This window comes from Floridaenema fluviatile BLCC-F154 (genome assembly GCF_041929135.1).
GTDB lineage: Bacteria > Cyanobacteriota > Cyanobacteriia > Cyanobacteriales > Aerosakkonemataceae > Floridanema > Floridanema fluviatile.
The window spans coordinates 1-42743 of the sequence record NZ_JBHFNS010000033.1 but is presented as its reverse complement, the minus strand read 5'-3'; the positions used below and the strand labels follow the sequence as shown (position 1 = coordinate 42743).

Annotated in this window: 33 protein-coding genes and 2 pseudogenes; 17 read left to right on the top strand and 18 right to left on the bottom strand. The window is 40.5% G+C overall.

Going from position 1 to position 42743, the window contains the following annotated elements:
• Both ACE1B6_RS07620 and ACE1B6_RS07615 read right to left on the bottom strand, forming a co-directional pair.
• Positions 1-1233, bottom strand: a 1233-nt coding sequence (locus ACE1B6_RS07620) for a calcium-binding protein (RefSeq protein WP_459562984.1), incomplete at its 3' end; no start/stop codon positions are given.
• 761 nt (positions 1234-1994) lie between these two features.
• The gene (locus tag ACE1B6_RS07615; RefSeq protein WP_413256651.1) at positions 1995-2303 is read right to left on the bottom strand and encodes a TIGR03792 family protein; all 309 of its coding nucleotides are present in this window, start codon (positions 2301-2303) and stop codon (positions 1995-1997) included.
• Positions 2304-2482: 179 nt separating this feature from the next.
• Between ACE1B6_RS07615 and ACE1B6_RS07610 the strand changes: the two genes are divergently transcribed.
• Together ACE1B6_RS07610 and ACE1B6_RS07605 are read left to right on the top strand one after the other, a co-directional pair.
• Positions 2483-2809 (top strand): phasin family protein, encoded by a 327-nt coding sequence (locus tag ACE1B6_RS07610; protein ID WP_413256654.1) that lies wholly within the window; start codon positions 2483-2485, stop codon positions 2807-2809.
• A gap of 52 nt (positions 2810-2861) precedes the next feature.
• The gene (locus ACE1B6_RS07605) at positions 2862-3407 is read left to right on the top strand and encodes an FKBP-type peptidyl-prolyl cis-trans isomerase (protein ID WP_413256650.1); all 546 of its coding nucleotides are present in this window, start codon (positions 2862-2864) and stop codon (positions 3405-3407) included.
• Positions 3408-3645: 238 nt separating this feature from the next.
• Here the strand turns inward: ACE1B6_RS07605 and dnaB are convergent, their stop codons facing one another.
• The 3 genes from dnaB to gloB all read right to left on the bottom strand — a co-directional run bounded on the left by dnaB (position 3646) and on the right by gloB (position 6509).
• Positions 3646-4995: a replicative DNA helicase gene (dnaB, locus tag ACE1B6_RS07600; protein ID WP_413256649.1), complete on the bottom strand. Its 1350-nt coding sequence runs from the start codon at positions 4993-4995 to the stop codon at positions 3646-3648.
• 93 nt (positions 4996-5088) lie between these two features.
• Positions 5089-5553: a 50S ribosomal protein L9 gene (gene rplI, locus ACE1B6_RS07595; RefSeq protein ID WP_413256648.1), complete on the bottom strand. Its 465-nt coding sequence runs from the start codon at positions 5551-5553 to the stop codon at positions 5089-5091.
• Between the two features lie 182 nt (positions 5554-5735).
• Positions 5736-6509: a hydroxyacylglutathione hydrolase gene (gene gloB, locus ACE1B6_RS07590; RefSeq protein ID WP_413256647.1), complete on the bottom strand. Its 774-nt coding sequence runs from the start codon at positions 6507-6509 to the stop codon at positions 5736-5738.
• A 174-nt stretch (positions 6510-6683) separates the two neighbouring features.
• Here gloB and ACE1B6_RS07585 point away from each other — a divergent pair, with 174 nt between their 5' ends.
• From ACE1B6_RS07585 to ACE1B6_RS07560, 6 genes are all read left to right on the top strand, one after another.
• Positions 6684-6890, top strand: coding sequence for a hypothetical protein (locus ACE1B6_RS07585; protein ID WP_413256646.1), 207 nt, complete (start codon positions 6684-6686; stop codon positions 6888-6890).
• A gap of 15 nt (positions 6891-6905) precedes the next feature.
• On the top strand, positions 6906-7913 hold the full coding sequence (galE, locus tag ACE1B6_RS07580; RefSeq protein WP_413256645.1) for a UDP-glucose 4-epimerase GalE: 1008 nt from the start codon (positions 6906-6908) through the stop codon (positions 7911-7913).
• Positions 7914-8028: 115 nt separating this feature from the next.
• On the top strand, positions 8029-9057 hold the full coding sequence (locus ACE1B6_RS07575; protein ID WP_413256644.1) for a glycosyltransferase family 2 protein: 1029 nt from the start codon (positions 8029-8031) through the stop codon (positions 9055-9057).
• 116 nt (positions 9058-9173) lie between these two features.
• Positions 9174-10328, top strand: coding sequence for a glycosyltransferase family 4 protein (locus ACE1B6_RS07570; RefSeq protein ID WP_413256643.1), 1155 nt, complete (start codon positions 9174-9176; stop codon positions 10326-10328).
• Between the two features lie 98 nt (positions 10329-10426).
• Positions 10427-12439, top strand: coding sequence for an ATP-binding cassette domain-containing protein (locus ACE1B6_RS07565; protein WP_413256642.1), 2013 nt, complete (start codon positions 10427-10429; stop codon positions 12437-12439).
• Positions 12440-12501: 62 nt separating this feature from the next.
• Positions 12502-13470 carry a glycosyltransferase family 10 domain-containing protein gene (locus ACE1B6_RS07560; protein ID WP_413256641.1) on the top strand — a complete coding sequence of 323 codons (969 nt, stop codon included), beginning with the start codon at positions 12502-12504 and terminating at the stop codon, positions 13468-13470.
• A gap of 101 nt (positions 13471-13571) precedes the next feature.
• Here the strand turns inward: ACE1B6_RS07560 and ACE1B6_RS07555 are convergent, their stop codons facing one another.
• Together ACE1B6_RS07555 and ACE1B6_RS07550 are read right to left on the bottom strand one after the other, a co-directional pair.
• Positions 13572-14534 (bottom strand): hypothetical protein, encoded by a 963-nt coding sequence (locus ACE1B6_RS07555; RefSeq protein ID WP_413256640.1) that lies wholly within the window; start codon positions 14532-14534, stop codon positions 13572-13574.
• A 4-nt stretch (positions 14535-14538) separates the two neighbouring features.
• Positions 14539-16122 (bottom strand): MBOAT family O-acyltransferase, encoded by a 1584-nt coding sequence (locus ACE1B6_RS07550; protein WP_413256639.1) that lies wholly within the window; start codon positions 16120-16122, stop codon positions 14539-14541.
• Between the two features lie 425 nt (positions 16123-16547).
• On the opposite strand from ACE1B6_RS07550, the gene ACE1B6_RS07545 reads away from it, so the two are divergent.
• Entirely contained in the window at positions 16548-17465 is a 918-nt protein-coding gene (locus ACE1B6_RS07545; RefSeq protein WP_413256638.1) for an Npun_R2821/Npun_R2822 family protein, read from the top strand.
• 70 nt (positions 17466-17535) lie between these two features.
• Here ACE1B6_RS07545 and ACE1B6_RS07540 read toward each other — a convergent pair whose 3' ends face one another.
• The 3 genes from ACE1B6_RS07540 to ACE1B6_RS07530 form a co-directional block, all read right to left on the bottom strand.
• Positions 17536-17862, bottom strand: coding sequence for a hypothetical protein (locus tag ACE1B6_RS07540; protein ID WP_459562985.1), 327 nt, complete (start codon positions 17860-17862; stop codon positions 17536-17538).
• A 104-nt stretch (positions 17863-17966) separates the two neighbouring features.
• Positions 17967-19712, bottom strand: a complete 1746-nt coding sequence (locus ACE1B6_RS07535; RefSeq protein WP_413256636.1) for an ABC1 kinase family protein — start codon at positions 19710-19712, stop codon at positions 17967-17969.
• Between the two features lie 350 nt (positions 19713-20062).
• The gene (locus tag ACE1B6_RS07530) at positions 20063-21193 is read right to left on the bottom strand and encodes an N-acetylmuramoyl-L-alanine amidase-like domain-containing protein (RefSeq protein ID WP_413256635.1); all 1131 of its coding nucleotides are present in this window, start codon (positions 21191-21193) and stop codon (positions 20063-20065) included.
• A 536-nt stretch (positions 21194-21729) separates the two neighbouring features.
• On the opposite strand from ACE1B6_RS07530, the gene ACE1B6_RS07525 reads away from it, so the two are divergent.
• The 4 genes and pseudogenes from ACE1B6_RS07525 to ACE1B6_RS07510 all read left to right on the top strand — a co-directional run.
• Complete coding sequence (locus tag ACE1B6_RS07525) at positions 21730-22332, top strand: hypothetical protein (RefSeq protein WP_413256634.1); 603 nt, start codon at positions 21730-21732, stop codon at positions 22330-22332.
• 47 nt (positions 22333-22379) lie between these two features.
• Positions 22380-24152 carry an ABC transporter ATP-binding protein gene (locus ACE1B6_RS07520; protein WP_413256633.1) on the top strand — a complete coding sequence of 591 codons (1773 nt, stop codon included), beginning with the start codon at positions 22380-22382 and terminating at the stop codon, positions 24150-24152.
• Positions 24153-24164: 12 nt separating this feature from the next.
• Positions 24165-24947 carry an energy-coupling factor transporter transmembrane component T family protein gene (locus ACE1B6_RS07515; protein WP_413256632.1) on the top strand — a complete coding sequence of 261 codons (783 nt, stop codon included), beginning with the start codon at positions 24165-24167 and terminating at the stop codon, positions 24945-24947.
• Between the two features lie 48 nt (positions 24948-24995).
• Positions 24996-25289, top strand: a pseudogene (locus ACE1B6_RS07510) (sodium:calcium antiporter); the annotation flags it as partial.
• 98 nt (positions 25290-25387) lie between these two features.
• On the opposite strand, the gene ACE1B6_RS07505 reads toward ACE1B6_RS07510, so the two are convergent.
• Positions 25388-27994, bottom strand: a complete 2607-nt coding sequence (locus ACE1B6_RS07505) for a M1 family aminopeptidase (protein ID WP_413256631.1) — start codon at positions 27992-27994, stop codon at positions 25388-25390.
• A 188-nt stretch (positions 27995-28182) separates the two neighbouring features.
• Here ACE1B6_RS07505 and ACE1B6_RS07500 point away from each other — a divergent pair, with 188 nt between their 5' ends.
• The 4 genes from ACE1B6_RS07500 (at position 28183) to ACE1B6_RS07485 (ending at position 34292) form a co-directional block, all read left to right on the top strand.
• Positions 28183-28650, top strand: a complete 468-nt coding sequence (locus ACE1B6_RS07500) for a hypothetical protein (RefSeq protein WP_413256630.1) — start codon at positions 28183-28185, stop codon at positions 28648-28650.
• Between the two features lie 210 nt (positions 28651-28860).
• A complete protein-coding gene (locus ACE1B6_RS07495; protein ID WP_413256629.1) occupies positions 28861-30600 on the top strand; it encodes a DUF3352 domain-containing protein in 1740 nt (579 codons plus the stop codon).
• A 195-nt stretch (positions 30601-30795) separates the two neighbouring features.
• A complete protein-coding gene (locus tag ACE1B6_RS07490; RefSeq protein ID WP_413256652.1) occupies positions 30796-31719 on the top strand; it encodes a class I SAM-dependent methyltransferase in 924 nt (307 codons plus the stop codon).
• A 467-nt stretch (positions 31720-32186) separates the two neighbouring features.
• Positions 32187-34292, top strand: coding sequence for an alkaline phosphatase PhoX (locus tag ACE1B6_RS07485; protein ID WP_413256628.1), 2106 nt, complete (start codon positions 32187-32189; stop codon positions 34290-34292).
• Between the two features lie 94 nt (positions 34293-34386).
• On the opposite strand, the gene ACE1B6_RS07480 is transcribed toward ACE1B6_RS07485, so the two are convergent.
• From ACE1B6_RS07480 to ACE1B6_RS07450, 7 genes and pseudogenes are all read right to left on the bottom strand, one after another.
• Positions 34387-35259, bottom strand: coding sequence for a 6-carboxytetrahydropterin synthase (locus ACE1B6_RS07480; RefSeq protein WP_413256627.1), 873 nt, complete (start codon positions 35257-35259; stop codon positions 34387-34389).
• A gap of 152 nt (positions 35260-35411) precedes the next feature.
• Positions 35412-36677: an RNA-guided endonuclease InsQ/TnpB family protein gene (locus tag ACE1B6_RS07475; protein WP_413256626.1), complete on the bottom strand. Its 1266-nt coding sequence runs from the start codon at positions 36675-36677 to the stop codon at positions 35412-35414.
• Between the two features lie 203 nt (positions 36678-36880).
• The gene (locus tag ACE1B6_RS07470; protein ID WP_413256625.1) at positions 36881-37579 is read right to left on the bottom strand and encodes a J domain-containing protein; all 699 of its coding nucleotides are present in this window, start codon (positions 37577-37579) and stop codon (positions 36881-36883) included.
• Between the two features lie 177 nt (positions 37580-37756).
• Positions 37757-38722, bottom strand: coding sequence for a cysteine synthase A (cysK, locus tag ACE1B6_RS07465; RefSeq protein ID WP_413256624.1), 966 nt, complete (start codon positions 38720-38722; stop codon positions 37757-37759).
• Between the two features lie 124 nt (positions 38723-38846).
• Positions 38847-39287, bottom strand: coding sequence for an RrF2 family transcriptional regulator (locus ACE1B6_RS07460; RefSeq protein WP_413256623.1), 441 nt, complete (start codon positions 39285-39287; stop codon positions 38847-38849).
• A gap of 290 nt (positions 39288-39577) precedes the next feature.
• The gene (locus ACE1B6_RS07455) at positions 39578-41587 is read right to left on the bottom strand and encodes an iron uptake porin (protein ID WP_413256622.1); all 2010 of its coding nucleotides are present in this window, start codon (positions 41585-41587) and stop codon (positions 39578-39580) included.
• 990 nt (positions 41588-42577) lie between these two features.
• Positions 42578-42743 (bottom strand): annotated as a pseudogene (locus ACE1B6_RS07450) (photosystem II D2 protein (photosystem q(a) protein)); the annotation flags it as partial.

Sequence of the window (42743 nt, the reverse complement as noted above, 5' to 3'; positions counted from 1 at the left end):
ATCACCTAAACCACCAATCAAGGTATCGTTAGCCGTACCACCACTAATAGTGTCGTTACCATCGCCACCATCTACCGTATCAAAGCCATCGCCACCATCCAAGGAATCATTACCTTCGTTTCCTTGAATCCAGTCTTCATTGGCAGCACCAAAAATCACATCATCATCTTCACCGCCACTGATAGTGTCGCTACCATCACTACCATCGATGAAATCAGCACCTCTTTCTCCAGAAATCAGGTCTTCGTTAGTACCACCGTCAATAAAGTCATCGCCTGAACCGCCAAATACTGTATCGTTAGCAGTGCCAGCACTGATACTGTCATTGCCTGCGTCACCTTCAAGGAAGTCAAAACCATCACCACCTATTAAAGTGTCATTTCCTGAACCGCCGCTTAAAGTATCTTCGTTGCCTCCACCATCTATGAAGTCGCTGCCTTTATTACCAACCAAGGAGTCATTACCTGAACCACCCAGCAAGGTATCTCTACCACCCAAGGTATCTGTCGCTGAATCACCTTCTATGACATCATCGCCATTCTCACCAAATATCGAGTCGTCGCCTGCTTCCCCGTAAATGGTATCGTTTTCACCGCCGCCATTAATGATGTCGTTATCAGTGCCACCAAATAATAAGTCATTGGATGCACCACCAAACAAGGTGTCATTACCTGCATCACCGCTTAAGGTGTCATTATCAGAGTTGCCATCAAGATAGTCGTTATCTTCTCCACCGGATAAGTTATCTGCACCTAATTCACCATATAAACTATCGTCTCCAGCGTCGCCTTTCATTAGGTCAGTACCTTCACGACCATACATCAGGTCGTTACCAGCATCACCTTCTAAAATATCGTTGTCAGTACCACCATCAAGTGTGTCGTCATCTTCACCACCAAGTAGGGTGTCATTACCTAATTCACCGATAACTAAGTCGTTGCCACTACCTCCATCTAGCAAGTCATTACCTGTAAGACCATTAAGGATGTCGTTGCCACTACCTCCATTGAGGGTGTCATCTCCAGCTAGTCCATTAATATTATCGTTGCCTCCGCCACCGTCAAGTGAGTCGGGGCTATCTGTTCCAACTATGATGTCATCTGTACTAGGTTCTCCTACGTCGTCAATTACACCGTCCTCAACTGTACCGTCGTCAACTACCTGGTCAACAGGTTGTACTGGTTCGTTTACAGGAGTTTCTACGTCAGAGATAACGTTTAATTTTAAATCCATAGTTGTGCCTTCCTTTGGTAGATGTCAATTTGGCTAAATGCTGCGTTAACAAGCGCATCTAACAAAACAGTTATCGACAGTAATTTCGCGACTGTTTTGTGTGAATTGCCCTGGAAAAAATCAGGTATTAAGTTTCAGAAATACCTAGTCTTTGAGTCTTGTTGCTTCAGTTTTGGTATAGGTAAGTTTGCGTAACTGCTCTCTTGTTTTTGAGTAGTTTTACCCTGTTAAAAATGATTGCTCAATAAAGTTACTGGATTTTACGTAGTAACAGGGAAAATCGACTTATGAGAAACTTAAGCGACGCTCATAGTTTAGTCGGTGTTATTACTGATTCTCAATACTTTTTCACAAAGAAAGAGTAAAGTTAATGTAAAATTTCTATAAAGTATTTAAGAAAATACAACTTTTTTCTTAAGTTTTTAACCGCCAAAACTTTGACAAATAAGACTTTGGCGGTGTTTATCTCTCTTTTAAAATTTCAGGGTAAATAAATACGTGAATATTCGGCATAGATTCTTCAATTACGAAGATCTAACAAAGTAAAGAACTGGTGATAATACTGAAAAAGGGCATTTTTTTTCATAAAGAGTTGATGAATTTTCTGTGAAATTTATATGAATACTATTTGGGTAATTAATAAATTTAATTCCTTTTTTATAGTAATTTATTTTCTTTAGTTGAATTACTTAAGTGAATTTGCGTAGAAAGTTGCGATCGCACTCTGTTAACTTAGTAGCGATCGCATTAGTAGGTAAATTTTACAAGTGAGGAAACTTGCGAACTTGGTACTCTTGGGACTCTAACATTTGATAAGAGTTGCCCATTGCTTCGGCAAAGCGTTGTTCTGTCTCATCCAGTAACTTTTGGGAAACAGACTTCCACTGTTCGTGACTTGCCCAGTGAATCACAAAAATCACTTCTGCGGGAGAATCAGGATTAATCCAAACTTCCTTGGCTAAAAAACCTGGACTTTGAGCTAGCACTGGAGTCCAGATTTCCATATCCTTTTGAATAAATTCCTCTCTGCGCTCTAAATCTACTTGAAACTTGAGCCACTCAATTACCATTGGGGATACCTCGCTAAAAACTGACTAATGGCTGATTTTTCAGGTCGATCGAAAATCGAAAATCTCAAATCTAAAATCGAATGACAGAATGGTATTGTGTGCGGGAATGCACAAATTCCAGCATAGCGACATGGGCGATATGTCAGTTGCCCTTTTTCAGCAAAGAAGTGGGAAACAGTATGGATAGTAATAATTGGCTGAAGCAGCTATTGATGATTGGCGTAGGTACAACATCTTTAATGGCAGAGAAAATTCGGGAAGTCAGCGATCAGTGGGTCAAGGAAGGTAAAATTAATCCTGACCAAGCGAAGGCGTTTGTTGATGATTTGATGAATCAGTTGAAGTCAGATCAAGGTAACAATTTTGAGGCGCAGATGCAGCGCCAGATGCGAAATATGATGCAGGACTTGGGTGTGGCGCGTCAGTCGGAAGTGGATGAGTTGCGCGGAAGGATTGACCGTTTGGAACGTCAGGTGCGCGACCTAGAAAATAAGCTGTGGCGCTAAGAAAACTGATAGGATTTGATCGCAGCTGCAAAGATCTCAGGGAGGAAGAATTTTGAAAGCGATTCTGATCAGTATTGCAGTGATGCTGGTCTGTGGGTTAATTGTTTTGGTAGCTCAACTTAGCAGCCCCCAAAAACCAGCTTTAGCTGATGAACTGACTGGGCCTCAACAGCAGGTGGCTAGTTCAGCACCCCAAGGTACTTTATTTGCGAGTAATACTATGTCTAATCCATCAAGCGCGGATTCTGATAAAGAAGTCGTGACAACGCCTTCGGGTCTAAAATATGTCGATTTAGAAGCGGGAACTGGCACTACTCCGAAAGCTGGTCAGACAGTGGTGGTACATTATACTGGCACTTTGGAGAATGGCAAGAAGTTTGATAGTTCGCGCGATCGCAATCAGCCATTTTCCTTTCAATTAGGTGCAGGACAAGTAATCAAAGGCTGGGATGAAGGTCTGAGTACTATGAGAGTTGGCGGTAGTCGTCGATTAATCATTCCCCCAGAATTAGGTTACGGTGCTCGTGGCGCTGGTGGAGTTATTCCTCCTAACGCTACTCTGGTTTTTGATGTAGAACTGTTGAAAATCGGCAGTTAAAAAGGCAGGGGGCAGAGGGGCAGGGGGGCAGAGGGGCAGGGGGGCAGAGGGGCAGGGGGGCAGGGGGGCAGAGGGGCAGGGGGGCAGAGGGGCAGAGGGGCAGAGGAGAAAAAATTTCCAACTTAAAACTTTCTTCCTAACTCGAAACTCAAAAGTTTCCCAATCCCCAATCCCCAATCCCCAATCCCCAATCCCCAATCGCCAATCCCCAGTCCCCAGTCCCCAGTCCCCAGTCCCTTTAACGATGAGGTGAGGCCATATTTCGGAAACGGGTAAATTGAGGGTCGAAGAGTAATTTTACTGTTCCTGTTGGGCCGTTGCGGTGTTTGGTAATAATGATTTCTGCTACGCCTCTGTCAGGAGAGTCTGGGTTATAGTATTCATCACGATAAAGCATAACTACTAAATCTGCGTCTTGTTCAATAGATCCACTTTCTCTCAAATCTGCCATCATTGGGCGTTTATTTGTTCTGGCTTCTACTCCACGACTTAGCTGAGATAGGGCGATTACTGGTACATTTAATTCACGGGCTAAACCTTTTAAACTTCTAGTAATCTTCGATAATTCTTGGACGCGATTATCGCCTCCGCCTTCCATTAATTGCAAGTAATCTATTAAGACTAATCCTAGTTCTCCGCCTACTTCTGCTTGCAAGCGTCGGGCTTGACTTTTCATTTCGGTGACGGTGATATTTGCTGAATCGTCAATGTAAATTGGGAGTTCGGTTAATACTCCTAAAGCCCGACTTAAAGAGTCCCATTCGTTTTGGCTAATTCTGCCCGATCGCAAACGGTTACTTTCAATTTCTGATTCGCAAGATAACATTCTTTGTACCAATTGTTCTTTGGACATTTCTAAGCTAAAAATAGCAATTGGCAATCGATGTTTTCCGGCGATATTTTGGGCAACGCTGATTGCGAAAGAAGTTTTTCCCATTGACGGTCTGCCAGCTACAATAATTAAATCCGAACGCTGAAAACCGCCTGTCATAGTATCTAAATCATAAAAATCGCAAGTTAAACCAGGTGAAGTTAACTCTTGATTGCGGATTTCTAATTCTTGAAATGTATGAATTAAAGTTTCAGAAATTGATACTAAACCTTGTTGGGGTCGTTCTTGGGTAATGCCAAAAACTTTTTCTTCGGCTTCATCAAGAATAATGGGTAATTCTTTAACAGTATTGTAACCTAATTGAGTGATTTCATGTCCGACATGAATCAATTTGCGGCGAATATATTTGTCTACTATTAGTTTGGCATATTGGTCGATGTTGATGGCGCTGACGGTGCGATCGACCAATTGCACCAACTTACTTTGACCACCAATTTTATCTAATAATTTCTGATCGGCAAGCCAAGCCATTACTGTTAATAAATCAGTTGGCTTACCTTGACTATGTAAAATTGAGGTGGCACGATAAATAATTTTATGAACTTCTAAAGAAAAAGATTCAGGAGTTAATAAATCGGCGACGCGGTTAATAGCTTCGGGGTCAATTAAAATACCTCCCAAAATCGATTCTTCAGCTTCGATATTTTGTGGAGGTAAGCGATCGCCAACACTGGAAAAATTAACAGAGTCAACCATAATAAATATTGGCTAATTATATAGTCAGCCATTAGCCATTGAGCAAAAGAATAGACAAATGACAATGACTAACGACCAACGACCAATCCTAAATTAGCTTGCAGTTGCTGCAACGATAATCTCTACTTGGGCAGTTACTTCTGGGTGTAACTTAACATCTGCTTTGTAAGTACCCGTTTTGCGAATTTCGGGTAAAGTAATACCGCGACGATCGACTTCATGACCAGTAACTTGCTGAATTACTTCTGCCACTTCCTGATTAGTCACAGTACCAAAGATAGCATCTCCTTCTCCGACCTGCTTGGACAGGGTAAAATTACCGACTTTTTCGATCGCAGTTTTCATGCCAAGTGCTTGTTCCTTGAGTTCCGCAAGGCGTTGACGTTCTTGTTCTCTGCGTCTTTCTACTTGTTTGAGAATACCGGGAGTAACGTGAGTGCCGAATTGCTTGGGAATGAGATAATTACGGGCATAGCCAGGGGCTACATCCACAACGTCGCCAGATTTGCCCAGCTTGTTGACATCTTGTAATAAAACTAATTGAACTCGTTTGCTCATGAGCGTTCCTGTAGAGCCTGGGTAAAATATATCCGAACGTACCATTTTAGCGAAATTTGGAGATCGATCGCAATTTCTGATAATCTTCCCACTTCGCTAAATCTGACTAAAATCCGGCTAACAACCGAAACTGAAAGCGGGTTACGGCAAATCTTGATTTCCTGTTCCTGTTATCTCCCTAATCAAAACCGATCCTTCATTCCTCGCAATCTGGCAAAGGTTTGAATTGAGTCTTGACTCTTAACTGCTGATTGTAAAAGAGGATCGTCCCAACGTAAAAAAGGATTAGTTTGCTTTTCTGTTCCTAACATTGATGGTACAGTGGGCTGATGGCGATCGCGTGCCATTTTCACCCGATCGAATCTGGCTTTTAAATCCGAATTTGTCCCATCTACAGTTAAAGCAAATTGCAGATTTTTCAAAGTATATTCATGAGCACACCAAACTCTAGTATTATCCGGTAAATTCCGCAATTTCCCCAAAGAATCTACCATTTGCGTTGGCGTACCTTCAAATAGTCTGCCACAACCCCCAGCAAACAAAGTATCGCCGCAAAACAACTCCCCTGTTTCATCCGCAGTAGTAGGCGGAAAATAGTAAGCAATATGGGCGCGAGTATGTCCGGGAACAAAAAATACTTCAGCTACTCTATCAGCAAAAGTAACCTGAGAACCTTCAGTTAAAAATACCTCTTGTCCGGGAATTCTCCCTCGATCTTCTGCACCTCCATAAACACAAAGCTGGGGAAAACGCGCCATTAACTGTTGATTACCCCCTACATGATCGTGATGATGGTGAGTATTAAAAATCGCCACTAACTCAGCGTTCAGCATTTGTAGTACTCGCAACACCGGAGCAGCTTCAGCTGGATCGACTACAGCAGCGATATTCTGTTTTCGATCGTGCAACAGAAAGATGTAATTGTCCGAAAGTGCAGAGATTTGGTGTACCTGCATACAAAGATACCTCAACAGTAAGTTTGATTTTGATTAAGAATAAATGTAACTAATTTGCCCCAGTCAGAAAAAACAGTATGATTGCTTTAGTGCTGAAACATCTGCAAATATTTAGTTAGCCTTAGTGGTAGTTTAGTACCAAGATATGGGCAAACTATAGAGGAGGTCAGCTAGATGAGAGGTAACTTTCAGGGCAAATCTACAGTTAACGTCAAGCAAATTATCGATCAAATCCTGATTTCCGGGCAAGTTAGTCGAGAAGAGTATATGCAGCTTACCTCGGCTATACTTTCAGACAAACAAATTACAGAGGAAGATCGCCGCCAAATTAATCACATCTTTGATTATTTACAGGCAAGTCGTCTGAAATTAATAGATTAGTTGAATTCTGGAAAAATGTCACAAACCAAACCTATTATTTTAGTTACAGGTGGTGCCGGATATATCGGTTCCCATGCCGTCCAAGCACTACAAAAATCAGATTATGATGTGGTGATTTTGGATAATTTAGTTTATGGACATCGAGATATTATTGAGAATGTTTTAAAGGTAGAGTTAGTTGTTGGTGATACTGGCGATCGCACTTTACTCGATCGCCTATTCTCAAGCCGGAATATCGCCGCAGTTATGCACTTTGCTGCTTATGCTTATGTTGGTGAATCTGTCACCGATCCGGCTAAATATTATCGCAATAATGTATTAGGAACTCTCACACTTTTAGAAGCAATGGTAGCCGCAAACGTGAAGAAATTTGTGTTTTCTTCTACTTGCGCTACTTACGGTATTCCCAAAACAATTCCCATTCCCGAAAATCACCCCCAAGATCCGATCAATCCTTACGGTGCAACTAAGTTAATGGTAGAACGGATTTTAGCTGATTTTGATGTGGCTTATAACTTGAAATCCGTCTCCTTTCGCTATTTTAATGCTGCTGGTGCCGATCCAAGTGGTTTGTTAGGCGAAGATCACAATCCCGAAACTCACTTGTTACCTTTAGTGTTAATGACTGCATTAGGAAAGCGAGAATCAGTGTCAATTTTTGGTACAGATTATCCCACTTCTGACGGTACTTGTATCAGAGATTATATCCACGTTTGCGACTTAGCAGATGCTCATGTTTTAGGTTTAGAATATCTGTTAAAAGGTGGAGAATCTAACATATTTAATTTAGGAAATGGTAGCGGATTTTCGGTGAAAGAAGCGATCGATGCAGCCAGAGAAATTACTGGGAAAGAGATTAAAGCGATCGAGTGCGATCGCCGTCCCGGAGATCCACCAATGTTAGTCGGAAGCAGCGAAAAAGCCCGGAAAATATTAGGTTGGCAACCGCAATATGCCGACATCAAAGACATCTTAACCCACGCCTGGAACTGGCATCAAAAACGTCACGGAGGTTCAAACTAGGAAACCTAAACTCAATCCAGATCTATCAAAGTAACAATTAGGAGAATGAGATTATGCTTCATTCTCCTTGGTCACAAACCTGAGTTTTAGTAATAGCCAAAGGAACAATATAAAAATGTCTCCCTACGTATCAATTATTGTTAATTGCTTTAATCAAGGTCACTATCTAGAACGTTCAGTAAAAAGCGTTTTAGAACAAACATTCACCGACATCGAGTGTATTATTATAGATGATGGATCTACTGATAATACTCGTGAAGTATCTGAACATTTAATGAGTTTAGATTCACGAGTCAAGTATTTTTATAAACAAAATGGAGGACTTCCATCGGCGCGAAATTTTGGCGTACAGAAAGCAGAAGGAGAATGGATTCAATGCTTAGATGCCGATGATTGGATTCATCCAGAAAAAACAGCATTTCAGTTGAAATATATAACTGGAAACGAGATAGAAAACATAGTTTTTTACTGTGATTATGAAAGAGTATTTATAGACAAAGATGAAAATATTATTGAGCGCCAAGAAAATATTATAGGGCAGTTAAATAGTCAGGAATTTTTACAACGCTTAATGCTGCCAGACTTTCTGGCTTCATCTCCTCATCCAGCATTACAGCAGTGTATGTTGATGAAAAAAGATATTTTGAGTAATCATGAGTTTCCCAAACATCTCAAAGCATTAGGCGATCGATATTTTGCTTTAGATATTATTGCCAACGGGGTCAAATTTATTTATACGCCAATGGTAGGAGCATTTTATACAAAACATAAATCTAATAGAACTAATAGCTGGAAATACATGAGAGATTATTATATTTTGTTTTATGAAACTGTAAAAAAGAATCATGAAGAATTACTGAAATTTGGTGATATTCCTCTAGGATTCCTGATTAACGAAACAATTATGGAACAAGAAGAAACTCAATTTAATCGATTAATTCCTTTGGTTAAAACACCAATTTGGTTATTAAATAAAAACTTGAAAATAGATAATCCAGAATTGCTCAAATTAGCCTACAAAATAAGAAAAATTACCCCTAGTTTTATCCTATATGAAAAATATCGTGGGCCTCGGACAAAAAAAGTTATATCTGTTTTATCCAATTTAGCAATTTGGCAAAAGCCAAAGAACAAAAAAGCTTAAACTGTCGATTTAATAAAGGCAAATTTTTAATAAATTCAATATTATTTAATATTAAATCATCAAAACTAAGTAAAGTAAAACAACAATTTTCCAGATAGTAGGAGAGCAAATAAAAAGTGAAAGTTTCAGTAATTATTAGCGATTTATCAGGAGGAGGATCTGTTAGAGCATTTTTGCTAGGTCAAGTCCTCCGCCAATTGAACCATGAAGTTGAATTCGTGGGATTTATGTTTGGGAAAGAAATTTATGCAGAACCCCCATCTGGGATGAAAGTTATAGCAGTAGAGGGAAAAATTTATCCGGGATTTTTTAACTCTGCCAAAGAAGTTTTAAGCAAAATTAATGGCGATCTTATCTATGCAGTTAAACCAAAACCTACGAGTTTGGGAGTATCTTTAATTAAAAAATTATTTAGCGATCGCCCTTTAATTTTAGATATGGATGACTGGGAATTGAGTTGGTATGGTGGCGATGATTGGCACTACCGTCCAAACATTAAACAGTTATATCGAGATCTTTTTAGTAAAGATGGTGCGTTAAGATACCCTGACTATACGCTTTATATTAAGTGGATGGAAAAATTAGTATCTCGTGCTGATGCTTTAACTATTGATACTGAGTTTCTCAAACAACGTTTTGGTGGTGTCTATCTCCCTAATGGGAAAGATACTGCTTTGTTCAATCCCGAACTGTATAATCCCGAAAAAAGTAGAGAAAAATATGGACTCTCAGAATATCGAGTTTTAATGTTTCCGGGAGCACCTAGACCACACAAAGGAGTAGAAGATGTTTTAACTGCCTTAGATCGGCTGAATGAATCAGATTTAAAATTAGTAATTGTTGGTGGCAGTCCTTATGATGATTATGATGATAAACTAATGCAAAAATGGGGACGCTGGATCGTTAAGTTGCCTAGATGTGGTGTAGAAGCAATGCCAGAGGTAGTATCTGCTGCCCATGTTGTAGTAGTACCACAGCGAGATAGCCTAGCCGCAAGGGCACAGTTTCCTTTAAAACTAACTGACGGTATGGCAATGGCAAAGCCAGTTTTAACGACTAAAGTTGGTGATATTCCAGACATTATGGCTGGAACTGGTTACATTGTAGAGCCAAATTCTCCAGAGCAAATAGCTGCCAAAATTCAAGAAATATTCCAAAATTTTGATGCAGCTAATGAACTGGGTAGGCAGGCAAGAGAAAGATGTGTTGCTGACTATAGTGTAAATACTATGTCAGTTATACTAGAAAAATTAATTGCTAACTTCAAGTAAGACAGGAGAGACAGAAATTTATGAATAAAAGATCCACAAAGATAATTAATGAGTACAGTCAAGATTATTCAGGAACAAATTAACTTACGGATAGTTTTATGTCTAAAAGTAACCTACTTATAAAATTTGCTCGGCGTTATCCTATCTGGATCATTTTCACTATTATTCTCGGATTTTCGGGAGCCTTATTTAATGGTGTAGGTACAGCTTTGATTGTACCAATACTGTTAAATGTACTAGGACAACAAGTAGAATTAAAAGGCGCTCCACCACTAATTCAAAAAATTATTACACCTTTTGATAATTTGCCGAGCCAATATCGCCTGTTGGCAATGGCAGGAGTAATCTTACTAGTAATTATATTGAAAAACCTTGCTAATTATATAGGGAGTTTAGTATCAAGTTCACTAACCCGAAAGCTAGCTGCTGATATGCGAGAAGCAGGTTTGCAGATGCTTTTAGAAGTAGATTTAGATTTTTATGCAAAAATGAAAGTAGGCGATTTAATTAATCGCTTAGGGGGAGAAATTGCCCGTGCCGTGGGTACAATTGGTACAATAATTAGAATAGTAACTATTTCGATTACTGTTTTAGTATTTGTAGCTTTATTACTAATAATTTCTTGGCAGTTAACGATCGCTTCAACCTTTCTATTAGCTACTGTGGCATTGATTAATCAAGTATCAATATATAGAGCTAGGATATTTGGTAAACAATTGTCAGAAATGTCAAAATCGTACTCAATTCGAGTGTTAGAAGTGTTAAATGGTATTCGTTTAGTTAAAGCAACGGCAAACGAAAAGAGAGAATATGAGTTGTTGCAAAATTTGATTCGGATTCGGGAAAAAGCAGATTTTCAATCTCAAGTAAACGATGCAGCGATCGCACCAATTAGTGAAGTTACCGGAATTTTTGCCCTGATGATTATTGTGATTTTAGGACGGGCATTTTTTATCAATCAAATTCAGGCTGTTTCAGCGGTTATTTTAACTTACTTATTAGTTCTATTTCGGCTTTTACCCTATATTACCCAATTGAATAATGCCAGAAGTCAATTAGCTAATAGCTCGGCTAGTGTAGAAATCGTCGCCGACTTTTTAAGACGGGATAATAAGCCATTCATCAAAAATGGTTCTTTGCCATATAAAGCATTAGAAAAAGGGATTGATTTCCAAAAGGTTTTCTTTAAGTATCCCGGACATGAAGACTTCGTGTTAAAGAATATTAATCTATTCCTGCCTCGCGGTACTACTTTGGCTTTAGTAGGAGGATCGGGTGCAGGTAAATCAACGTTAGTAGATTTGGTACCACGATTTTACGATTCTACAACTGGCAGCATTACTTTAGATGGAATAGATATCCGAGATTATGATGTAAAATCTCTGCGAAAAGCGATGGGGATCGTTAGTCAGGATACATATCTGTTTAATGATTCGGTGCGGAATAATATTGCTTATGGCAATCAAAATGCTACGGAAGAGGAAGTTATTTCTGCGGCAAAGCGGGCAAATGCTTATGAATTTATCACTAAATTGCCTCAAGGATTTGATACAGTAATTGGCGATCGCGGCGTGTTATTATCTGGTGGACAAAGGCAGCGTTTAGCGATCGCTAGGGCACTTTTACAAGACCCAGATATTTTAATTTTAGATGAAGCCACAAGTGCCTTAGATACGGTTTCAGAACGTTTGGTACAAGCAGCAATTGAAGATTTAAGTCGCGATCGAACTACCTTAGTAATTGCACACCGTCTTTCTACTGTACAAAAAGCCGATCAAATTGCTGTATTAGACAAGGGAATAGTTGTAGAGATTGGGACTCATCAAGAACTCGTAAATAAAGGTGGTTACTATTCCCGTTTGTACTCTATGCAATTTTCCGAAAGTCCCGAAGTTGTCTTTGCTCATAATGAAGCGATTCGCGAACAAGTATCTTATGAAGTACGTACTTTATTAAATTCTATGATTGGTTCCCTGAGATTACTGGCTGATAATATGGTAGATACACCCGAAGAACAAAGAGAATTAATTGAGGAATCTTACAGTTCAGCTATCAGTCTTTTTAACTCTATTGAGTCATTTGAAAATAGCAGCAAGCTCCCAATAAAATAACGCCATTTTCTAGTTAGATTTAGTAGGGAATTTTAGAAGTTTAGAATTAGGATTTTTTAACTATGGGCAGAAAAACTGTGGGAATGATTAGTAGCTATCCAGGACTGACACAATGCGGCTGGTTATGGCATCAAACTCCCTATCCCTTTGGTGCGTGGGGCAATATTGAAATGCGGGCTCAAGAATCAAACCCTGATTTCATGCTTCTATATAATTTTTTGAGCTTTCCAAAACCACCGGGAAAAAGCCCCTTGTGGTTTGTCAATCAAAAACGCAAATATCGCTACGAACAAGAAGTTGAATCAATGCAAGCTAAACTCCGCGGGGTACCAAAAGAACGGATTATTTTTCTTTGGCGGGAACCACCTCTAGAGGAAGTGCTGCAAAGAACCCTGATTCATTATCAAAAAGCGGAACAATACTGCGGATACATTTCTGGGCCTGATGATTACGTACCTCATCCAGATTATATGCCTGCTATTTGGTATATCGGTAATTCTTTTCGAGAACTCAATGAAATGAATCCACCGGAAAAGGTAAAAACTTGTAGTTGGATTGTTTCTGGTGTTAATCGTGCGGCTAATCACGCCAAGCGATTAGAGTTTTTGAAACTGCTACAAGAAAGCGATTTTCAATTTGATTTGTATGGGCGAAATTTACCAGATTGGACGTGCAACTTTGGAGAAATTAGTAATAAGTGGTATGCAATGGCACCTTATTATTACAATTTGACGATCGAAAATTATGTTGATAACGATTGGTATGTGAGCGAAAAATTGTGGGATGCTCTTTTAGCTTGGTGTCTACCAATTTATTATGGTGGACCTGCTGCTGATAAGTTGTTACCACCTGGTAGTTTTCTGAGGTTGCCTAGTATGGATGAAAAAGGCTTGGCATATATTAAAGAAGTAACGGCTACGCCGGATGCTTGGTATGCAGCAAAAGAGGCGATCGCAGAAGCAAGACAAATTATTCTGCATAAGCTCAACTTACTGGAATGGCTCTCCAATTTTACAGCCAATTTTTCCTGATATCTGATAATACTAAATCCGGCTGAAAAAGCCCGTTAATAAATTAGTCCGCCTTTAGGATATTGTATAGGCGGACTTTTGTTTAGCCATGATTTCTGTTATTAAGAGTTTTTCAAATATGGTTGAATTAAGTTAATTATTTGTTTAGTTCGCTGATTCCTCCCGATATCATTTAAGTGATAAACAGAATTAAAAAACAGCGATTTGTCGTAGAGGAAATCTTCAGCTTTACCTAAAACAGGAACTCCCTGACTCTGATAAAGACTCTCGATATTTTGGAAAAAAGCTTGAGTGTCAGGTTTTTGATAAACTTCAAAATTAACTGTACTCGGCCATGTAGCAATAACATTTATATTATTTTTTCTGCTCCAAGTTATAAATTCAATAATCTTATTCTTCGCATAATTGTCAATAGCATATTTATTCAATGTAAACGGACTCCAGGTATCCATTAGCTTAAACTGCTGTTCTGTCATCTTATCTTTACCATTGTCCAGGGTGTCACCATACTGATTAATCCTGTTAGCATATTTTTTCTGAGATGAAGTTGGTTTAAGCTTGGTGGAAATTCCTTGTATTAATCTATCAGATGAGATTCCACCTATGTACTTAATTTGTGCGAATAAATCAACGGATTTAAAATAATTTGGGTCGTATCCAAATACATAGTCGATCGACAGTTCGCTAGGTGAACCTTTAGACAAATAAAGCTGATATTCTAAGGGGATCAAAATAGTGTCGTTCGGATTAGCTAAACGCTGAGCATGACTGAGGATATAATCCAGACCTAGTTCCTGAGTCAGGGCGGTATTAACGCAAGGAATTTTTGTTTCTTGGAAAATGGTAGCGCAACTTAGTCCGTAGAGAGTATTGGAGCCAGAAACTAACAAAATCTTAGGAGATTCTATCGATTTAGCATAGCTGATTTTGATCCGATCTAGCTCGTAAATCCAACGGGCAGTTTGTGTAGGTACGCCAATTTGGTAAAAGACAATTCCTAGATAAGTCAGACAAGCGATCGCAAATCCAATCAGGATGTATTTGAGATATTTTGTATATAACATAAGCTCAGAAGTTAAAGTAAATAAAATCGCTGGGAGTAGCTTCTAAAAAAGTTTTACAGCAAAAGAATATCATGCCGCCAAACAGAATTCCAAAAACTATGTTTGGTTGCCATTGTAACTTTTGCCAGAAAGGATGAGAAACTTTTGTGGGTTGATAATCCAACGCAGGGTTATATTGTGCCATCCACTCTTGAGTATTCGGGAAAACCCAAACGATCGCGAGTAAGAAACAAATTCCACTAATTGCATACCAAGGATTTGTTTGTAAATTAGGCATGAAACCATCAAATTTAATTCCTAAATTCTGCATGAATGACAGCCTTGCAGATAAAAATGGTGGTAATGAAAAACCGTTGAAACCAATGCCTCCTGCTAACATAACGCTGACTGCTTTCATGTTTTCCGCCCTAAAGAAAATCCATGATAGAACTACGGCAAAAAATGTTACTATTCGTGCTAACCACCTGCTCCACCAAGAACTTTTTTGTAAATCTTGACCGAGGGATTTTCTGAATAATTGCCATTGGCGGTGAGTGACTAGGTAAGCACCATGTAAACCGCCCCAAATTACAAAATTCCAACCTGCGCCATGCCAAAGACCTCCTAACAGCATGGTGAGCATTAGATTGAAGTATCGCCGTAAATTTCCCTTGCGATTACCGCCCAAGGGAATGTAAATGTAATCTCGCAAAAAGTTAGAAAGGGTAATGTGCCACCTGCGCCAAAAGTCAGAGATATTGAGGGCTTTGTAGGGGGAATCAAAGTTTAGTGGTAGTAGGATACCGAACATTCTAGCGATGCCGATCGCCATATCTGAATACCCTGAAAAATCAAAATAAAGCTGCAATGTATAGGCAAGCGCACCCACCCAAACCTCGAAAAATGTTAGACTTACTCCTTGAGCAGCTAAATCAAAAACTGGGTTAGCCAAAACCGCCATGCTGTTAGCAAATATAGCTTTTTTAAAGAACCCCACTGCAAAAATTGTCATTCCGACAATCAAGTTTTCCTGACTAAATCGATAGTTGGATCGCTCTTCAAATTGGGGCATCATGTCTTGATGGCGGACAATTGGCCCTGCTATTAGTTTGGGAAAGAAACTGACAAATAGTAAATAGTTAAGAAAACTTTCTTCTTTGGTTTCACCTCGATAAACATCTACTAAATAAGCAATTTGTTGAAAGGTAAAAAACGATATGGCTAAAGGGAAAAATACTTGCTCGAAATTAAAGCTTGTTTGGCTCAACTGATTAACTGTAGTAATAAAAAAATTGGCATATTTAAAATAACCAAGCACAATTAAGTTGACTGCTATTCCTATGGTTAAAAGCCATTTCCGGGATAGATTAACTTTCCAACGATCGAACAAAAGTTGATCTTTTAATGCCGAGCCAACGCCATAGTTAAATCCGATCGAAGAAATCAGCAATAGTAAAGATGTTGGGTTAGTTTTGGCATAAAAGAATAAGGAAACTGCCACTAGCCAAGCGATCGCCATTCGTCGATCGCCTCTTTTGGCTAGCTGAAAGAAAATTAACAGCGCGATCGGTAGAAATAAAAAAATAAATTCTGGTGAGTTAAACAGCATAGTAGGTTAAGGAGACGATAATGTAAAGTTACCGAAAAATAGCAACAGTTTTATACATTGCTCTAATAATTACTGTTTTCTAGATGCTCTACATTCAGATTATCTTCGATCGATATTTTAGTTTAGACTTTAGCATAAGTCGAGGGATTAACATTATTATTAAAATCATAACTACCATCAAGTTGTAGTCGCAATTTTTGCGACGTTTTATAAAGTAAAGTTTTGTCAAGTTTGCCGATTTCTTGAGTACACAAATTTACCTATATACGCGAACCTTCCTTACTAAGAGTAAACGAATTTAATCCGTCCCGGAGCATCCGTTGATAATCCCCGTAGATTTATTGCCGAGAGTATCAAGCAAAATCGATCCTAAAATAGGTTAATTCGTGAATTATGATTGAGATACATTAGTTGGAACTTAATTTATGACTCGCGGTATTTATATCACTGCTAATGATAAAGTGACAGAGCAAGCGATCGCGCTCCTAAAAAGTATTCGAGTTTACGACAGCGATACGCCAGTAGTATTAATTCCCTACGACGACAATTATCAGAAAATTGCCCAAATTCTAGGTGATTCTTTTGGCGTAAAAGTTTATGAAGATTTAGAATTTATCGATCGCTTATCCAACAAACTACACCAAATTTTTGGCGAGAAATTCTTTGCTAGACCAAATCAATTTCGCAAACAAGCTTGTTGGTTTGGCCCATTTGATGAATTTTTGTACATCGATACAGATATTGTAGTTTTTGAAAAAATTATTGACAATTTAAATTACTTTTCTGTATATGACTTTCTTTGTTGTGACTATCAACATGGCGGAGGAATTACCAATGTTTTCACGCCGAAAGTTTTAGAAGATCAAGTATTTACGGAAAATGACCTGAAAGACATTTTCAATGGCGGGTTTTGGGCTTCTAAAAAGAACTTAATTTCCGAACAGGACTTATACGACACTTTTGCCGAATGCGCCGCCCATCCAGAATACTTTGATTTTTCCCAAAAAACTTCCGATCAACCAATCATTAATTACATGATCTTGAAACGGATTCCCCGAAGATTTAACATAGTTCGCAGACCGGGAAAAGGGCCGGGAAATTGGGCTGGTAGCGGTCATTTTAAATATGAAGGCGATCGCCTAATTGACCCCCATGTTAACCAATCATTACAATACTTACATTGGGCAGGGATTAAAATTCAACCCGGTTGTCCTTATTGGGAAACTTGGGAATACTATCGCTATCTCAATGAAGTGAAACCAACTAATTCGCCCGAAACATCTGCTGTTAAACCCAAAAATTTCTGGCAGAAAATTAAGGATAAGGTGAAAAGTTTATTTTAAAAAAATCACAATAAAGAAGCCAGTCTTTTATCAAAAAAAGACTGGCTTCTTAGTTCTTAAGCGATTATTATCAGTTAAAAGAATCTAAATCTAAAGCTCGCGATCCTCCCTTGTCTAACTGCACTAAAAGTTTGCCAAGTTGAAACCAAACGAGCAAACCCATAAAAATTGTCAGTGGTACAGAAATAGAATAAGAAAGCCAAGTAGGAAAGCCAAAAATCTCTAAACCAGATCCTAAAAAAACACAAACTCCAATACAAATTCCCAAAAAAGGCAGTTGCACCTGCACTCCTTGTAAATTAGTCAGTGTTCGAGATGAACGAGTTCTCGCCCATTCTTGTACCAGTTCTTTAAGTGTTGCTTCAAAAGCTAAACCTGATGTTAGTCCAGCTAGCATTCCAGCTACTAGTAGAAAATAGGGAGGGTCTTGAATGAGGAACACGAATAACTCCTGCAATTTGTGAATCTGAAGTTAAATCTTATCAGGCAAAGGAAGTTTTACTACAAACTTTTGCGACCAGAAAAAGCTGCTAAAGCTTCTACCGAAGGTAGGGTAGAAAATTCTGCCAATGCGCCTAAAGCAGCATTAAAAATTTGGGCTGGCTTGATTTCATCCTTGATTAAATTCCATAAACGTTGGACTTCTTCGGTATGAAGTCGATCGTCCTCTGTTAAAGCCAAAACTAGTTGACGACGCAGGAATTTACCTTCATCAGATAGGAGATATTGTAAACCGAGTTGGGCAGTTGGGAAGAGATCAAAACTGCGATCTGTGCGAGCGATCGCAATCATATTTTCTAACCGCTGCCATTGGAATCTCCCATCTTTAAATAACACCTCAATCAACCGTCGCCGTAACTGAGGAGTTTCGCCAGTTAACAATCTTCGCGCCACATAAGGATAAGCAACCTCCACAATCTTAAAATCAGGATTAATGCTCAGTGCTAAACCTTCTTGTGTCACCAAAGAACGAATAATTAAAGCAAATTTTGCCGGAACACGGAAGGGATAATCATACATTAATTCTGAGAAGCGATCGGTGATTGTTTTGAAATTAAAATCCCTGACACTTTCACCCATCACATCACCCAAAACCGCTTCTAATGCTGGAACGATCGGATGAATATCGGTTTCTGGAGTCAAAAAGCCGAGTTTGACAAAATCCTCCGCTAAATATTCGTAATCTTTATTGATCAGATGAACTACCGCATCAACCAGAGTTTCTTTTGTCTCCTGCTCTAACTGATCCATCATTCCAAAATCAATATAAGCCATCCGACCGCCCTGTACCCATTTAGTCGGTTGCTTTTCTGCATCAACCGGACATTGGGGCGGGATAGCAAACAAATTACCTGGGTGCGGATCGGCATGGAAAAATCCATGTTCTAATAACTGTTGTAATCCCGACGTTACGCCAATCCGAACGATCGCATCGCTTTCTAGTCCCTCTTTTTCAATTTGTTCGGTGTCGGTAAGCTTCATTCCGTGAATCCATTCTAAAGTCAGCACCCGATTGGAACTATAGCGCCAGTAAATCACGGGAACTTTTACTTCTGGATTATCGCGGAAATTAGCAGCAAATTTTTCCGCGTTACGCCCTTCATTTAAGTAATCAATTTCTTCAAATAATTTTGTCCCAAATTCATCGACAATTAGGGTCAAGTCATGCCCTAAATTAAGAGGTAGCCAAGGCGCTAACCAACTTGCTGCCCAACGCATCAAATAAAGATCTAAAGTTAAGACCGGAAGTAAGTTAGGACGTTGAACTTTTACGGCTACTTCTTCACCCGTTTTCAATCTGGCGCGATAAACTTGTCCTAAGCTAGCAGCGGCGACTGGTTGCGGCGAAATACTGGAGTATGCTTCTTTTATCGGTCTTTTTAGTTCGGATTCGATTATTTTAAAGGCGATCGCCGTATCAAATGGCGGTAACTGATCTTGTAACTTGACTAACTCTTCTAAAAAGTCCTTGCGAATTAAATCTGGTCTGGTAGAAAGGGCTTGACCTACTTTAATAAATGTTGGGCCAAGATGAGTGAGAATTTCCCTTAACTGGCAGGCTCGTCTTGACTTATTCTCCTCTACTTGCCCCCACCAATCATCTAACTTTAACCCTAAAACAAATCCCGCAAACATCCAGATTACAGATAAAGTTCGCCAGAGTGCTAACCAAGGGCGTTTTTTGTAGTAATTAGCGATTACTTGTGGATCGTACCTTCTTGACTCAGCTAGTTGATGTTGACTCACGCTTATGTCTGCCTGTTGAAACGAAAAGTTTTTTTTATGAAATGGCTTCTTGTGGGAACGCCTCTTTTTCACCCAATCACAAGAATAGTAATTATCTCTGGGTAGTCCTTCCGCAAAATTTGCTAACTTTACCCTTCGATTTTTACCTTTATTTTTTACGTTTTATTAACTCTAGTATACAAAACTATAATACTTACCGCCTAAAAGAATCAACTACTGGGGATCAATGACTTCCTTGAATAAAGCAAATGATTTTTGTCAATTGCTATTAATAAAACTTATTATATTCAATTAAGAAAAAACTCTTGAAGAAACACTGTTGAGGCTGAATTTCCCGTAAACTAGTACTGTTAGGGTTGAAGATGGCGGGGATCGATCGCTCTGACCACCACAACCCCCATTGAATTTTTGACATTTCTCACGTATCTTTGTAAATCGCGGGCAGTTGTTACCGTTCCTGCTGGTGAAGCGTGAATAAAACCAACTCTGCCATTTGTACGACGGTAAACTAATCCGGTGTGAGTAAAATCTAAACCGGAAATATTAGTAACTACGGCAATAATATCTCCTGGTTGCAGTTGGGAATAAACGCGATTAATCCGATGTTTGGGAATATAATTAATAGCGACTTCGGCTAGTTCAGATTGCCGATCGACAATACATTGATAATTAGCATCATTGTTAACCATTAACGGGTAACGCTGACGATTTTTGCTCATAAAATTGAGCATTTTATTCTGACTAATACCGCCTAAATCTAGAGAAATATTTTGCACATTTCCTCGATTTTGGTTATCAAGAATCCAATCGGAAAAGTAATGTAAGCGGCGACAATATTCGGGGAGTTCTCCATTGCGATAACGTTGGTTTTGGAGATGATTGATAAAGGTTTGATACGAGTGATCTTGGAGTGCTATTCCGCGAGCGATCGCTAACACAGTTTCCACAAATAACACGCAATCTAATTCCTCGAAACTGACAACCAATTTTTCCCGACTTGAACCATCTAACAAATTAGCTTTATACTTAGTTCCCAAAAACTCTTGAGCAACTTTTTGGATAATTTCGCTCATTGGGCGATCGGACAAATTCTCCCTTTGAGCATTTTGCATAATTTGCTCAAACTTGCTAATATCGCCAATTTCCTCAACTTCTGCGGTAGTAGCATTAATTAGATTGATTAGCTGATGATGATTAATTTGTTCTTTCCCCTCAATGATTTTAGGTAACAGTAGATTTTCGGTGAATTGCCATAATAAATAAGGAGCAAAATAATTATTTATGTTGTAATTTAGCAAATTTTCTGTTAACTCTAAGTTTTCTGTAGTAAATCCAACTTTGGCTAAACGCTGGGGAGAAAGGGAGATGAGCGGGAGATCGATCGCTTGGAAAGGTTGATTTACCCAACGCGACACCGCCGACATTCCACAACCACCAGCAAGAAAACAACCCCAAATAGCTAACACAGAAAATTTTTTCACAATAGGTTATATTTCGGATTTAACAGATGAGTTAGATATTATATTAATTGCTAACTTATCCGTCAAATTTGTTACAAAATTCCCCTATCAGCCAGTTTTAGATAACGCCAATCATGAAACAAATTTATTGATAATTTAATATCAAGTTAAGCTTAATTTAATACAAATATAAGCTTTGACTAAATAGTGTAATTCCCCGATCGATCTCTATCCTCAGAGGTAAGCAGAGTAATCAATAACACAGGGAATATATGGGTTAAGTAAGGTTGTTGAAACTTGCAAAACTGCAAGGGAATCGCCGTTACTATAGCAGACAAATTTTGTCCGAAAAACATATTTGGAATCGGCATTTATTGTACTGGGTGCTAGCTTTGTTGTGCTTAATAAACATGACAAAAACTTAAGCTTCCCTAACGCATGACTTGCTTTCAATAAGTAAGCCGGGTTGCATCAAATCAGTATCCAAATAATAGCAGCTTACGGAACAGTATAAACGAAGCTCAAATGTGGTTGCCTTGAAAGCAAGGAAAGTTGAAATGAATAGTGCTTATAACGCAAAACTGGTCATCGTTGGTGTGCTTAGCACCGTGAGTTTTTTTATTTTGCTGACACTAACAGAGGCCATTCCTGAAATTCCGGTTGATATTGACTTTAAACCCTTCTTTGTACCGATGTCACTGATCGCCGTTGTGCCAACAGGTTGTCCTGCGTTAGCTGTTTCATTAGGCGCAATGCTGGGGGAATTCCTGCGGGATATGCTGGAGGGCTATGAAATCGACGATCCGATCGGGGCAGTAGGCTATGTAGTAGGCTTCTTCTCTTCTGCCTACGTGATTGGCAACCGCCCGCTGAATAAGGTTCGCGTGTTTATCGCTTGTTTAGTGGCAGGATTCGTACACGCTGTAATCGAAGCCACATCTTTTATTATCTTCGACACCGAAACCCTTTACATTGCGGTGTATGCGGCGATCGGTAATACCATCACCGACGGCTTGATTATGGGTGCGATCCCGACAATCTTTATTGTACCTCGCCTCTACGGTCGAATTGAGCGTTATTTAGGCTTCCCTCCCAAAGGCATCGAGCATTATCGCCGCGATCGACGACAGCAGGCGCGAGGAACAGCTTTGCCATTTTAAGTCAATTCATAATCTTAGCGTTGATTAACCTGTTAAAGGAGCGATAAATGTCGATAATACAAGCAAAAAACTTTTCATTTAACTATCCGGGAGTTGAAGAAAAAGTCATTGATGGAGTGTCCTTCGAGATCGAACCCAAAGAAGTTGTGGGTTTAATTGGCCCATTAGGAGCAGGAAAAACTACCCTCTGTATGGCAATAGCCGGACTTGCGCCCAGCGTGGTCGGTGGAGACATTTCTGGCGAACTCACAGTAGCTTATCAAAGACGACATGAAGAGTCCGGTATGGCGAACACGGGAAAAGTCGGGATGGTGTTCGAGAACTTTGGATCGCAACTGGTGCAGTTGAAGGTACTTGATGAAGTCATGACACCCCTTGGGAATCGTGGCTTTTCCGAACAGGAAGCCAAGAAGCGGGCAAAGGAGCTTTTGCGGCTAGTGGGACTCGATGAAGATATGGAGGACGAGCAGCTTTGGGATTTGGCTCAAGGTCAACAGCAACGAGTCGCAGTGGCAGCAACTTTAGCAATGGACCCGCCGATTTTGATCTTTGATACCGTAACGGACAAGCTCGACCCAGCCGCCCAGGAAAAAATTAGGAGCGTGATTAAGGCTCAGGCTGATGGCAAAAAAACAGTAATCGTTGTCGAGCGAGATCCTCATCTGCTGCGGGAGATTACCGATCGCATCCTAGTTCTAGTCAACGGTAAAATCATTGCTCAAGGCAAAACAGATGAGATTTTAAGCAACTACGACTTGCTCTCACAGGCAGATATCGAACCTACTGCAAGTTTACGGGCTGCTCGGGCGCTGGGTATCCCAGGTTCACCTCTGACTTTTGAACAGTTTGAGCAAGCTGCTGGGCAAGCAAACTTGGCTGGGAATGGACACCAGCAAAGACATTCATTTAGTAATCCTATTGTTCGTGATTTGGATCTGCACTATGTCAAATCGCACACCAGTAAGCAGTTTGGTAGAGCAATTGTGCGGATTGAGAATGCTAGCTTCTGCTACTCAAAGAGAACTCAGGCGATCGAAGACATCAACATAATAATTCGTGCAGGCGAAGTTCATGCCCTCCTTGGTTCCAGCGGTGCAGGCAAAACCACAACCACAAAGCTAGTTAACGGGTCGATCGCCCCCAGCGAAGGCAAAGTTTGGGTCTGCGACGAGGAAATTACTAAGGATACAGACATTGGCGATCTAGCCTTGAAAGTTGCAACCGTGTTTCAAAGTCCCGACGTGGTGATTAGTGAGAGAAGCGTTAAGGAAGAGATTGCTTTTCCACTGAAGCAACGTCAGTATCAAAGAAAAGGTTGGTTCTCTAAGCAGAAATGCTATGACGACGACTACATTGAAAACCAAGTATCGCGCAGCTGCGAGCTAGTGGGAATTGACCAAAACTTGCTCGATCGCGATCCCACGCTATTACCTTACGGACAACGCAAGCTAGTAACGATCGCCGAAGCACTAACCCTCGATCCTCAAGTGCTCCTGTTAGACGAACCGATTATTGGTTTAGGTGCATCTGCTCGACACAAAATTAAAGAAGCGATCGAGCAATTTTCCCAGCAGGGTAAAGCAGTTTTGTTGGTCAGTAACGATGTGGATTTTGTGGCTGAAGTTGCCGATACAGTAACGATTTTGCATCGGGGGCGAATATTAATGCAAGGTGCGTTACAGGAAGTATTTACGGAGGATAACTGGCAGCGGCTCGGTCAAATGCACATTTACCCCCCACGCAGCACTCAATTAGCTCACCGCTTTGGTAAGAATGCCTTGTCTTGCGATGAGCTTGTTTGGGTACTTTCATCTAGATAAGGAGGCGTATCGATGACATCTTCTAGCGTACCTACCCTTTATCGCGATCGCGACACAATTATCCACGATCGCGATCCGCGAGTCAAAATTTTGTTATTAATTCTGCTGTTCTTCTTCATCTTCCTAGCGCCCACCTGGGAATGGTTTGCACTGGTAACTGTTTTGGGATTAGTCTTAGCTGTAGCTGCCCAGACTCCCTGGAGATGGGTGCTAGTGCTGTGGGCGATTCACATTCCCACCTTTTTAGCACTGCTGATTATTCCCGCTGGGGGCGAACTGATTGCAGGTAACTTTAGTGCTCTAGCAGAAGCCGCTGCTGCTGAGTTGCGCTTGATCTTAGCTTGGACAAACGCAATTATCATTAGCGTTAGTTTGCTGTCTACGATCGATGCCGAAAGCTTAACCGATGGCATGAGAGCACTTTACTTTCCGCCCGTAGTTGCCTTTGCCGTTGGTTTGTCCTACCGTTTGCTATACGTCACTCTGGGAGAAGCTTTCCGAATCACTAGTGCCATGAAGATCAAGGGGGTCGATCTCAGCCTAAAACGCCCTTTCCGCTTCATTTGGAACTCCCTAAGACTCTCTTTTCCGGTTCTGTTCGCCGTACTCCGAAGGGGACCCACGCTAATGTCATCTCTGGCAATGCGAGGCTACCAAACAAAGCGCCCCAACCTGGGAGGTTTTGATGCTGGAGACTGGATTTTACTTTTGATTGGTGTGGTGCTCACGGTTGGCGCTTTCTGTGCCAAGTTTGGCTGGTTACCATTTTCTCTTAGTTCCTTAGTTCCCTGGTAAGCCGTTCTGTAGATGTAACTAAATAACCAGAGGTCTACACTTGACTAAGCTGTTATAGGCGTTGTTTTACTTACCCTTGGTGCATATTTTACGGTTACAGCTACAGAAAACATTGTCTCAGCTTTAGGAATTTCTAGGTTAATTGGTGGACTGTTTATTACATCAACTATGAGCATTGCAGCGGAAGTATTTTCTACCTGGAGTTTGGCAAAAAGTGGGCAAGTCACAGCAGCAGCAACAGGCGTAATTGCTGATAATACAGTAACAATGACTCTCGCCTTTTTTCCCCTAGCACTGATGACGTTACCTGTAGAAAATTTCCTATTGTATTCGGTTAACCTTTTGATCCTCCCTAACCCCCCTTATTAAGGGGGGAATTCAACAAACAAGCGAATTCAAAGTCCCCCTTATTAAGGGGGATTTAGGGGGATCGAACCTATTTATGATGGAGAATTCACTTGCGATCTAGCTTCCAAATTTTCCACCCGACTTTTCAATTCTTGATTCTCTTTTTTCAGTAAATCAAGTTCCTCCCGTAACTGTTTCACCGATTGATCGCTACCCACATTTTTCTGCACTTTTTGTACTGCTTCTTCGGCAATACGGCGCACTCTTCCGTCAGGTGTTTGATTGGCTAAAGATTGCAAAACCGGAATTGCTTTCGCTGTTTCCATTTGTCCTAAAGCCATGACAACTGATACTTGAGTTAGGAAGAAACTTTCCTTCGCAATATCGGCTAATTGTGACAAAATCCACTCAACATTATTAGCAGTTTGTCCGGTGGAAATTGTGCCTAAAGCGCGAATTGCAGCTAACCTTAAAGCTTGGGGAATTCCGGGGTGAGTGTATTCTAAAATCAGGTTTAAAGCAACTGGAGATGTTTTTAATTGGCTTAATCCGGCGATCGCACCAACTCGAACTACTTCATTCCAACCAGACCTTTCTCTCAAGATACTAGAAAGTAAAGCGATCGCTTCATCCTCTCGATCTTTTAAAGTCGCTGAAGTAATCATTGTACCCAAAGAGTTTGCTGCTGCTGATTCTACATAATAACTTTCGTCACCAGCTTGCAACAATTCTTTTAATGCTGTATAACTTTCGGTGGTTTTAATGTTAGCTAAAGCATTGACCGCAGCCCGACGTACTAAGGGATTTTTATCTTTCAATCCTTTAGCTAATGCAACTCCTGCTTGATCGAGTTTGATTTCTGAAAGTTGTTTCGCAACTTCCGATCTCACACCCCAAAAAGCATCATTTTCTAAAGCTTCTGATAAAGCTTTGACAGCTTCTAAACCACCTTTTTTCGCCAATGATTCTGCCGCAAAAATCCGCGAAACTGGATCGGGATCGTATTTTAATTGTGCTTTCAGTTCGGGAACCGCATATTCCAAAGCAACGGTTTTTAAGCAGTAATTTCCTAAGTCAAAACTGATAAAATCAGGTTTCTCTGGTAACGGGAAGTAAAAGCTTTGTTCCTGTTCATGTACTCGCACGGTAAAGGTTTTAAATTCTGAGAATTTCTCATCCTTTACATAACCAAAGGCAATGGGAATCTTCAGATCGAACGAGTCATTTTTACTGCCGTTGTTACCGGATTTTGCTTGAGTTTGGATTACGGTAAATTTTGCCAAGTTGCTATCGGCATCCCAGGAATAAGCTACTTTGTAATCAGGATGTCCGCCTCGATAAACATACTGATCGAACAAAAACATTAAATTGCGACCTGTGGCTTTTTCGATCGCTCTCAACAAATCAATAGTTTCTACTGTTTTGTGAGCATTTTCTTGGACAAAGGTATGAATTGCTGCATTAAACAATTCATCTCCTAATTCTCCGCGAATCAAATGATAGACGCAAGCGCCTTTTTCGTAAAGGTGGCGATCGTAAAGTTCGATCGCCTCCCGATAAACATGAGTTACAATTGGACGACGATACCGACTGCTATCTTCCGCTAAATAACTTCTTGCCTCATTCAAAATATAATAAGCAGCATCATCTTTTCCGTACTCTTTTTCCGTCCAAAGTACCTCCGAATAAGATGCCATTCCTTCTTTAATCCAAGCATGAGACCAATGTTTAATTACTACCAAATCACCGAACCATTGGTGGGCGAGTTCATGAGCAACTAAACTTTCACTTAAGCGGTTATCTAATGATGCTCTTTCATCTAACAAACATCTGTCAGTTAATAAAGTAGTAGAAGTATTCTCCATTCCGCCGAAAATAAAATCATCGACGCAAACTTGAGCGTACTTGGGAAATGGATAAGGATAACCAAATTTTTCACTGAAAAACTCGATCATCTTTGGTGTTTTGCCCATCGTCCGACGAGCATCTTCTTCCCGAATTTTTTCTACATAATAAGTGACAGGTTTGCCATTCCATTCATCTTGAATTTCCGCAAAATCTCCCACTGCTAAAGTCATTAAATAAGTAGGATGAACTTCCTTTTGCAACCAATGGTAAATTTTCGCATCTTCCCGATCTTCAGTATTAATTAATTCCCCGTTGGAAATGGCAATAAAAGGTTGCGGAACTTGCACTCGAATTTCGGAAGTTGCCAATTGTCCGGGATAATCAAAACAGGGGAACCAAAACCGCGAATCTTCATCTTCTCCCTGCGTCCAAACTTGTGTTGGTTTATTAGGATAATCTTCGTTAGGAGTGATAAAATAAATCCCTCTTTGTGGATTTTCCGCAGCGTAAGCAATGACAATGGTAATCGGTTTTCCTACTTGCGTCGGTGTGGTGAGTCGAATATGTAACTGTTCGTCGTCGTACTCAAAATGTTGCGCTACATTATCAACCTGAACTGAGTGAATTTTCAAGTTAACTGCGTCTAAGGTCAAATTTTCAATTCCCGATCGCACTGGCGCTAATCTAATACTACAAGTTCCTTGACAAGTCTGATTGGGAATATCCAGCGCCAAGTCGAGAAAGATATGTTCTACTTGTCCGGGGCGATCGGGATTATAATGCGGTCTAGCACCCGGTAACTCAAAAGATTTGTGACCGTTCTCTTCATCAAAATATGAGTGCAATTTCATCTTTGCTTAAGTCTGTCTAACAGTATGAGCAATTTAGTCTGTTTTTTTAGGTTAACGCTTATTGCCGACTAAAGGTGAGGAAAATACTTAATTTTACCTAATTTTCTTTTGTTTCATCTTCGTTAAATGTAATTAACTTTAGGTCGAGGATAAATTATATTAAGATTCCAGTCTTGATAGATACAAAAATGAAGATAAAACTTCAATATCGGTTAGGTAAACTGCTAGGATTATTCTTTCCTTTAGCGATCGGTTTTGTTAGTATACCATCGACGATCGCCCAGCGTCCCGGTATGCCAGTTGAGTTCTGCACGAAAAACCCCGATCGGTTATCGATCGCAGTTGCCTATCTCACCACACAAAAAGGTGCATTCGATGTCAGTGAAACTTGGACGAGTACGGGATGGACTAAACTACCAGCTTCCGATCTCGGTAAAGAAAGGTGCGCGATGGTGACTTTGCCACTCAATGCTTCTAAGTACGCTTACTATGTCGCCGTAAATCTTACTGAAGATTATTATCCGAATCAAAAAACTCAGTGGCGCTACTGTGTTAATGTCTCATCGGAAAACTTTCTATTCCTACAGCCAGATGTGCAACAGTTTGTATCCAAAAAGACAGAGGTTTTTGTAACATTTTATAAGAAATATTACTGAGTTAGTAATATAAGACAGTTATATACATTTTCCTATTGCCAAATTCCAGAACTACTCTAAAATTTATTCATTAGTTCTTACAGAATTCTACGCAGAAAACAAAATATCCCCTTGAGTCGCCCCTTGTGGCTTCCGAAAAAGTACTGGATTAGTACTTCAGTAAATCAGAAAAATCTTTCCGCGAAAGTATTATTGTAATGTGAGGTGAGGATGATGTTAACTCAAAACCAAAACCGTTCTGAATTGTCTGAATTGTCTAGAGTCTCTAAATGGTCTAAGTTCTCTAAATTTAAAACTTTAGGTGCTGGCGCAGCTGTTCTTATTGTTGGTGCTGCCAGTTACGGTTATTTATACTTACGTGGCGTTTTTAGCGATGTTAGTCCATTAGCTAGCGCCAAATTAGTTCCCGATGAAGCATTAGTAGCAGGTGTCATGTCTACTGATGGCAAAGCTTGGTCAAAATTGCAACAATTTGGCACTACAGAAGCGCAAGAAATTATCACTAAGAGTATAGTTAATCTCCAGCAACAGATATTAGCTGAAAATACAAAGATAGATTATGCCAAAGATATTCAGCCTTGGCTAGGTAGCGTAATGTTCGCACTTTTACCAAGCAATCCTACACAAGTTGCCGCTACCAGCGCCACTAGTGAAGCAGCGAATTATTTAGTTGTTATCGGTATTAAAGATAAAATTAGCGCCTTAAGTTTTGCGACGAAATTAAAGAAATCGTCAGGGGGAGAAAAACGCGAAAGTAATTATAAAGGTGTAAAAATTTGGGAAAGTGCTAGTAAAAATCAAAACACTTACATAGCTCTATTAAACGAACATTTGGTGATCTCGCAGCAAAAAAAATCGTTGGAAGCAGCAATTGATACTTTTAAAGGCGAACCTTCATTTGCTGACAAAGTAGGTGCTAAGTTAATGTTGGAAAATGGCATAGATTTACCCAACGAAATCGCGGAAGTTTATGTACCAGAATCGCAAAATGCGATCGCCGAAGTAGTAAATAAATACGGGAGTATCAGCCAATTAACTCCAGCATCAATGCAGGAGTTAAAAAATATGAGATCTGTGGTAATGGGAGTGGGAATAGATAATTTAGGAATTCGCATGAAAGCGATCGGGGAAATCAAGAAAGAACCAATTAAACAAGCTGAGTTTCAACCCAAACCAGGGAAAATGGTATCTAAATTCCCTTTGAATACAGTAGCATTAGTCAGTGGATACGGAATTAGCCAAGGTTGGAAAGAAGCGATCGCGAAAGCGAAGAAAAATCCCCAATTTAATGCTCAGGTTAACGGCATTCGCAATTATCTCAAAGAAAACGTGAATCTGGACTTAGATAAAGACATTTTACCTTGGATGGATCGAGAATTTGCCGTTGGTGCATTTCCGGCGACAGAAGGTGTTTTAGCACCTATGGGTTTCAGTGCAGCTTTAGTGGTAAAAACTAGCGATCGCCAAGCCGCCGAAACTGCATTAAAAAAATTAGATAAACTCGCCCAAACTAACTCGATGAATATCGATCGGCGACACATTCAAGGCAAACCCGTTACCGAATGGTCAAACGATCGAGGAGTATTATTAGGTCATGGTTGGCTAGACAAAGAATCAATGTTTGTCGCTGTCGGTCGTCCCATCGTCGAAGCAATGGCAAGCAGTTCTAAAACCTTAGAAAAAAACCAAGCTTTCCAAACAGTTACTAATTCTTTACCCAAACCAAATACAGGCTCTTTTTATGTCGATATGGACACAGTAATGTCTGTATTTAACAGCAACTTTTTGCTGAATCTCCAACTACCTCTTGATGCAAATACCTGTGCTATCTTAAATTCCATTCGTGGCATTGGAGTGACAGCGAATAAAGTTAACCCATCAACCAGTCAAATGGAAATAGTCTTTGCCTTAAAACCAAAAGAACAACAATCATTAGCCAGTGGTCAATAGTCATATCAACTTAAGTTTGTTGTGGCGACTTCAGTCGTTCTTTCCTCGCTAAAGAAACTAAAGTCCTCACAACAAACCTGTCTAATTGGTCATTAGTGATAGCAAAATCCCTGTAAATCTGTGTCCCAAACTTGGTAGGATCGGACAGGCGAAATTTCGCAGATAACAAAACATTAATGACTAATGACTAATCAGATGACTGCAACAGTAAACAATACTCCGGGGTTAGCTTCCCGCTTAGTTAATGGAGTTCTCGCTATTAAACCTTTGGCAGATCTCGCCAAGCATCAAGCTCGTGAGATGATGATTAAAAGAGCCGAGAAAATAGGCGTACCTTGGCGGCTGCAAGTTCAGGAATTGAGTCAGCAAAACTGGGAAAGTTACTTACAAAAAGTACAAGATTACGGTTTAAATTACCCAGTATATTATCTGCGATCGTTCCACGCTTACGAAGAAGGAAACCTTGGTTGGGAACCAGCATTAGAAGTCGAATCTGCTGCTCATGCAGTCCATTCTACCATCTGGTCTAAAGTTCCTGCGATCGACGGAGATGCCAAACTAAGACAAAGTTATCATAACATTGTAAAACAGCAAATTTCTACCCCACCACAAGATATTTTAGACCTGGGTTGTAGCGTCGGCATGAGTAGCTTTGCGCTGCAACAAGTTTATCCCCAAGCTAACATTACAGGCGTTGATTTATCGCCTTATTTTCTTGCAGTTGCGGAGTATCGATCGCAACAAAAAAACATTAAAATCAATTGGGTTCATGCTGCTGCCGAATCAACAGGTTTACCAAATGCTTCCTTTGACTTAGTTTCCATCTTTTTAATGTGTCATGAATTGCCACAATCAGCAACTAAAGAAATTTTCCGCGAAGCGAAACGTTTGTTGCGTCCCAACGGTCACATTGCCATTATGGATATGAATCCCCAATCGCCAGCTTATAAAAAAATGCCTCCTTACATTTTCACTTTGCTCAAAAGTACCGAACCTTACTTGGATGAATACTTCACATTGGATATTTCCCAAGCTTTAGTAGAAGCAGGTTTTTGTACCCCAACTATTACTCCTAACAGTCCTCGCCATCGGACAATAATTGCTCAAGTAAAATCGTAACTCATAAGTTGTCGATCGTTAGAAATCTCCAGAAATTAAATCTGCGTTACTTGGAACCCTTGTAGAGACGTTGTATACAACGTCTCTACTCTTTTAGAGGTGTCTAATTAAGTTTGAAATTTATAAATTCTCCCATTATTATAAGTTATTGTTAAACAATATTAACTTAAATTGAATTTTTTACTATTTTAGTATATTTATATGTTGTAATTGATGCTTAGGAAATATTGGTAAATAAATATTCTTTAAAAGTTATATTTTTGTGACTTTTATTAATAAAATAACTTAATCGAAATATAGTCTTAAATTAAACTTTTCATATTGATTTTTTAGCTAAAGCTTAACTTATTAGAGAGATATTAATTTCTGGATAGTCGCAATTGTTACTGAAGCTTTTTAGCAACAAATAAGTTTTTAGTGTTGCAACTATTTCTTAATTAATAAAAAAAGAAAGGAATTCTTTAATCATGGCAACGTCTTACGTCAGAAATGTTCCTGGCAATCCGGGCTACGAGTTCGTTCCTATGCTAAAAGTGGGAGATGAAGTTCCCCTAATTGAAGGTACCGTAGGTAACTTTCAAACTTTACCAGGAAGAACTTTTGCCTTTGCAGGCATTCCTGACGGCATGGGGGTGTACGAAACCGCAAACAACTATTACCTTTTTCTCAACCACGAAATCGCCGCAGTTGATAGTAGAAGAAATCCGCTGACTTCTGCTATTTCCTCTACCGTTCCCGGAATAATTCAAGGAGCGAGAGTCTCGCTATATGTCTTTGACAAAAACTGGAACATTATTGGCGGAAAAAATCTCATTGAAAGAGCCGTAGATCCCACTGGTGAGTATGTCTTAAATACAGCAACAGGTACTTATGTAAATGCGGCAACAGGGGGAAATTTTAGTTTCACTCGTTTTTGTTCTGCTTACTTAGCAGAAAGTGGCTTTGTTGATGCCAACGGTCAATCAATTCCAGTTTATTTCATTCCCGAAGAAACCACAGATAACGCAACTACGGGAGCCTCCACAAGTCGAGGTTGGGCATTATCTCCTGATGGTACAGCTTTAGCTATCGAAGGATTAGGTCGTTACGCCAAAGAAAACGTAACTTCCGCCTCGCAATATCGTGCTACCAACTCCGATAAAACCGTAATTTTCGGTGCAGAAGACTTTGCTAATGGCGAACTTTATATGTTTGTCGGTCAACAAACTGCACAAGACCCCAACGGTTTCCAAGATGGTCAATTATATGTGTTGAGACTTGTCGGACATGAAGGCGAAACCCTAACCGAAGGAGTAAAAACCCAAGCTTTTTGGGTACCAGTGCCCAAAGACATTGCTCTTGATCCCACAGGTGCAGTCCTCAGCAGTTGGGTAGACTCTGCCAGTCGTTCCACTAACTTTCGCCGTTTAGAAGACATTCACGAAGATCCTAACAATCCAGGCACTTTTTATTTTGTCACCACAGGCACCAACGACAAACTTGGTGGTGGAACAACTAACAATGTTGCCGAAGCAGAAAACCCCTACGGTAAAATGTACCGCTTCAGCCTGAATCCTAACGATCCCACTGGACAAATCAATAACTTTGAAATGGTGCTAGATGGTGGCTTTGATACTGGTGTCAGTTACGACAATATTGTTGTAGACAAAAAAGGCAAAGTCCTAATTCAAGAAGATGAAACTGCCTTTGGTGGTGATGTCATGGAAGCTAGGGCTAGAGAAGCTGGAATTTGGGAATACGACATAGCCACAGATCAAATTACTTTCGTGGCAGAACTCAACGAAAGTGCGGCTGGCGAACAGTATGACGATACCAGCACACCAGGGGAATGGGAAAGTTCCGGTATCATCGAACTTGGCTCTGGTAGACAATTCTATCTTTTTGACGTTCAGGCTCACACTATCAAAGATTCCAATTATGTCGAAGGTGGTCAGTTAATCATGGCTATCTGGAAAGGGCCAGATTCATTGACCGCAAAAGGTGGTGAGTTTATCAATGGTTTCCAAGGTGATGATACGCTCTCTGGATCGGCTAGTTCTGGGAATAATACCTTACGTGGCGGTCAAGATGATGATGTATTAATTGGTGGTGCTGGTGATGTTTTATTGGGCGATAATGGCAATGATTTCTTGTTACCTGGTAAAGCTAATAATGTGAATGGCAATCTAGGGAATGACTTTATCAATGCAGCTAATAATTTGGGTGGTAGTACTCTGCATGGTGGTCAGAATGATGACACGATTATTAGTGGAGTTAACGATTTAATTTTTGGCGATAAAGGGAACGATGTTTTATTCGCTGGTGCTGGCCCTAATACTTTAATTGGTGGTGCAGATGCCGACCAATTTTGGATGGTTAATACTAACATTCCTGTTGCTCCCAGTACGATCGCAGACTTTCAACCAGGCACAGATGTAATTGGTTTTAGTAATCTGGGAGTGAATAGTATTAGTTCCCTCACTATTACCCAAAGAGGTGCTGATGCTGTGATTAGTTTCTTAGGTAACGATTTAGCGATCGTCGCCAATATCCAAGCCAGTGTCCTAACTAGTTCCTCTTTTGTGTTTACCTAAAAATCATTACCGATCGATCGTCGATCGCCACTCTGAGCAAAAAATCGCACCCCAAAATTAATTAATGAGGTGCGATTTCTGCTTATCAACAATTCTAAATTCTTACTAAAACTTGCTCGCTCAGCTTACCATTACTCAAAGATTTTTCCAGTTGAGTACCGTAAACTTCACAGGAATTATTCGGACTTTCCACTAACTTAACTTTGAACAATTCTGCACCTAATTCCCGAATCGGTTCTTGCAACAAATCGCGAATATGAACCGCAATATTTTCCGCTGTCGGTACAACTTTGGCAAAGTAGGGAATATCTTTATTTAAAAAAGTGTGATCGAATGGTTCTACTACATAATCATCGATCGCCTTTTGCAAATCTCCCAAATCTACAGTCATCCCCGTGCGCGGATCGATTTCCCCCTTCACAGTCACCTCTAAATGATAATTATGACCGTGACCATTAGGACGCGCACACTTACCATAAATTTCGCAATTTTTCTCATAACTAAGATCGGGACGAGCTAGCCGATGAGCGGCGCTAAAATGAGTGGCAATGCTGAGGTATGCTTCCATTTCTTTTCCTAAATAGTCAGCCCAAAGTTCAGGTTGTTCAAACAGTTGAATTCGCACAATTGGTAAATGAGGTGCTAACCTCTGCCAAATTACCCGCGCCATATTTTCTGTAGTTGGTAGAGTTTCCTGAAACTCCAACCAAGCATCATTGAGATAGGAAAAATCTAATTGGCTGGTAATTTCCCGCTTAATGATGTGTTTTACATCAGACAGGTTTAACACCATGCCATATTCATCCAATTCACCTGCCATGTAGACATACAAGACATAGTTATGTCCATGTCCAGGCGATCGAGTACAAGCCCCAAATTTCTGAACATTTTCGGCTTCACTCAACTCTGGCAACCAATACCTGTGACTGGCTGAAAACTTAGCCCGACGTTTGATAATACACTTCATGCTGGGAGGAGCAAAGGTAGAATGTAAAGATTCGTAAAACGACTCTGATTCTAGAATACCGCATTCAGGGGTAGGGGTGCAGAGGTGCAGAGGGGAGAAGAGTGACGTTGACCCGCCGTTAACACTGCATGTATAACGGGGGCTTCTTAGGACTAAAACAAGGATAATTGTACTCCTTGAAAACCCCAAGCTTCAGGCTTCACAGGCTGTCTTCTGACTAAGCCTCCACCCGCAGAAGCGATGAGTCCCACCGCTTGTAATGCTTTAATTAGTATATTTATAGCAGCGTTTTCGTCCCGGTCCAAAACTAAATTACACTTGGGACAGCAATGCGTCCTAACCGATAAAGCTTTAGGGACTTTAACACCGCAACCGGAACAATCTTGTGATGTATTATGTGGATTCACCTTAACAATATGTACACCGCATTTTACTGCCACTGCTTCCAGTATTGTTATAAATTGGCTCCACGCAGCATCAAGAATTGAAAGGGCTAATTTGCTATTTCTAGCTAGATTTTTAACCGACAAATCTTCAACCGCAATTAAGTCATACTCCCTCACTAATTGATGAGCAATCTGATAATGAAAGTCCTTTCTTTGACGTTGAATACGTTGATGTATCCTAGCTATTTTATTCTGCTGCTTTTTGTAACTATTCGAGCCTTTTTCCTGACGTGCTAAAAACCTTTGTTGACGGGCTAAATGATTTTGTGCTTTTCTATAAATCTGCTGAATTGGTACAACTTCGCCATCCGATGTGGTTAAAAATTCCTTTAACCCTACATCAATTCCTACCGCAGTTTTAATAGTATCAATCGGCTTTGGTGTTGGTACTGTCTCATCTTCAGCACTGATACATACATACCAACCATCCGCTTTTTTTACTATGGTGCAGGTTTTTAAAACCAAGCTGTCAGGTAGTGAACGATGAACAATAACTGAGATTTCACCAATCTTACTTAACTTAAGAATCCCATGATTAATATGTGCGCCAGCCTTAGCACAATTGATTCTGGGAAAAGTAAATGAACGTAGTTCACCTACTTTTTTAAATCTCGGTCTTCCCCCACGTTTACCTGATTTATCAGGTTTGATCCATCTGTCCCAAGCTTTATCTAATCGTTTGAGATTTTGTTGTTGGACATCGTGATAAATATCTTTATATTCGGGGAATAATTCTTTGGTTTGTTTTAGGAGTCCAGCCTGGAAATTATAATTAGGGAATTGTGAGGGAATTTCCCCAATTGGTTCGGAAACTAATGAACATCTATCAATACTGCATCTAGTGTTACTCAACCAGTCGAAACGTTGCCCCAAACAATAATTGTAATGACGACGCAATAGTTCTAACCACTGCATCATCATTATTTCTTGTTCTGGAAGGAGCTTAATTTTGTACTGGTAGGTTAATAGCATAGTTCAGAAAAAATGCTCCTATTATTATATACTAAAAATAATGATTCGCTCCGCTCAATTTATATTTTGGTCGCCATTCTTCACCCGTTAAATCAGAGATTATAACGGGTGTCCCCTTGCTCCATTTATGATGGAAAGCTTAAAACTTAGAACTTTTTCCTTAACTCAAAACTCAAAACTTTCCCCCAGTCCCCAGTGCCTTTTTAGACAAAATTTTTGAAAGCTGCTTGTGCTTCGCGTCTTAATTGGGCGGCAATTCTAAACATTTCCTGACCTGTATGTAAATATTGATCGTCGTAATTTAAGCTAAAAGTTTCTAATTCGCTAATCCCATCTCCCACTTGATTCAAGCAATAGTAAAGTCTAGCAGCAACACCAGCTAAAGGAGAAGGATTAGGCATAGAAGTAAAAATGTGTTGGGCTTGGGAAAGTAACTCTTGGCAATCTTTTAAGTAATCTTGAAAACTTTCCATTAATTCATCATCAAAAGGATCGGCAGAAAGTTCGTCAACTTGTGCCTTAATCGGATTAATAATCCGACAAATTAAGCGATTAACTGGCTGATAAACTAGACTCAACCACAATTGAATTTGTCGATCGATATCTTGAGCCGTTTGTCGCTGTTTTTGGTATTGTTTTTGAGCCGCTTTAGTTCGTTGTTGCCAATTTCCTGCCGCACTGAATGAACCGTTTTTTAATTGTCGATCGTAAAACTCCCGACGTTGGGGATCGCTTAAGATTTCATAAGCAGCATTTAGCTGGACAATTTGTTCATGATTGGCTGTTTCTTGCTGACTGTCGGGATGAAAAAGTTTTGCCAATCGACGATAAGATTGTTTAATCTCTGCTTGGGTTGCTCTTGGGCTAACTTGCAGAGTTTGATAATGATTTAACTCCGCCATTCGATTTTGGATTTTAGATTTTCGATTTCCGATTTTGACTACAGATAAATTTTGGGAATGAAACTAATACAGTGTGACAGAAATAACCAATCACTTGACAACAGATAAAAAGCTGAAAATAGAATTCTTCTTCCTTTCTGCCTTCTGTCTTAGAGCATTCTGCCTTCTTTCACTAGTTTAAGTTAAGCCAAAACCTGATAGCTTCAGTTCTAGATCTTGAAATAAAGGTGTACTTAAGTAGCGTTCCCCAAAACTCGGTTGAATCATCACAATCAGGCGACCTTCGTTTTCTTTTCTTTGCCCAACTTTAATGGCGGCAAAAAGTGCTGCCCCAGTGGAAATTCCCGAAAGTAAGCCTTCTTCTCTGGCTAATCGACGCGAGAATGCGATCGCCTCTTCATCCCGAACCTGAATCACCTCATCAATCAAATCTACCCGCAACACCTGGGGAATAAAACCCGCCCCAATTCCCTGAATTTTATGTGGGCCCGGATTTCCCCCCGATAACACCGCACTGCTAGCGGGTTCAACTGCGATCGCCAAAAACTCCGGTTTCCGAGGCTTAATTACCTCAGCCACACCCGAAATTGTCCCCCCAGTACCCACACCAGCCACCACAATATCCACCTCTCCATCCGTATCCTGCCAAATTTCCTGGGCCGTTGTCTCCCGATGAATTTGGCAATTAGCCGGATTGCGGAACTGTTGCAACATATAAGCATCCGGCATACTGTCCACAATCTCCTGCGCCCGTCGAATCGCCCCAGTCATCCCCTCAATACCCGAAGTCAACTCCAAATGTGCTCCATAAGCCCGCAACATCGCCCGCCGCTCATTACTCATCGTTTCCGGCATCGTCAAAATTAACTGATAACCCTTAGCCGCCGCCACCATTGCCAAAGCAATACCCGTATTACCCGAAGTCGGCTCCACCAACACCGTTTTCCCAGGTGTAATCAACCCCTCCCTAGCCGCAGCATCAATCATACTCACACCAATCCGGTCTTTCACCGAAGCCGCAGGATTCATTCCTTCCAACTTCACCACAATCTTTGCCAAACAACCCTCTGATTGCGGAATCCGGTTTAACCGTACCAAAGGAGTACGACCAACTAACTGAGTAACATCATCAGCAATTCGCATAATTTTCTCCTTATATCATTAATTATTGGTCATTTGTCATTTGTCATAGTTTTTTATCCCTACACTCCTGTATCTCTATAGTTAAATTGCCAAATTTTACAAATGACCAATGACCAATAACAAATCAGATGTAATACATGATATCTAGCTGACGCTTAGCATCTCGCTTTTCACACAAATCTTGTAACGTATACTTTTGTAAAACCGCATTTGCCGCCTGACAACCTTCTTGCCAAATTTCCCGCAGTAAATTACTTTCTAAAGTCGTTTTATTCCCAGAATCCTGATCCGTTGATTGAGAATCAGATCCTTCTAAACAGCAAATAACTTCTAATAAATTAATTTTCCAGGGTTCTCTACCTAACAGATAGCCGCCCTTAGCGCCTCTTTGACTCCGCACTAAACCACAACGTCTTAAAGTTGCTAGTAACTGTTCCAAATAGCGATCGGGAATATTCTGCTGAGCCGCAATTTGCCGAATTTGCAGAGGTTCACCACTTTGATAATGAGTTGCTAGCTCTAGGAGAGCCAGTAGCGCATATTCACTTTTACAAGATAGTTCCACGAATTATCCCAAATTTACTCAATTGCTACAAATTTCTTCCATGAAACACAGAAGGCAGAAAAGGGTAATTAAAATACCCCAGTTCTACACTAGGGTTTTGTTAGTTTAGTTCCATTTTATAACGCCAGTGTCCTGAATGCCTTCCGCTATATAGATGTCTAATAAAAAACCCTCGTTTTTTGACGAGGGTTTTCAAATTTCTTCAGATTTACATAGTGCAGAGTAGCAGAAGCAAATATTTGCACAAGCGTTGCTTTACCCTTCTGCCTTCTGCCTTTTGCCTTCTAGCACTAGAAGGAGAAGGTGGTTCTCAGAGTACCAATAAAGATGTCATCATTGTCCTTGTTTTGTTCTGGTGCCATCAACCAAATCACACCAGGAGTCAACGAAATGTTATCTGTTAGCTGGAACTTGTAGAATCCTTCAATGTGCCAAGGAATATCACGGCTGAAGGTAGAACGAGGGCCAACATCTAACCCAGTCAAATAAGGTTCAACACCTGCAAATAGACCTAACAAGTTACCAGGTCTACCCAAGTTAGGTACAGCAATCCCAAGTCCATAACTCCAAATGTCAGCACTACCGCGACGAATCAAGGTAGCATCAGTGTACATACCCCAAGCACTAATTGAGAAGTACTTGCTCAAACGTAAGTTACCGGAAACACCGTATGAATTAGTAACGATCGGAGTAGCACCTCTGCCAAACATTAAAGCTGAAGGCAAGTTAGCTATACCAGTACCTACTATCCCATTGCCCCCAGGTGTACGGTTGGGGCCAACTACACTACCACCAGCAGAAAAGATATCAGAACCAGTAGTGTGATAAGCGTGAACGTAGGTTAAAGCTAGGTTGAAGGTATCGCAGAAGTTCAGGTCTAACTGCCCTAAAGCAGAGTAGTTACCATTAAACAAACCGTTTTTATCGAAGGGGCTGTTCGCACTTCCGGGAGTGTTACCTGGGCCACCAATAATACCAGAGCCACCTGCAAAGTAACCGCCAGTGATCGAGGTACCTTTCAAGAAGCTACCCAGTCCACCCAAACCAAAGCTAATCGCGCCACCTGCGCCACCACCAATCCGATAAATCGGGTTAGATTGAGCGAAGGCAGAAATTGCCCCGTTACCGCCATCTCCATCAAAGAAATAGGGGTTTTTCACATCCACGTAGTCGGAGTGAATACCGCCTGTAGCAGCTAGGTACAGCTTAGAGCCACCTAAGAAAGCTGTTTCGTAAGCCAACCAATCCAGATATACGTTGTTGTCGCCTGAGCTACCAACGAAATACTGTAGAGTACCTTCTCTTGTTGCGCCTGCTGCTACATTCGCTGGTAAATTAAACCCGCTTCCAGCACCATCATTAAATAGGGGAGTGTTTGGGAAGCTATTCCATCGTTGGGCGTTACCTGCCGTAATCCGGGTGTGCAGAACGTCTCGACCTGTGAAGCTGGTTTGGAATTCTAAACGTACCCGGTTTTGGAAAACGGTGTTGTTTCTATCTTCTACATCCCAACGATTGCTGAAGAAGGGTGGACGATCGATACCTCTTTCACGGTATGTAACTCTACCTCTTTGACCGCCCCAAACATCTGCGATCGCAAAAATCGCTTCCCCTTTCAGTTTGGTGGTAGTAGAGAATTGCTGAGCTTCTACCTTGGTAACGCGAGCTTCTAAAGCATCAACTCGACCGCGGAGAGTAGCCAGTTCTGCCGCAAATTCTTCTTGCAAACGTTGTAGCGCCGCTAAATCTTCTTTGCTGATACCTTGAGGTAATGCCGCAATTAATTCCTGAATCCGATCCAAACAGGCATTTAAACCAGCCGCAAACTCATAACGAGTTAGCGCCCGATTTCCCCGAAAGGTTCGATCTGGATAACCTTCAATACAGCCGTAACGCTCAACCAATGATTGCAATGCTTGGAAAGCCCAACTAGTTGGGTCTACGTCTCGCAGCTGGGAAACTGAAGTTACCTGACCAGAAGCTTGTCTTCCTTCTCTGCTGTAACGGATAATTTCGTCAATCGATGAACTCGGTACTGCTTGAGCAACGGTATTTTCCTTGACCGTTACAGACACTTGAGTTGGGTTTTGTGCCTTGTCTAAAGCTTTTAGCTGATTGCCAGAAGCTTCCTTTTTGCTTGCTACTTCTGATTGCTGTTCGAGATTGATTGTTGAAAATTCTGTCGCCAGATCATCTGTTGCTGAATTTGTTTCTGTGGCGATCGCCCAAGGGCCAAATACTAGGGTAGCTCCTAGAATTGCCGGACTGAACAGCAGTGATTTCCACAATATTTTAGACATTTTCCTCTCGTCCTCACACCACTTATAGAGAATCGCTGGATTCATTTAAGTTCCCCGCTTAACTCCTTAGTTTAGCTTTTAGAAAAGCAATGCGGGGAAGTGCTTTTCTTAATCTAAGGGTAACTCTATTTTGGAGATATTTGATAGGCTTCGATCGCGACTTGCGCTTAGGAAAGGGAACGGAAAACTTTTCGGAAGCCTTCTGAGCCATTCCAACTCTACCTATCACACCTTGCACCAGCACTTTCAATATATAAGCTTACAACCAGTCTAATCAAGAGTAATGTGATTGGTTTCAGTAGTCTCCTGCACTGACCATCTACATCAACACGCCTACTAGTGGTGCAAGTTAACTCTACACTAGCAAATGTACTGAAATTTTCTGCTAGCTGTCTGCTTTTCTTGATAAAACAAAATAATTTTTATAGATTTACTAACAATTTTGTTTAGTTAAATCTACTGACTGGCAAGCCCTACTGTATAACCTAAACACGCTTAAAATAACTATCCGCTCTCACTTCAGTGACCGGATAAAAAATTTAGCCACTGTAAATGTGAGAGCGGTCTAGCGGGTCTTCAGATTGCAACCAGACTGCCGGGATTTCTCTAAATTCACCCAGCACTTGCAGATACTAATAAGTACTTTTAAAGTACTAAGCTTCTGCTAGAGAACGGTCCCGGCGCACAGCCGGCTAACTGCAACCTGATGACCCATGAGTTTACTACTATCTATCATGGGCATCACCTCCTTGTTGCCTAAGCGGTCTTTTCTCAAAGAGTGTTGAGCATTACGCCCTTCCACTAAAATAACACGCTCTTGGAAAAAAGCAAGGGGATTTTGGGAAAGTTAGGGGAGCAGAGGGCAGGGGGGCAGGGGGGCAGGGGGGCAGGGGGGCAAGGAAAATTTTACCCTTCTGCCTTCTGCTTTTGGTAAAAAAAAGACCCCTAATATTTAGAGGTCTTTTTTGTATGAAAAAATTTTGTTAAAGCTTACAGAGCGTTACCGCGAGGCAGTACTTCTTCAGGGAAGACAAAACGCTCGTGGGGTTGGTCAGCTGGAGCCATCCAAGCTCTCAGACCTTCGTTCAAGAGAATGTTCTTGGTGTAGAAGGTTTCAAACTCTGGGTCTTCTGCTGCTCTTAACTCTTGGGATACG

Excerpts from the sequence above, each read along its gene's own strand:
- ACE1B6_RS07615 (WP_413256651.1), bottom strand. The coding sequence starts at position 2,303 with ATGGTAATTGAGTGGCTCAAGTTTCAAGTAGATTTAGAGCGCAGAGAG.
- ACE1B6_RS07610 (WP_413256654.1), top strand. The coding sequence starts at position 2,483 with ATGGATAGTAATAATTGGCTGAAGCAGCTATTGATGATTGGCGTAGGT.
- dnaB (WP_413256649.1), bottom strand. The coding sequence starts at position 4,995 with ATGGTTGACTCTGTTAATTTTTCCAGTGTTGGCGATCGCTTACCTCCA.
- rplI (WP_413256648.1), bottom strand. The coding sequence starts at position 5,553 with ATGAGCAAACGAGTTCAATTAGTTTTATTACAAGATGTCAACAAGCTG.
- gloB (WP_413256647.1), bottom strand. The coding sequence starts at position 6,509 with ATGCAGGTACACCAAATCTCTGCACTTTCGGACAATTACATCTTTCTG.
- ACE1B6_RS07585 (WP_413256646.1), top strand. The coding sequence starts at position 6,684 with ATGAGAGGTAACTTTCAGGGCAAATCTACAGTTAACGTCAAGCAAATT.
- galE (WP_413256645.1), top strand. The coding sequence starts at position 6,906 with ATGTCACAAACCAAACCTATTATTTTAGTTACAGGTGGTGCCGGATAT.
- ACE1B6_RS07575 (WP_413256644.1), top strand. The coding sequence starts at position 8,029 with ATGTCTCCCTACGTATCAATTATTGTTAATTGCTTTAATCAAGGTCAC.
- ACE1B6_RS07565 (WP_413256642.1), top strand. The coding sequence starts at position 10,427 with ATGTCTAAAAGTAACCTACTTATAAAATTTGCTCGGCGTTATCCTATC.
- ACE1B6_RS07560 (WP_413256641.1), top strand. The coding sequence starts at position 12,502 with ATGGGCAGAAAAACTGTGGGAATGATTAGTAGCTATCCAGGACTGACA.
- ACE1B6_RS07555 (WP_413256640.1), bottom strand. The coding sequence starts at position 14,534 with ATGTTATATACAAAATATCTCAAATACATCCTGATTGGATTTGCGATC.
- ACE1B6_RS07550 (WP_413256639.1), bottom strand. The coding sequence starts at position 16,122 with ATGCTGTTTAACTCACCAGAATTTATTTTTTTATTTCTACCGATCGCG.
- ACE1B6_RS07545 (WP_413256638.1), top strand. The coding sequence starts at position 16,548 with ATGACTCGCGGTATTTATATCACTGCTAATGATAAAGTGACAGAGCAA.
- ACE1B6_RS07540 (WP_459562985.1), bottom strand. The coding sequence starts at position 17,862 with ATGCTAGCTGGACTAACATCAGGTTTAGCTTTTGAAGCAACACTTAAA.
- ACE1B6_RS07525 (WP_413256634.1), top strand. The coding sequence starts at position 21,730 with ATGAATAGTGCTTATAACGCAAAACTGGTCATCGTTGGTGTGCTTAGC.
- ACE1B6_RS07520 (WP_413256633.1), top strand. The coding sequence starts at position 22,380 with ATGTCGATAATACAAGCAAAAAACTTTTCATTTAACTATCCGGGAGTT.
- ACE1B6_RS07515 (WP_413256632.1), top strand. The coding sequence starts at position 24,165 with ATGACATCTTCTAGCGTACCTACCCTTTATCGCGATCGCGACACAATT.
- ACE1B6_RS07505 (WP_413256631.1), bottom strand. The coding sequence starts at position 27,994 with ATGAAATTGCACTCATATTTTGATGAAGAGAACGGTCACAAATCTTTT.
- ACE1B6_RS07500 (WP_413256630.1), top strand. The coding sequence starts at position 28,183 with ATGAAGATAAAACTTCAATATCGGTTAGGTAAACTGCTAGGATTATTC.
- ACE1B6_RS07495 (WP_413256629.1), top strand. The coding sequence starts at position 28,861 with ATGATGTTAACTCAAAACCAAAACCGTTCTGAATTGTCTGAATTGTCT.
- ACE1B6_RS07490 (WP_413256652.1), top strand. The coding sequence starts at position 30,796 with ATGACTGCAACAGTAAACAATACTCCGGGGTTAGCTTCCCGCTTAGTT.
- ACE1B6_RS07485 (WP_413256628.1), top strand. The coding sequence starts at position 32,187 with ATGGCAACGTCTTACGTCAGAAATGTTCCTGGCAATCCGGGCTACGAG.
- ACE1B6_RS07480 (WP_413256627.1), bottom strand. The coding sequence starts at position 35,259 with ATGAAGTGTATTATCAAACGTCGGGCTAAGTTTTCAGCCAGTCACAGG.
- ACE1B6_RS07475 (WP_413256626.1), bottom strand. The coding sequence starts at position 36,677 with ATGCTATTAACCTACCAGTACAAAATTAAGCTCCTTCCAGAACAAGAA.
- ACE1B6_RS07470 (WP_413256625.1), bottom strand. The coding sequence starts at position 37,579 with ATGGCGGAGTTAAATCATTATCAAACTCTGCAAGTTAGCCCAAGAGCA.
- cysK (WP_413256624.1), bottom strand. The coding sequence starts at position 38,722 with ATGCGAATTGCTGATGATGTTACTCAGTTAGTTGGTCGTACTCCTTTG.
- ACE1B6_RS07455 (WP_413256622.1), bottom strand. The coding sequence starts at position 41,587 with ATGTCTAAAATATTGTGGAAATCACTGCTGTTCAGTCCGGCAATTCTA.